We start from the raw sequence: 57,671 nt of genomic DNA on the forward strand, positions 1-57,671 counted from the left end.
GAACCGGTGAGGAGCCCGGATGCGACTGTCACCGCATGAGCAGGAGCGCCTGCTGCTCAGCTACGCCGCCGAGCTGGCCCGGCGCAGGCAGGCGCGCGGACTCAAGCTGAACCATCCCGAGGCGGTCGCGCTGATCACCGACCACGTGCTGGAAGGCGCGCGGGACGGGCGCACCGTCGCGGACCTGATGTCCTCGGGACGGACGGTCCTCACCCGCGACGACGTGATGGAAGGCGTGCCGGAGATGATCCCCGACGTCCAGGTCGAGGCGACCTTCCCGGACGGCACCAAGCTCGTCACCGTGCACCACCCGATCGGATAGGCGGACGGTATGCGGTTTGCGAGCGCCCCCGAGCCGGACCGAGGCCCGGCGTGATCCCCGGCGAATACCTTTGCGCCGAGGGCGTCATCGAACTGAACGTGGGCGCGCGGCGCCTCGAACTCGACGTGGTCAACACCGGCGACCGGCCGGTGCAGGTCGGCAGCCATGTGCATTTCCCGCAGGCGAACACGGCGCTGGAGTTCGACCGCGCGGCCGCGCACGGCCACCGCCTCGACATCCCGGCCGGGACCGCGGTGCGCTTCGAACCCGGCCTCGGGCAACGGGTAGGGCTGGTGCCGCTGGGCGGCGCCCGCGAGGTGCACGGGATCAGCTCGACCCCACCGGGCCGTCTCGATGGCTAGTGCGTGTGCGGCCCCGCAACGGGGCGGCGCGGAGTACGCGGGCTCAGGAGGTAGGACGCGATGAGTGAGCTGAGCCGGGCGCGGTACGCCGAACTGTTCGGACCGACGACGGGCGACCGGATTCGTCTGGCGGACACCGATCTGCTGATCGAGATCACCGAGGACCGCAGCGGGGGACCGGGGCGCGCGGGCGACGAAGCCGTGTTCGGCGGCGGCAAGGTCCTGCGCGAATCCATGGGCCAGTCCCGCGCGACGCGCGCCGAGGGCGCTCCCGACACCGTGATCACGGGCGTGGTGATCATCGATCATTGGGGAATCATCAAGGCGGACGTCGGTATTCGTGACGGACGGATCAGCGCGATCGGCAAGGCGGGCAACCCCGACACCATGACCGGGGTGCACCCGGACCTGGTCGTCGGGCCGTCCACCGAGGTGATCTCCGGCAACGGCCGCATCCTCACCGCGGGCGCGATCGACTGTCACGTGCATTTCATCTGCCCGCAGCTGTTGGAGGAGGCGCTCGGCGGCGGCATCACCACCCTCATCGGCGGGGGCACCGGCCCGGCCGAGGGCAGCAAGGCGACCACCGTGACGCCCGGCGCGTGGCATCTGGCGCGCATGCTGGAGGCCACCGACGGCTGGCCGGTGAACATCGTGCTGCTCGGCAAGGGCAACACCGTCAGCGCCGAGGCCATGTGGGAGCAATTACGCGCGGGCGCATCGGGTTTCAAGCTGCACGAGGACTGGGGCTCCACGCCCGCCGCGATCGATGCCTGCCTCACCGTGGCCGAGGCGGCGGGGGTGCAGGTGGCGCTGCACTCGGACACGTTGAACGAGGCGGGTTTCGTCGAGGACACCCTCGCGGCGATCGCGGGCCGCGGCATCCACGCCTACCACACCGAGGGCGCGGGCGGCGGCCACGCGCCCGACATCATCACCGTCGCCGCCCATCCCAACGTGCTGCCCAGCTCCACCAACCCGACTCGTCCGCACACGATCAACACCCTCGACGAGCACTTGGACATGCTAATGGTGTGCCACCACCTGAGCGCGTCGATCCCGGAGGATCTGGCCTTCGCCGAAAGCCGCATCCGCCCCTCCACCATCGCGGCCGAGGACCTGCTGCACGATCTCGGCGCCATCTCGATGATCGGCAGCGATTCGCAGGCCATGGGCCGCATCGGAGAGGTGGTGCTGCGCACCTGGCAGACCGCGCACGTGATGAAGCGCCGCCGCGGCGCGCTGCCGGGCGACGGCGCCGCCGACAACGCCCGGGTCCAGCGCTACGTCGCGAAATACACCATCTGCCCGGCCGTCGCGCACGGCCTGGACCACGAGATCGGGTCGGTCGAGGTGGGCAAGCTCGCCGATCTGGTGCTGTGGGAGCCGGCGTTCTTCGGTGTCCGCCCGCATGCCGTCCTCAAGGGCGGCGCGATCGCCTGGGCCGCGATGGGCGACGCCAACGCCTCCATCCCCACGCCGCAGCCGGTGCTGCCGCGCCCCATGTTCGGCGCCGCCCCGGCGGCCGCCGCCGCGACCTCACTGCATTTCGTCTCCGAGCAGGCGATCGAGGACGGCCTCGCCGACCGGTTGCGGGTCCAGCGCAGACTGGTTCCGGTCCGCGACGTCCGTGGCGTGCGGAAGACGGATCTGCCGAACAACGACGCCATGCCGCGCATCGAAGTCGAGCCGGACACTTTCACCGTCCGCATCGACGGCGAGGTCTGGCGCGAACAACCCGCCACCGAATTGCCCATGGCCCAGCGCTATTTCCTGTTCTGACCGGCGCGGGTACGGGTTCGACCGATCGGTCGGTCCTCGCCGGGCTTGCCGAACTCCTCGATCAGCACCGGATACTGCTCCCCGCCGTGTCCCGCGACGCTCTCGCCGACTACATCGACGCCGCCGAGCGAACGGCCGCCGACAACTACCCGCCCTTCGCCGCCTCCGCTTGAACACCTTGCGAGTCGCGCACGGCTGCGACGAGGTACGAGAGGACGTCTCAATGGTGTGCTACTCGTGGACGCCGGGGTTATAGTCCGCTGGACCTGGAGCAAGGGAGGGAAGCATGCCTCGACCGGGCGAGCGTAAGGCGGCGCGTCGGGCGCTGACGGGTGTGGTCGGCGCGGGGACGTTTCTGGCCGCGATGTTCGTGACCTCCGCGGCCGCGCCGCTGCCGTCCGACGGCGGTGTCACGGTCACCTTGAACGACTACTGCCAGGATTCCGGTGCGGTGGGCCGCCTCGCCGACGGCCGGACCGTCTACTGCACGCAGGTACAGAACACCGACGCGTTCGTGTGGTCCTTCAGCCGGAATCCGATCCCTCGCGACCCGAATACGCGCGGCTACACCTGCGACGGCGATGCCTGCCACTGGCCCGACGGCACCGCCGTCCCCAACTATCAGCGATGCGGTGTTCTCTGCGGCGAGCCGCCCACCAATGGCGACGTGCAGAGCGGACTCTACGACTGCCTCCGAGCCGGAGCCGAATTCGAGGAGTGCGAACGCCGGATCCGATGAGGGGCACCTAGGAACGGATCCGAGAACTAGGTGAGCCGGTGCTCGTGGATCGGTGCGCTCAACCCGGTGCCGTTGAGGTCCAGGTACAGCAGGCGCTCGGTGACGGACACGGTCACGGTGTTGCGGCGTTCGGTCGCGGCGACGGCGGAATCGATGAAGTCGCGATCGAAGCTGTAGAGCGGTATCGCTTCGGCGCGATGGATGCGCTTGCCGGGGAGTTGCGCCAGCACCTTGGCCGGGTCGCGGTGAGTGTAGACGGCGACCCGGTCGGCGAGTTTGCTGCCTCGGTGCACCCGCTCCGCGTCCGGAGCGCCGACTTCGATCCAGGCGGTGAGGCGGCCGGTGAGGTCGCGCACCAGCACCGCTGGCTCGTCGGTGGAGGAGACCCCACCGTCACTGAAGGCGATGCCCTCCTCGTATTCGAGGCAATAGGCGAGCACGCGGGTCAGCATGAACTCCGCGGATTCGGACGGGTGCCGCGCCACCCGCAACTCCAGCTCCTGGTAGACGCCCCGATCGACGTCGGCCAACTGGACGGCGAAGTTGTGCAATGTCGCGCTGAGTGCCATAGCTGCAAGAGCTTATCGCCGCCCGGTGATCAGCCCCGAGGCAGCGCGGTAGCGATGATTTCGCAAGCTGGCGGCGATGGACTGGACGATCCGGTGTCCGGTGAATGTCATTGAGGACGCTTAGGATTCGGCGGTGACACTTACTCGTGACAACTTGGCCGGATACGTCGAGCGCGACCTCGACGCCGACCTGGCCAGATGGTTCGCCGATCGGCCGCCGGTCACCGTGCCGCAGGAGACCCGGCCGGTTGCGCCCTTCCTCGAACGGCTGGCGCCCGCGTCCGCGGCGGCGCTGGCGGCTTTCGATCGCCGGGTACGGTCCGGGCGGATGCCGCGGTTCCTGGATGTCCACGACTGGTCCTACGGTTTCGACTTCGCCGGAAATGACTGCGGCATAGTGGATTCCGACTACGAGACCGAGCTCACCGACGACGACGTGTATTCGATCGGCGCGGACGGCGGCGGCAACCTGTACGTGGTGCTCAGCAACGGGCAGATCGCGATCTGGTTCCACGAGGAGGAAGTGGTCGAGGAGGGCACTCGTTTCGACGACCTCGATGTCTTCCTCTGGTCGGTGGTGCGTTTCCACGCGGTGCGGGCCGGGGTGCTGGAGCGCGAGGCGGTCGAGGCGGACTTCCTGGCGCTGGGACAGGACGGCGCGCTCGAGCCGAACCTCGGGTTGCTGCGCTTGATGAAGTAGCGCGCGCTCAGTCTTCGCCCGCTCGCCGCTGAAACGGTAGCTCGGCTCGGAAGACGTCCCGCAGCCAGGGAGCTCGGCGGTGATGCGGGCGGCTGCGGTCGGCCCAGAGCGGATTGGATTCGTCACGGCGGTAGACCGCGAGTTGCCCGGCGATGCGGAAGTGCAGTCGGGTGGCTTTGCCGACCACCTCGCCATCGGTCGCCAGCGACTCCGGCGTGGGTAACTGCACGAAGAGTTCGGGCAATTGGCGTTCGCCGTAGACCTTGCTGTGGCCGATCGCCGCCAGCAACAGCGCGAGTACGGCGCGGGTGCGCGACCAGCGCAGATCGGCGCGCAGCCAGCGGATATCGAGTAGTCCGGCGTCGAGCCGGTCACGGAAGGCGGGCACCGCGCCGTGTGGGTGGTAGGGACCGTTGCCGACGAACAGGAACCACACCCGCTGCCAGCGTCCGTCCAGGCAGATCTCGATCGGCTCGGCCCGGTGCAGGGTCACCACGAGCGCGGCGGCGAAGGCGGGCCATTTGCCCCAGCGTGACTGCCACTTCTCGCGCAGCTGCACCAGGTCCGGATAGGCGCCGAGGCTGGCGGTGTTGATCAGATGCCGGGTGCGGGAACCGGTGTCGTCCTCGCATTCGACGCAGGCGATGTCCACCGCCACCGCCTCGCCGACGCCGGTGGCATCGATTACTTCGCGCAGGTCGTAGACGCCGAGATCGCGGGCGAAGTGGTTGAGCGTGCCGGTGGGGATGACGACCAGCGGCAGCTCGTGGCGCAACGCGACCGCGGCCACCGCGGCCACCGTGCCGTCACCACCGGCGACGCCGACCGCAAGCACCGGTTCGCCGTGCTCGGCGATGGCCCGCTCGAGCTGGTCGGCGCAGTCCAGATCGGGCTGCGTGCGCAGCACGGTGGCGGCGGGCAGGGCCGCGACCACGTCGTCGGTGGGATCGTAATTCGGGTCACCGGACACCGGATTCACCATGACCACCAGGCCTTTGCCCTCCACCAGCGCGGGCACTTCGCGAACCGGACGGGCCTGCGCCTCATCGGATTCGCGTACCGGCCACCAGCGTCGCGTGGCCAGGGCGACACCGGAACCCACGGCCGCTCCGACGAGCACATCGGAACTCCAGTGCACACCGGTGTGCACCCGAGAGTAGGCGACGGTGGCGGCCAGCGGGGCGACAGCCAGTGCGGTACGGGGACTCTCCAGAGCGACAGCGGTGGCGAATGCCGCGGCGCAAGCGCTGTGTCCCGAGGGGAAGGAGGAGGAGCGCGGGGTCGGAACGAGTCGCCGGTGCACCGGCAGGAGTTCGGCGGCAGGCCTGCGCCGGGCGATCAGCGACTTGAGGCCCACGTTGACGACGAGACTGGCTCCGGCGACGGAGACGACGCCGCGCAGCGCGGCCCGCCGCGGCGCGCCTTGGCGGGAGGCGAGCAGCGTCGCGAGAACCAGCCACAGTCCGCTGAAATTCGCGCTGCCGGTGAGCCGCAGCAATCCGTGGTCGACCACCGAGGCAGGCAGTTCGGCGACCGCGCCGCCGATCGCTCGATCGATTCGTCCGATGCCGTGAAACTTCCGGCGCACCCAGCTACTCACTCGTCCGACATTACCGATCACCGCGCACACAAACGTGGACGCACAGCGGACTCCCGCGGTGTCGGCGAGGCCTAGGGCTCGGCGAGAGGTCGTGGAGCCGACACATGCCACGAGAACCGATGTTGCGAAGGAATTCTCGAGAAGCCGACTGCCAGTTGCCGGGAATTCGAAAGGGACGCCGATAAGACGACCGTCGGTGCGGGCGGTGACAATGATCGCCGTCAGCGTGGCGGCTACGGGTTGACAGGGCGATGTGTCGATCCCGGCTCCCGCATGGCAGCTCGGCGGCGCCCGCGGTCGCGACGATTTGTGGTCGCCGGATCTTCTGATCGCCGATTCGTCCGCACTCCGCGCAGCACGCGGCTATCGTAGCGATGCGAGATTGCTGAAAAGTTGCTGATGCGCCGCATCGGCGGGTGGGCGTGGCATGTCTCAGCTAGTGAAGCCATTGCCGGGCAGGGGATGCCGCAATGGCGTCGGTCGGCGCGAGGTGTGCGGCGGCGAGGTCCGCCATCGGCGACAGCGGCGCATGTGCAACCGATGGTTGCGCTATGCCCGGTGGTCGACTAACGTCAAGCGCAACCAAACGTTGCATATGGAGGTCGTGAATATGGAGTACGGCAGCATCGAACGCGAGATACACGTCGACGCCTCGCCCGAGGTGGTCTTCGAGGTCGTCAGCAGCCCGGAGCACATCTCGGAATGGTGGAGCGACGACGCCGAGTTCGATACGGCGCCCGGTGCGGTCGGCGAACTCGTCTGGGGCGACCGCGTCGATGTCGTCCCGATCAGGGTGGTGCGGGCCGAGCCGCCGCGATTGTTCTCGTTCCGCTGGTGCTATCCGGGCGGCGCGATCGACGATTCCGCCGCCTCGCTGCTGGTCACTTTCGAACTCACCCCGTCGGGCGCGGGTACCAGGATCCGGCTCACCGAGACGGGGTTCCGGGAAATGGGTTGGGAGGCGGCGAAACTCGAGGAGCAGTACCGCGACCACAGCGTGGGATGGGACACCTTCGTCCCCCGCCTCGGGGAGTACATCGTGCGGCTGGTGTCGACGCCGTGACCGCCGCGGTCGACGACGACCTGTGGTCCGCCATCGGGGACCCGATGCGCAGGCGGATGCTCGATCTGCTCCTCGCGGAGGGGAACGGCACGGCCACCAGCCTCAGTGAGCGGCTGCCCGTCACGCGGCAGGCGGTCGCCAAACATCTCGTCGTGCTCGACCGCGTCGGTTTGGTGCACGGCACGCCCGCCGGGCGGGAGCGGCGGTACCGGGTGGACGAGGCGCAACTGGCGCGCGCGGTCGCTCAGTTGTCCGCGGTCGGGGCGGCGTGGGACGCCAGGCTCCGGCGTATCAAGCGCATCGCGGAGGCGATTCAGCGCAGACAAGACCAGCAGTGAGATCACGCGGTTGCGAGAACAACGGAAAGAGGAATCGAAATGGTGGACATTCTGCACAAAGTGGGCATCGAGTCGCCGGTGGACGAGGTCTACGCCGCCTTGACCACCACCGAGGGGCTCGCCGGGTGGTGGACGGCCGATACCGAGGGGGACGGCGGCGAGCTCGGCGGCTTGCTCGAATTCCGCTTCGCGGCAGGTGGATTCGACATGCGGGTGCGCGAGCTCGACCCGGGAAAGCGAGTGCTGTGGGAGGTGGTCGGCGGGCCTGATGAGTGGATCGGGACCCAGGTGGACTGGAGCCTCGAGCAGGCGGGCGACTACACCACCGTGCTCTTCGCCCACCGGGGGTGGAAGGAGCCGGTGGACTTCATGCACCACTGCAGCACCAAGTGGGCGGTCTACCTGCTGAGCCTGAAATCGCTGATCGAAACCGAGAAGGGCGCTCCGCATCCCCACGACGTCAAGATCGACAGCTGGGATTGACGCGCCGCGCGGGAAGTTCGGGGGCACCGCGACGGCATTTCGCACCGGCGGCATCGCCACCGGTGCGGATGCTGTCGCCCGTCGGCCGGTCGGCGTACCTTGCCGTGAGCCGTTCGAGCTCGATGGCCGCACGTTTCCGATACGCGGTCAGGGGGTGAGGATGGTCTTCCCGATGGCCGTGCGGTCTTCGAACGCCCGATGGGCGGTCGCCGCTTCGGTCAGGGGCAGCACCGTGCCGATGACGGGGGTGAGTTCACCGCGCACCGTGAGGTCCTCGGCTCGGCGGGCCAGCTCCGGCCACCGTTGCGGGCGATATCCGAGGCTGAAGGGAATCAGCGAGGCGCCGACCGGTAGAAGTTGCTCCGAGCTGATCTCGACCGCGACGCCGCTGGCCGAGCCGAAGACCACCATGCGGGCGCGCGGTTTCGTGAGCAGGCTGTAAGCCTCCCGAGCCGTCTGTCCGCCGACGGTCTCGAGCACGACCGACACCGGACCGGCCTCCTCGGTCCATCCCGGTCGCGTGTAGTCCACGGTGGCATCGGCGCCGAGGTCGGCGGCCAGCTGCCGCTTCGCGGTCCCGCTCGCACCGGCGACGACCCGGGCTCCGGCTCGTTTGGCCAACTGGATCAACAGGGTTCCGATTCCTCCGCCTGCCGCCTCCACCAGAACCGTGTCCTCGGGCCCGATTTCCGCGGCTTCGATCAATCCAACGGCCGTCGCGCCCTGGCCGAGCAGCGCGAGGGCTTGATGCTCGCCGAGGCGATCGTCGAGCGGTACGGCCGCCGCCGCCGGAATGCGCACCAGCTCCGCGTAACTGCCGGAGGCGACCGTGCCGACCACTCTTTCGCCGATGCGGCGGGTCTCGACGCCGGGACCGACCGCGGCCACCGTCCCGGCTACTTCGATGCCGGGCGTGTGCGGCAGCGGCAGGCCGAGCGGATCCGGGGTCACCCCGGCGCGCACCTGCACCTCGAAGTAGTTGACTCCGGTGGCCGTGGCCCGGACGAGCAGTTCGCCCTCGCCCGGCGTGGGATCGTCGACCTCCTCGACTCGCAGCACTTCCGGGCCGCCGTACTCGTGATAGCGGACTGCGCGCATGGGATTCACCTTTCCGAATACGGACTGTCGGTCCGTTTAGCGTGCCGCTATGATACGGACTACGGGTCCGCTTATGTCAACTGGGGAGGTCAGCGATGCGCGCCGACGCCGAACGCAACCGGGCCGCGATTCTCGCCGTAGCCGGGCGTCTGATCTGCGATGAGCAGCGCGACAACGTCTGCATGGACGAGATCGCGGCAGCCGCCGGAGTCGGGAAGGGCACGCTGTTCCGCCGATTCACCGACCGCGAAGGGCTGATTCGCGCGCTGTTCGACGACCGGACCGGCCGGGCTTGGGCGGCCGTCCGCGACCTCGCCGCGGATCCCGCCGTGCCGGTGGACGAGCGGATACAGACGTTCGTCGCCACGGTGTTCGACCTCACGGTGGTCGAGTTGCAACCGTTGACGCGCGCCCTGCCCGACGGCTGTCGGTCCGAGACCTGGGCGCCGTGGCGGGCGCTGCTGGCGGAGTTGATCGCCCAGGTCGTCCCGGATGCCGACGCGGAGTTCCTGGCCATGGCGATCTTCGCGAGCATGCGTCCGGAGATCACCGACATGACCTCCCCGCAACGCCATCGGGAGGGCGTGCTCGCCTTGACGGCTCGCGTTCTCGGGGCAGGGTAGCGGCGTCGATCGCCGCCACCCTGCTCGCGAGCGCCCGGTCAGGCGCCGACGTAGGCCGCGAGATGTTCGCCGGTGAGAGTGGAGCGGGCGGCGACGAGGTCGGCGGGAGTGCCCTGGAAGACGACCCGGCCGCCGTCGTGTCCCGCCCCAGGACCGAGGTCGATGATCCAGTCCGCATGCGCCATGACCGCTTGGTGGTGCTCGATGACGATGACCGACTTGCCGGAGTCGACGAGCCGGTCGAGCAGGCCGAGCAACTGCTCGACATCGGCGAGATGCAGGCCGGTGGTCGGCTCGTCGAGGACGTAGACGCCGCCCTTCTCGGCCATGTGCGTGGCCAGCTTGAGCCGTTGCCGCTCGCCGCCGGACAGCGTGGTGAGCGGCTGACCGAGGCTGAGGTAGCCCAGCCCGACGTCGGCGAGCCTGCTCAGGATGGCGTGCGCGGCCGGGGTGCGGGCGGCCTCGGTGCCGAAGAACTCCTCGGCCTCGAGCACCGACATCGCGAGCACTTCGCTGATGTCGCGGCCGCCGAGGTGGTATTCCAGCACCGACGCCTGGTATCGCTTGCCCTCGCACTCCTCGCAAGTGGTGGCGACACCTGCCATCATCCCCAAATCGGTGTAGACGACGCCCGCGCCGTTGCAGGTGGGGCACGCTCCTTCGGAATTGGCGCTGAACAGCGCGGGCTTCACCCCGTTGGCCTTGGCGAACGCCTTGCGGATCGGCTCCAGCAATCCGGTGTAGGTCGCCGGATTACTGCGCCGCGAGCCGCGGATGGGCGCCTGATCCACCGCGACCACGCCTTCGCTCGCGGGGATCGACCCGTGCACCAGCGAGCTCTTGCCGGACCCCGCCACGCCGGTGATGGCGACGAGCACACCCAGCGGAATGTCGACGTCGACATCGCGCAGGTTGTTCGCTTTCGCGCCGCGGATCTCGAGCTTGCCGCTCGGCTCGCGCACGGTGGCCTTGAGCGCGGCCCGGTCGTCGAAATGGTGGCCGGTGACGGTGCCGCTGGCCCGTAGCCCCTCGACGCTGCCCTCGAAGCAGACGGTGCCGCCCGCCGTGCCCGCTCCCGGACCGAGGTCGACGACATGGTCGGCGATCACGATCGTCTCCGGCTTGTGCTCCACGACGAGCACCGTGTTTCCCTTGTCCCGCAGCCGCAGCAGCAGGTTGTTCATCCGCTGGATGTCATGGGGATGCAGGCCGATGGTCGGCTCGTCGAAGACGTAGGTGACGTCGGTCAGCGAGGAGCCGAGGTGGCGGATCATCTTGGTGCGCTGGGCCTCACCGCCCGATAGTGTGCCGGAGGGCCGGTCCAGCGAGAGGTAGCCCAACCCGATCTCCACGAACGAGTCGAGAGTGTGCCGCAGCGCGCCCAGCAGCGGCGCCACCGACGGCTCGCTGAGGCCGCCGACCCATTCGGCGAGGTCGCTGATCTGCATCGCGCAGGCGTCGGCGATGCTGATGCCCGCGATCTTCGACGAGCGCGCCGCCTCGGTGAGCCGGGTGCCGTCGCACTCGGGACAGGTCGTGAAGGTGACCGCGCGGTCCACGAACGCCCGGATGTGCGGCTGCATCGCCTCCCGGTCCTTGGACAGGAACGACTTCTGGATCTTGGGGATCAGCCCCTCGTAAGTGAGGTTGACCCCCTCGATCTTCACCTTGGTGGGCTCCTTGTAGAGGAAGTCCTGCATCTCCCTCTTGGTGTACTTGCGGATCGGCTTGTTCGGATCGACGAAACCCGACTCCGCGTAGACCCGCACCGTCCAGAAGCTGTCCGACTTCCAGCCCGGGATGGTGAACGCGCCTTCGGCGAGCGACTTGGAATCGTCGTAGAGCTGGGTGAGGTCGATATCGGACACCGAGCCCCGGCCCTCGCAGCGCGGGCACATCCCGCCGGTGATGCTGAAGCTGCGGCGCTCCTTCACGGTCCTTCCGGAACGTTCGGTCGTGACCGCGCCCGCCCCGCTGATCGAGGCGACGTTGAAGGAGAAAGCCTGGGGCGAGCCGATGTGCGGCTTTCCGAGCCTGCTGAAGAGAATGCGCAGCATGGCATTGGCGTCGGTGGCGGTGCCGACCGTGGAGCGCGGGTCGGAACCCATGCGTTGCTGATCGACGATGATCGCGGTGGTCAGCCCCTCGAGCACGTCGACCTCGGGCCGTGCCAGCGTCGGCATGAAGCCCTGGACGAACGCGCTGTAGGTCTCGTTGATCAGCCGCTGCGACTCCGCGGCGATCGTGCTGAACACCAGTGAGCTCTTGCCCGAGCCGGAGACGCCGGTGAACACCGTCAGCCTTCGCTTCGGAATCTCGATGCTGACATCCTTGAGGTTGTTCTCGCGCGCGCCGTGCACGCGGATCAAATCGTGGCTGTCCGCGGCGTGCGGCGCGGGCGACTGCGTGTCCGTCGTCGTGGCCGTGCTCATCGTGTCTCCATCTGTCGGGCGGGGCCGCCTGCGCGGTCGGCGTCGCCGGGCTCGGTTCGATCGGTTCGCGCCGGGCGGTCAGCGCAGCTGCTGGATGCGGATCAGGTTGCCCGCGGGATCGCGGACGGCGCAGTCGCGCACCCCGTACGGCTGCTCGGTCGGCTCCTGGACGATCTCCGCGTCGTTGGCCGCCAGCCGTTCGAAAGCGCCATCCAGATCCTTGGTTGCCAGCAGGATGCCGCCATAGGTGCCCTTCGCCATCATCTCGGTGATGGTGCGGCGCTCGTCGTCGGTGATGCCGGGATCTGCGCCCGGGGGATGCAGGACGATGGATGTTTCCGGCTGGCCGGCGGGGCCGACGGTGAGCCAGCGCATCCCTTCGTACCCGACGTCGTTGCGGACCTCGAAGCCGAGGATGTCGCGGTAGAAGGCGAGGGCCGCGTCCGCGTCGTCGTGCGGCAGGAAGCTCGCGTGAATGGTGATGTCCATGGCAGTCAGGCTAATTGCGGCTCGGTAACCGGTGCTTCTCGATTCCTGATCGGTCTGGTCACCTGTTTCGACACGCACGAGGGGATCCCCGCCGTGGCGCGCGCCGCCTCGCGCCGGTAGACGCTCGGCGGCACACCGACCAACTCGGTGAAGCGGGTGCTGAAGGTGCCCAGCGACGAGCAGCCGACCGCGAAGCACACCTCGGTGACGCTGAGGTCGCCCCGCCGCAGCAGCGACATCGCTCGTTCGATGCGCCGCGTCATCAGATAGGAGTACGGCGACTCGCCGTAGGCGAGCCGGAACTGGCGGCTGAGGTGCCCGGCCGACATGTGCGCGTCGCGCGCGAGCGCCTCCACGTCCAGCGGCTGCGCGTACTCGCGATCGATGCGGTCGCGAACGCGGCGCAGCCGCGCGAGGTCGTGCAGGTGCTGCGTGGCGGCGGGTCGGCTGGTCACTTACGCGATCGTGCCACATGGCGGTGACAATCCGAGGTGCTACCAGAAGGTCGCCGAGAGCTCGTACTCGGCGAGCGCGGACCGCACCAGCTCGGTGAGCTGCTCGGTGTCCAGCAGGGCAGGCGGGTGGAACCCCATGACGCGCATCGTGATCTTCTCCGCGGCCTCGACCAGCGCGACGTACAGATTGCCGCCGCGTTCGGTCACGACGCTCCGCGCGTCGAGGCTCTGATTGACCAGGCCGATCATCATCGCCGAGGCCGGGCTGCCGTCGATGCGCAGGATTTCGGGGTCGAGCTTGCCGAGGCTGGAGCACACCGTGGAGGCGGGGTCGGTGGCGGCTTGGCGGGCCAGCCGGGCATACCGTCCGCGCGGCAGCGCCACCGCGACCGGGATCAGCGGCGGGACGTCCTGCCCGCTGGCCGCGGCCGCGGTGAGCTTTTCCTTCATCACCGCGCGCAGCGGAGCGAGATCGGCCGGTGCGCAGTCGCGCACGTCCACTTCGAAGGCGATGGAGGTCAGAGCGTTCGCCCGAAGATCGTCGGCGGTGCGGGTGCTGACCGGCATCATCATGCGCACCCGGCCCTCTTCGTCGGTGCGGCCGACCTCCGTCGCGATGGCGGTCATCATCGCCACCGCCAGGGTGGTGCCGGTTCCGCCTCGGGCCCGTGCCGCCGCATGCCACAGCTGCGCCGGGACCGTCGCGGTGACGGTCGGAAGCCGGAAGTCCGGCGCGTCGCCGGCGGTCCCGGTCCCGCCGCCGCGCCCGGTGACGGCCAACCGCAGCGCCAAACCGGCGGCGGAGGGTAACGACCTGGCTCGCCGCGCGGCATCGCGGAGATCACCGGCGAGCAGGCGTATCCGGCCGAATTCATCTGTGCGGTAGGACAAGTCGAGTCGCTTGTCCGCGACGGCGTCCGTGACCGCCGTGCAGAACGCGTGGCCGTCCGCGAGCGTGTGGGAAACCAGCAGCGACACCACGCTTTCCCCGTTGTCGAGGTGGGTCGCCGCCAACCGCCACGCGGGCCCGCCGAAGGTACGCAACTCGGCATTTCCCTGTTCGGCGATCCAGGCCTCCAGATCGCCCGAGGGAATGGGCTCCTCGGCGACCTCGAGCGGGCTGAATTCGACTCGGGTGGTCCACCGGTCCCCGGCGGCGGGGATCATCGCGGGCGCGACCGCTCTACCCAGCCTGCCGTGCCGCAACGCCTCGTGGAAATGCTCGAGCGCCGCCAGATCCACCGCACGGTCGTAGCGCCAGACCGCCTGTATCGCGAGGGTTCCCCCTAGCGCGGAGTGCCCACGGGCACTCACGCAATCGATATCGGTCAGGCGGTAGGTCACGCGAATCTCCCCTCGAGTACCGGACACCGGGGCGGGTCCGCACCGGCGTCGTCGCCGCCACAACTCGGCGCTACGACGATGAAGATCGTCCGAATGTCCGGTTTCGAGCTGTTCGGCCAACCAAGAGCATCCGGCCTGGCAACGCCGTGGTCAACCCTACTGGCGGGTTCGGTGATCACGGCACCCGGCGATGCGCCGCGCAAGCGGGTTCGGCCGCGGACGCCTTCGCTGTCCAGCGCGAACGGCTGAGCCGCCCGCTGTCCGGCCGACCTGCGGAAGGCGCCGGAGGGGGCGAGGCGGCCGAACCCGCGACGGCTCGAGCTGGACGTCTGACCACTTCAGCAACGGGTGGGGACTGTGGCCGGCTTCCGGTGCGGTCAGGCACCCGGAGTGTCGGCGGCGAAGATCTGTCGGGCATGTCGTGCGGAGTCGGTAGCCGACCACGGCGCCAGCGCCGTCGTGAACATCAACTCACACCACGACAGCGCGGGCACGGTCCCTCCGGCGAGGGTCGCGATCAGCGAGAGTTCGACATCGTGCCCCGCCCACGCGGCAAGCAGCCACGCCGTGTCGAGCCTGCCCAGGAACTCGTCGGTGCTGTCGGGTGGTCCAGGGCGGGCGTCGACTGCCAGGTGTACGACGGCGGCGACGGCGTGGCGTAGCCGGGCGTCGAGTTCGCCGCCATCGTGGACCAACAGCCCTTCCAGCGCGGTGCGCAACGTGGCGCCCGCATCGATGTGCCGGACGGTGTCGGTGGATGCGATGTCGCCGATCATCGGCGTGTCCTCCTCGGGCTCTGGCGAACCGGGGCCGACGCCACGTAAGGGCGTACGCCGAAACCGGAGCGGCGGTCTACGAGACCGGCCAGCGAAGCGGTGCTCCACTCGAGCCATCCGTAGGTGCTGCACCAGCCACGCGCCGGATTCTCTTTGGTGACGATGAATTCGAGGGCGAGGCCGGTGAGCACGGCGGTACGTTGCAGCGCCCTGATGTCGAGCTGCCGGTCGGTGACGATCAGGCGCAGCAGCGCATGGCCGAGACCGGCCTGCGTCTTCGCCTGGCCCGCGAGCCAGATGCCGCGCGCCGCGGCGGTTGTCGGGGCGGAGGCGGGCCGGCCTGCCACCATGTCGTCCGGCGGTGGTTCGAGGGGGCCGTACCACAGCGGCCTGCCTTCGGCGGCGCACACCGCGAATGTTCTTCGTTCGTCGTCGCCGCTGGCCGCCAGTGTGATGCGCGGCGTGGGATGAGCGTGTGCGGACAAGTCGGAATGCTCCTGTTCTAGTGATGACGGAGTTCGATCCGCCGGTGATCGGCTCGAAAATGAAATCGTGGATCGTTCCCGGGAATTTCTCGACCAAGATCTAATGCAATCCGCCCGGGTATGTCCATCTTCCCGACGCACCCTTTTGCGGATACATACCGCGCAGTGTCCGCCCTGGCGAGGATTTCTTCGGCGAGTGGTGATCCGGTCGGCGAGGAACGGAAGTTGCGGCGGTGCCGGTCGCCGGGAGGAATGAAAAGTACTGTAGGCCAACCCGTTACCGCAGTGCACATACGGTGTGTGATCTGTCTAACATGCCGGTCCAGTTGGTTTCATATCGTGATCGAATGCATTTAACATCGGTGCGCAGAAGATCTTCCCGGGGGTTGCTGCGGCAATGTAGCCCTGGCTTGTTCTTTTCAACGATCCGGACGCCGGAGGGGATTGCGGTCGCCGTCCTCGCTGGCATCACCTTTTCCTTCGATGTGTCCCGTCGTTCAACACAGTTGTCAGAGGAGTGGATCAGTGACGCACCGAGTATCGGGCAGAATCGACAGTGGCCGCCCCGAGCCGCCCAGCTTCGGAAGTATGCTGCGCCGGCTACGTGACGAACGCCGGGTGTCGCGGGAGAAACGCGCGTTCGCGGCCGGAGTGAGCGCGAGCTATGTCGCGCACCTGGAAAGCGGCGAGCGCGCCCGTCCCACCATGGTCGTCGTGGAGGCGTTGGTCGGTTATCTGAAACGGGTGAAAGCGCTGACCGATGCGGAGCGCCGCCACTTGTACGAGTTGGCCGGTCTCTCGATCAGCAGGTCGCCGTCGATAGCCGAGTTGTGCGCCGAGATCACCGAGGACATGCGGCAGGCGCTCGTCGCGCAGGAGCCGGGCCTTGCGGGCTTCGTCGATACCCGATGGAATGTTCTCGCCTGTAACAGGCCGTTTGCGCGCGCGTTTCCCGGCCTGGTGGACGACATGAACATCCTGCGATGGTTTTTCGGCAACCCGCTGTCGCGCCGGGTGATCGTGGAATGGGAGCGGGAGGCCGGTCTGATGGTCCGCTGGCTGCGCGGCCTCATCGGACCGGCGGCGGAATCGGAATGGCCTGCGGATCTGCTCGCCGAACTCGCCGAGTACGCCGACTTTCGCCGGATGTGGGCAGAAGGAATAGCCGTTTACGGCAGAGAACGGCCCGCGATGCATTTCCGTGATAACGAGACCGGAACACAGCACGCGGTGCATGTTCAAGTCTTCCGTCTGGACTCGGGCAACTATCCGGGGTGGATTCAGTACTACCTGGGCACCTCGGTGCCGCAACGCGCTCCCAGCGCGCTGCTGGAGTTGCCGATCTGCGGCGCCGCGAACCCGTAGCGCGGCGCACCGCGGACCACGAACTCGTTGCGGAGCAGGCCCAGGGCCACGGTGGCACCCGCGGATGCAGGGCTTCGGGGACGGCTTCACCTCGTGCGATCGCGCGGCCCAGGAGGGTCGGCCATGGGGCCGGCGTCGGTAGATGATGTTCGTGTCGGTCCCGGCCCGTGCCTCGACCTCGTCCATGGTGAGTGCGGCGTATCCGGATTCGAGGTGCGATCAATGCAACGTTCGGGACCGTGGTCACGATGAGTTGGCCGTGCAAGGGAATGCGATTGTGCGCCAAGCGCCTTCAACGGCGGGTTTCGGCGCCTACACCGTTGTCGACGTGGAGACCTCGGGTCTGCGGGCCGAAGAGCATCGGGTGCTTTCGGTGGCGGCATTGGTCCTGGACGCAGACGGCCAGGTCGTCCATGAATTCCATACGCTGGTCGATCCGGGCTGCGACCCGGGGCCGGTGCACATCCATGGCCTGACGACCGAGATCTTGCGCGGCTCACCGCGATTCGAGCACGTGCGCGAACCTCTTTCGGCCCTGCTGGCGGGCCGGGTGATGGTCGCGCACAACGCGCACTTCGACTACCGATTCCTCGCCAGCGAATTCGGCAGGACCGGCGCCGATCTGCCGGTGGGGCGCCGATTGTGCACGCTTGCCCTCGCGCGGCGGGTCGCGCCGCCGACGCCGGATTGCAAACTCGGCACGCTCGCGGCCTATTACGGGATTTCACGCTCGAGAGCGCACGACGCGTTGGACGACACCCGCGTCCTGGCCGGTGTGCTCAGAGCGCTGATCGCCGATGCGGCGCGGCTCGGCATCACGCCGCCTCTGCTGCGCTGCCCACCGAAGGAGAACTACCAGAGCGCGTGGGGTCTGCCGACCGAGCGGACGGGCCCGAAAACACCGTGTCCTTACACGTATCCGGGCCGGTTCGAGACCGGTGGCGCCCTCGTCCAGGGAATGAAAGTCGCCTTCACCGGCGATACCGCGACCGATCGGGACGTCCTGGTCGCCCGTGCCGAAGCGGCCGGACTAGAGGTGACCAGCGCGGTGAGCGGTCGCACCAGTGTGCTCGTCACCAACGCGCCGAATTCGACCAGCGGCAAGGCTCGCAAAGCCGTCGAGGTCGGCACCCCGATCGTCAGCGAGAACAGATTCCTGTTGTTGCTGGAGCGTGTCGAGCCGGGTGAGCGCAAGGACGATCAGGTGGCGCGGACTTCCTCGACACGTCGTCGACCGTCGCGTGTGCCGGTTGCACCCGGTGGCCCCTTGGCGGGACGCCGGGTGCTGGTGCTCGGTGGAACGCATGGCGGTGCCGCCGCAGTCCGGTCACGGATCGCCGAGCTCGGCGGCTCCGCGGCGGTGAACATGTCCGGGCGGGTAACCGACGTGCTCGCGCTGACCGGAGGGCACGCCGACCGGCGCTGCGTACGGGCCGCCGAACTAGGCATCCCGGTGCACGGCGCCGAATTGCTCTCGGCGCCGCAGCCTTCCGACGCGTCGTCGGCATCGCGTCGCGCGGGCGCCGAGCCTCTTGCGCTGATTCGTGGTCAGGTGATCGATCTACCGATCGACGACTTCGGCATCGATTGGACGATCCGGGCGTCGTGGGCCTACAGCGGCAGCGGGGCGGTTGACCTGGTCGCGTTCCTCGTCGACGGTGATGAGCAGGTGGCGGGTGACGACGACTTCGTCTTCTACAACCAGCCCGAGACGCGGGGCGTGCGTCTCATCGCCGAGGGGCCCGACGAGCAGTCCGTCGCGATACGGCTGGATCAGCTGCCGCGATATTGCCGCCGGATCGTGCTGGCCGCCGCGTTGGACGACGCGGAGGCCACCTTCGGTGATGTCGGCGCGATCGAGGTCGAGGCGATGCCGGGCGCGGAGGCAGGCGTTGTCGCGCGCGCGACGATGGACGCGGCCACCGAGGAACGGACGTTGGTGCTCGCCGAGGTCTACCTGCGTGGCGACGTCTGGCGGTTGCGTGCGGTGGGCCAGGGTTATCCGACGGATCTCGCGGTGCTGGCGCGCCGGTACGGGGTGGATGTGGCGGAGTGACGTCGCGGTGGCGGCGAGCATGCCGAAAACCGCTGTCGTCCGCTGTCATCCGGCTTCGCCACTGTCGCTGGATTTCCATCGGGTGGCGCGCTGTCGAACACTTGCGCAACTGATTGACGTACCCCGATGGGCGGGTTTCTAATGATGGATGGCGCAATTCGTGCGCCGGTCGACCGACGAAGCGAGGTGAGCGGCAGATGCCGGATGACAGTATCGACGTCTACAGCTGGGCCGCTCTCGCGAAACAGGTTGCGCCGGCGCGTCGTTGATCCGCGTGCGTGATCGCCCGCCGGGCAACGGCGCCCATCGGCCGACGCGGTACGACCCTCAACCTTCGTCATCTCTCCGGCGCGTAAGAGCGGCGCGTCCGGGTTCGGCCGATACGTGGCCCCCGACCCGCGGCGCCGCCCGATCACGTCGCTGCTCGCCCCTGCGTGCGTCCTCGGTACCGGAGGAGCGCGCCAGCCCCGCACGATAGCAAGTATTGGAGCATCCACTATGGCCACATTGCCAGAGAAGGCCGAAACATCGCCTCGCACAACAGATCCGGAACGGCGACAGCAGGCCGGATCCGCGGTGCGCTCCTTCCGCGGGCAGCGGTAGTCGATGACGACCTTTCTCGGTGCCGTGACCGCCGACCACTTCGATACCGAAGTGCTCCAGCAGCATTGGATTCCGCTCGCCGCCGACGACGCCGACACCGCGGCGGTGCTGCGGGAACGGCTCGGCATCGACTTCACGTCCGCACGCGATCAGGTCCTGGAGACCGACAGCTTTCGCTACTTTCCGGTGACGGCCGGATTCCAGCGTGGCGAGAACATCGAACAGGAGACGATCGTCTTCGCCCTTGGCGGTGAATTCCTCGTGACGCTGCAGCCGTCCGAGCATTTCGTCCCCTTCGACAAGGCGGTCGCGAAGATGCGGCGCGACCCGGCGCTCGCCGGCTCCGCGCACGGCGTGATGTACGCGCTGCTGTGGGCACTGAACGAGGCGTCGGAGCGGGTGCTACATCATGCGGGTGACGCCATGGAGGCGTTGCGCGACGAGATCGAGCGGACGATCACGGGCCGGGACCGGCGCGAGATCGAGCTCGCCGACCTGCGCGGCGTGATGTCGCGGATGAACGCGACCGAACGCATCGTCTCGCGCACTCAGGAGACCCAGCGGCAGCTGGCCCGCGCCGCGCGGCATCTGATGGCCGACACGTCGTCAGGGAAGGCGGAACTCGACGAGGCGATCGGCATCCTGCTCGCCGACATCGACGGGGTGGGGCAGTATGCGGGCTCGGCGTACGACAACGTCCGCTTCTTGCAGCAATCCGTGACGATCTGCCTGAACGTGCGGCAGAGCGAGATCGTCAAGGTGTTCACCGTCACCACCGCGGTCGTCCTGCCGCCCGTTCTGGTCGTCGGCTGCTACGCCGCAGGTCTGCTCGACATCGCCGAATTGCCCTGGCAGCTGAGCCTTTTGATCACCGTGCTGCTGGCTCTGGCGGCGGCGGTGATTCCATCGGCCTATCTCGAGAAGCGGGGCCTACTGCGCTGAGCCCTCGGGCGCGCGCGCTTATCCGGCGATCATTACCTCGCGCGTAATCGACTCTGGGCGCGCGGCGCGGCAAGGTTGGAGACAGCCGATCGGAAGACCGAACGGCTGCCGAAAACCATTACCGCACAGGAGGATTCATTATGTCGCGCTACGAGGAAGCGGTCGATCGGTACTTCGCCGCGTGGAACGCCACCGACGAGGACGACCGGGCCGCGGCGGTGGCGGCCGCGTGGGCCGAGGACGGCGCGTACACCGATCCGCTCGCGGAGGTGCGCGGGCACGCCCAGCTGGCGGCGGCCATCGGGGGCGTGCAGGCGCAGTTCCCCGGGTTCGAGTTCCGTCGCCTCGGCGCGGTCGACGGCCACCACGACATCGCCCGCTTCTCCTGGGAGCTGGTCTCCGCGGCCGACGGCAGCGCCCCGGTCGCGGGTTCGGACGTGATCTCCCTCGGAGCCGACGACCGGATCACGAGGGTGCACGGTTTCCTCGACCGGGTGCCCACGGCGTAGCGGCCGGTGGCCGGACCTGCGATCCGTCTCCGGGCGACACGCCCGGCGCACCCGCGGCCGGGTTGCGCCTGCGGCGAACACCGTGCGTCGTCCGCGGCGCGAGGGCATCCTGGACGCAGTAGTGCAATTCCGGCAAACAGGGTGGTGGTCGGCGTGGACAACGCCGCGATGGATGCCTACTCCCGCACGGTGATCGCGGTGGCGGCGTCGGTGACGCCGCACGTGGCCAGCGTGCGGACCAGGCGGGGGAGCGGATCGGCGGTGGTCTTCACCGACGACGGGTTCCTGTTGACGAACGCGCACGTCGTCGGCGCGGCCCGCGAAGGTGAGGTGGTCTTCGCCGACGGGGTGGAATCCCGCTTCCACGTCGTCGGGGTGGATCCCCTGTCGGATCTCGCGGTGTTGCGCGCACGCGGCGGCGCGCCGGACGCGGTGCCGCTCGGAGATGCCGACCAGTTGGTGGTCGGCCAGCTGGTGGTGGCGGTCGGAAGTCCGCTCGGCCTGGCGGGTTCGGTCACCGCGGGCGTGGTGAGCGCGCTCGGGCGCGCGGTTCCGGTGGCATCCCGCCGCGCCGGCCGCGTGATCGAGGACGTGATCCAGACCGACGCCGCGCTCAACCCCGGAAATTCCGGTGGCGCGCTGTCGGACTCGGCAGGCCGGGTGGTCGGCGTCAACACCGCGGTCGCGGGCATCGGGCTCGGCCTCGCCATCCCGATCAACGTGACGACGCGCCGGATCATCGGCACGCTGCACACCGAGGGGCGTGTCCGGCGCGCATACCTCGGCTTGGTCGGCGTGCCCGCGCCGCTGCCCGAGCCGGTCGCCGCGCGCACCGGGCAGGCCGCCGGGGTGCGCATCGTGGAGGTGGTCCGTGGCGGCCCCGCCGAGCTGGCCGGGCTGCGCCGCGGTGATCTGGTGCTGAGCGTGGCGCGGTCGGAAGTGCGTGACGCGCAGGGGATTCAGCGGCAGCTGTTCGCCGAGTCGATCGGCGTGCAACTGCCGGTCACCGTGCTGCGCAACGGGGCCATGGTCGACGTCATCGCGGTCCCGGTGGAACTCGTGGCTGACTGAGCGCTGTCCAGCCGGTCGCCGGGACCGGCTCGGCGGTGGTCACCGGGCGTCCGCACCCGCCCACACTACCGACTCACGAAGTGTCTTTCTGGGCGTCGATTGCCTGCTCGAGTCTGACGGACATGGCCGTGGCGACGAATCCGGGAATGGTAGGGGCGAAGAGCCTGAGGTAGGTGTCGATCCATTCGTGGCGTGAGACGAGGAACGGATAGTCGGTAGGGGCCATGTGGCGTACCGCGAGGATGGGCAGGGGCGCGTCGAGCGCCGGGAACGCCGGATTGTGCAATCCGGGGTAGGTGCAACCCGGATAGAATTGCCCGATCATCAGACCTTCGTCGACGAATTTGGTTTTCTGTTGTCGTTGCACCGCGTCGATCGAGGCGTAGTCGGTGAGGTCGGGAAAGACCGCGAGAACGGCCTTGAACAGCGACTCGGGCGCCTCCTGCGGTGGCAGGGCCGGGAACAGGTCGTACAGGTCGTCGGCGATCGCGGTGATGCGCCCGATATCGATGTCGTGTCCATCGAAGTAGGCGGCCCACAGGTACCTGTGCGTGATGGCGTGGCTGGTGTAGGGGCAGACAGGACCGGGCCGGCCGAGATCCGGGTGGGAATGGCACAGGTATTCGCGGGTCCACCGACGGAGTTCGGGGAACCGGGGGTGGTCGGCGAGGCCTGTTTCCGCGTCGGGAGCGAAGAGGTTGACCGGCTGGACGCCGGAGCGTGTCCCGACTATGGGGTCGGTGTTCATCATCGGCTGGTCCTTGCTGAGATCGGAGGCTCCGGTGGGGGGACGAGGGTGCGGCGGAAATGCTCGGTCAGGGTTGATCCGATGGCGCGTAGCGCCTCGGGGTCGGTCATCCTTTCGTGCGGGACGGCAACACGGTGTTCGAAGATGCTGCCGGTGAGGTACTCCTGCCACGCTAGAGATGGAGAGGGGCCGTCGTCCGGGTGGCCGTCGACGGCGCTGAAGTAGAGCAGATCACCGTCGAAGAGTGCCGGTCGATGATCTCGGGTGAGGTCGATGAGCCGGGTGTAGTCGCCGTGCAGGGTCGCGAGATGCTCGGGTGTGAGGGCGGTGAAGAGACCGCCTTGCCGGTGCAGCAAGTCGGTCGCGGCCTCGACGGTGAGGTCGGCCGGAATTCGGGAACCGGCCACGCCGCCGAACTCGGTGAGCATGTCCCGGAGGCTGGGTAGGGGAGCTTGCGCGCTGCCCGCGTCGACAACGCGGGTGTCCATCATCGCCAAGGTGGCGACGGGTTCGCCCTCGCGACGAAGTCGCACGGCGATCGCGTGCGCGATGGTGCCGCCCAACGAGTAGCCGAGCAGGTGGTAGGGGCCGTGCGGCTGGACCGACCGGATCTCCCGCACGTAGCGGGCGGCGAGTTGGTCGAGCGTGTCGAACCGCGCGGTGGGGTCGGTCAGCGCCGGGGATTGCAGCCCGTGGACGGGTCGCTCCGAGCCGAGGTGCTGCACGAGTCCGCTGAAACCCCAAGCCAAACCGATGGCCGGGTGGACGCAGAACAGTGGCGGTTCGACGCCGGTCGCGCGCAGGGGGAGCAGCACCGCGAGCGCGTCATGAGGGTCGGGTTCCTCGAACCCGCGCAGCCGGGCCTCGATGCGGCGGGCCAGCGATTGCGGTGTCGGGTCGCTGAAGATCCACTGAATCGGCACGGGCACCCCGGTGGACTCCTCCAACCGCGCCACCAGTTGGGTCGCGGCCAGCGAGTTGCCGCCCAGGGCGAAGAAGCCGTCGTCGCAACCGGCTCGTTCGAGCTGGAGCGTTCGCGCGAACGCCTCGCAGACGGCGGTCTCCAGAGGTGTGGACGGCGCGCGGAACGGGGGGCGGTCCGGCGCGGGCAGAGCTTTGTAGTCGAATTTGCCGGTGCTGGTGAGCGGGATCCGGTCGAGGACGACGATGGCGGTGGGGATCATGTGGGTGGGCAGGCGGGTTGCGAGGTAGGTGGTCATGGCGACGGTGTCGGGTGTGGTGTGCGGCGTCGGTACGACGTAGCCGGTGAGTCGGCCGGTGCCGTCGGGGTGGGTGTGCACGGTGACCGCGGCGTAGGCGATGTCGGGGTAGCTGCTCAGCGCGGATTCGACCTCGCCGGGTTCGACGCGGTTGCCCTGGACCTTCAACTGCAGGTCGCTGCGGCCCTTGTATTGCAGTCTTCGGTCGGTGGTCCACGCCACCAGGTCGCCCGTGCGATACATTCGCGTCCCGGGCCGCCCGTACGGGGCGGGGACGAATCGGCTCGCGGTGGTCGCGGGTTGCTTGTGGTAGCCGCGGGCGAGGCCCGGTCCGGACAGATAGAGTTCGCCGACCACTCCGAACGGAACGGGGCGGAGATTGCGATCGAGTACGACGGCGGTGAATCCGCGGATCGGGCCGCCGATGGCGATCGGGCCGTCGACGGTGGTGGACAGCGGAGTGCCTGCGCAGCTCACGACCGTGGTCTCGGTGGCCCCGTAGCTGATGAGCACCGTGCGGCCCGGCGTCCATCGCGCCGCCAGCTCCGGCGGACACGGCTCACCGCCGATGACCAGGGTTTCGAGTCCGTCGGGATTCATCGCGGCGAGCATCGTCGGGGTGAGCGCGGCATGGGTGACGTGTTCCGCCCGGACCAGCTCGGACAGTCCGGCGCCGACCGGTGTGGGGGCGAGGATCAGCGTGGCTCCGCCGCAGACGGCGCTGATCCATTCGAGGATCGAGACGTCGAAGCTCGGCGAGGCGACAGCCAGTATCCGAGAGGACGGAGTGATGCCGAACCGTTCCCGCGTGTCCGCGGCCAGGTTCGCTATCCCGGTATGTGTGACCACGACGCCCTTCGGGGTTCCGGTGGAGCCGGAGGTGTAGACCAGGTAGGCCGGGTGCTGTGGCCGTAGTGGGGCTGTTCGGTCGGCATCGCCGATCGCCGCGGAGGACACTTCTGCCGACGTCGCCGCGAAGGAGGGGCTGTCGACGGTCAGCCATTTGATGTTGTCCGGCAACTGATTTCGGTAGGGCTCGCGAGTAAGCCCGACCATGGCACCGGAATCCGTGAGGATGGTCGTGCTGCGTTCGCGCGGATGGCTGGGTTCCACCTGGACGAACGCGCCGCCGGTCTTCGCGACCGCCCACACGGCGATCATGGCGTCGATGGAGCGAGGTAGCGCTATGGCTACGAACGATTCCGGTCCTATCCCGGTGTCGATCAACACCCGCGCCCACTGGTTCGAGGTTTCGTCGAGTTCGCGGTAGGACAGTCGTACGCCGTCGCAGACCACCGCTTCGGTCTCCGGTTCCATCGCGGCGGTCAGCACCTGCGGCAGCACCGACATCACCGCGCCGCGCGGGCCACGCACGGGGACCAGCGCGGCCTGCTCGGCCTGCGACAGCAGCTGTAGCCGGGTGAGCGGCAGGTCGATGTGGTCCGCGACGGTGTCGAGCACGCGCAGCACACGGTCGGCGATGGCGTCGATCTGCTGCCGGGTCAGCAGGTCGGGCAAGTATTTGAAGGTCAGGTGCAATCTGTTGTCCTGGTGCACGATCAGGCCGAGCGGGTAGTGCGCGGCATCGCGTCCGTGCACGCCCAGGACACGCATTCCTGCGATGTCGGTGTCTTCGGACAACCCGGTCGAGTCGATCGGGTAGGACTCGAAGGCCGTCACGGTGTCGAACATCGCGCCAGGACCGGCGATCTGCTGGATCTGGGCCAGGCCCAGGTGGTGATGGTCGAGCAGCGCGGCTTGTTCGGTCCGGATTCGCCGCACCAGTTGGGCGAGGGTTTCGCGGTGGTCCAGCCGGACCCGCACCGGCACCGTGTTGATGAACAGCCCGATCATCGATTCGATGCCGGCGATCTGGGGCGGGCGCCCGGAGACGGTGGTGCCGAACACCACGTCCTCGCGGCCGGTCGCGTTGGCCAGCACGATTCCCCAGGCGGCCTGAACGAGGGTGTTGAGCGTGACCTCCTGTCGGTGGGCTGTGGCGACCAGCGCCGAGGTGCGGTCTTCGCCGAGCTGAACTTGTACCTCGCGCGTGGCGGCGGTGTGCCTGCGGCCGCGGTCCGCGATCGCCAGCAGCGTCGGCTCCGACACGCCGTCGAGTGCCCGCGTCCACGCGGTTTCCGCCGCGTTCCGGTCTTGGGCGTGCAGCCACGTCAGGTAGTCACGGAAGGGACGGCCCGGAGCGGGCGCCGTGGCGTCGTCGTCGCAGGCGTAGAGGGTCAGCAGCTCCCGGATGAGCAGTGGCGTGGACCAGCCGTCGACGAGGATGTGATGCATGCTCCACACCAGCCGGTATCGCTCGGGGGCAATGCGCACCAACGTCATTCGCAGCAGCGGCGCCGCCGCCACGTCGAAGCTGGCGCGCCGGTCGGCGGCCATGAGCTGATCCAGCGCGGCGGCGGAATCGTCGTGCTCGGCCAGGTCGATGAGGGTGAACGGCACGTCGACGTGCTTGTGCACCACTTGGACCGCTTCACCCGCGCCGTCGCGCACGAACGCGGTCCGCAGGTTGGGGTGCCGTCCGACGAGCGCCTGCGCGGCGCGGCGCAGCCGCTCGGCGTCGACGTGCCCGCCGAGTTCCATGCAGAGTTGCACGATGTAGGCGTCGAGGGCGCCGTCCGCGAGCTGAGCGTGGAACAGCAACCCGGTCTGCAGCGGCGTGAGCGGCCAGATGTCGTCCAGGGCCGGGTGCAGGCGCTCCAGCCGGTCGATCGTGTCCTGGCTCAGATCGAGGAGGTCGAGGTCGGAGGGGGTGAGCCCGCCGGCGCCGGGCCGGGACGCGTAGTCGGCCAGCGCGGTCACCGCGTCGCGCCACAGTTCCGCGAGGCCGGTGACCTCGTCGGAGGTCAACAGACCGGTCGGATAGTCCCAGGCGGCGGTGAGAGCCGGCCCTTCCGGGGTGTCGGTGACGACCGCGTTGACTCCCAGCACGGATGCGGCGGCCGCGTCGGGGTTCTGGACTCCGCCGCCTCCGGCGGGCATCCACCCGGCCTCGCGCAACGCGGCGGGAATGGTGTCGTATCTGCCCATATAGTTGAAGCTCACCTGCGGTGCGGGCAGCGCACGCAGGATGCGGGCGGTATCGGCGTCGAGGTATCGCAGCTGGCCGTATCCGATCCCGTGATCGGGGACCTGCCGCAAACGTTCCTTCACTGATTTGACGACAGCCCCGGCGGCGGGTCCGGCGGCGAACGCGTCATCTATGTCGATGCCGGACAAGTCGAGTCGCACCGGATAGGTGGTGGTGAACCATCCGACGGTGCGCGAGAGGTCGGCGTGCGGGAGCACCGTGTCGTGGCGGCCGTGGCTTTCGAGGGTGAGCAGCGTTTCCGGCGCGGTGTCGCCGTGCTCGCGCCGCCATCGGGTCAGCGCCAGAGCGAGCCCCGCGATCAGCGCGTCGTCCACGTTGCCGCGGAAGGCCTCCGGCAGCGTGGTGAGCACCGCGCGGGTCGCCGCGATGGGCAGCTTCACCTCGACGGTCGCGACGGTGGCCTGCACGTCCACCGCGGGATCGATGGGGCGTGCGCCGATCGGCGGGTCCGCGACGTCGAGTGTGGTGCGCCACCACTCGAGTTCGTCCCGGCGCGCGGCGGCGGTGTTCAGGGCATGCGCCCAGCGTCGCATCGAGGTACCGACAGGCGCGAGCCGCGGCGGTTGCCCCGCGCTGATCTGCGCCCACGCGATTGCGAGGTCGGGAACCAGAATGCGCCACGAAACGCCGTCGACGACCAGGTGATGCGCGACGATCAGCAGCCGTCCCGGCTGTCGCGCCCACTCGAACCAGACCAGTTGCAGCACGACGCCTGCCGCGGGGTCGAGGCGCTCGGCCGCGGCGTTCGCCTCGGCGTCGGCGATCGCGGCGAAGTCGCTGCTGTCCGGCGCCGCGGTTACCGGCACGCGCCGGATCAGCCCCGCGGCTGGTGCGGCGGTCGGCGATACGTGCAGCGCCCAGCCGGACGCGTGCGCGGGGTCCGGGCGTAGCCGGGCTCGCAGCATGTCGTGGCGTTCGAGCACCGCTTGGACAGTGGCGCCGATTCCGGCGCTGTCGATACCGGCAGGCAGCGTGAGCATCGCCCACTGGCTGAAACGGTCGAAGCCACCGCGTTCGAACATCCAGCACATGATCGGCGTCAGCGGTATCTGTCCCACGCCTCCGCCGGGCAGTTCGGCGGGCAGGGCGGTGGCCTCGGTGCTGTCGCGCACGGCGACCCGGGCCAGTTCGGCGACCGTTCCGTGCTCGAACACGTCGCGTGCGGAGAACAGCAGATCCGCCGCCTTGGCGCGCGCGACCAGCTGAATCGCCATGATGCTGTCGCCGCCCATGGCGAAGAACGAATCGTCCGCGCCGACCTCGTCGAGTCCGAGCACCTCCGCGAACAGTCCGGCCAGCGTCGTCTCGAGCTCGGTGGCCGGTGGCCGGGATCCGGCACGGGGGGTGAAGTCGGGCTCGGGCAGAGCGGTGCGGTCCAGCTTGCCGTTGGCCGTCCTCGGCAGCGCGTCGATCACCACGACGGTCGCGGGCACCATGTGCGAGGCCAACCGCTCCGCGGCGAACTCGCGAATCGCGTCCGTGTCGAGCTCGGCCCCGGACTCGGGGACCACGTACCCGATCAACCGGTCGCCGGTGACCGCGCCTCGGCGCACGGCTGCCACCGCGTGCGCCACACCCGAGTACGCGAGCAGCGCCGATTCGACCTCGCCGAGTTCGATGCGGAAACCACGGATCTTCACCTGAGAATCCGTCCGGCCCATGTAGTCGAGCGTCAGATGTCCGGTCGGCGACCGCAGCCACCGCACCAGGTCACCGGTCCGGTACATGCGCTGCCCCGGCCTCGCGAACGGATTCGCGACGAACCGAGACGCGGTCGTGCCCACCCGGTTGCGGTAGCCGCGCGCCAAAGCGGGACCCGCCAGATACAACTCGCCGACGACTCCGACCGGTACCGGCCGCAACCAGGTGTCGAGCACGATCTCCTGCACCCCGCGGATCGGGCTGCCGGTCGTCACGGCCTCACCCGCCACCAGCGGGCGCCCGGCGTCGGTCTGGATCGTGGCCTCGGCAGGACCGTAGGTGTTGAACAATCTGCGGCCCGGCGCCCACCGCGACACCAACTCCGGTGGGGGTTCCTCGCCGCCGATCACGACCGTCCCGAGGCCTCCGAGCCCGGCCGGATCGACCGTCGCCAAGGCCGTCGGCGTCAGCGCCGCGTGCGAAACCCGCTCCCGCGCCAAGATTTGCGCCAGCTCGTCCCCGCCGTAGACAGTCGGCGGCGCGATCACCAGTTGCCCGCCCGTCGCGAACGCCCAGAGGTATTCGAGTACCGCCGCGTCGAAACTCGGAGACGCGGCGTGCAGCACCCGCGTGCCCGGCCCGACACCCAAACGCGTACATTGATCGTCCACCAGATTCGCCAGCCCCTTGTGCGACACCACCACGCCTTTCGGCTCTCCCGTCGACCCGGACGTGTAGATCACGTACGCCGCGTGGTCGGGCCGCACCGGCCGTGCTCGCTCCTCGTCGCTCACCGGCGCTGCCGGGAATCCCGCCAGCTGCGCTTCGACCGCCGGTTCGTCGAGCGCCAGCCATCGCACCGATCCGGGGAAACGATCCCGCCATCGCGACAGCGTGATCCCCACCGCCACACCCGAATCGGTGAGCATGAACGCGATGCGGCCGGCCGGATACTCGGGATCCATCGGCGCGAACGCCGCCCCGGACTTCGCCACGGCCCAGACCGCCAGCACCGACTCGAACGACCGCGGCAATCCGACCGCGACGCTCGTCTCCGGGCCCGCTCCCAGGCCGATCAGCATGCGTGCCAGGCGATTCGACTCCGCGTCCAGTTCGCCGTAAGTCCACCGGCGATCGCCGCACACCGCCGCGACCGCACCCGGATCGTTCGCCACCGCCGCGGCCAGCAGATCCGGCAAGACCTGCGCCGACACCGTCGGACGACCCGACACGGGCGCCAACTCGCGGTATTCCGCGGAGGACAGCAGATCCAGCCGGGACAGCGGTAGATCCGGGTCGGTGGCGACCGCGCCCAGCACGCGCAGAACTCGACGCAGCGTCGCGTCCATCATGTCGTGGTCGAAGAGATCGGGCAGGTACTTGATGTCGAGACGCAATCGCGTGTCGACCTGGGCGACAACGCCGATCGGATAGTGCGCCGCGTCGGTGCCGCTCACATCGAGCAGCCGCATGCCCGCGATGTCGGTGTCCGCGGTGAGCCCGCCACGATCGACCGGATAGGACTCGAACACCGTCATCGTGTCGAACACCGCTCCCGGGCCGGCCACCCGTTCGATGTCGGTCAGGCCCACGTAGTGGTGGTCGAGCAGCGCGGCTTGTTCGGCCTGGATCCGGTCGAGCAGCTGCCCCAAACTCTCGGTGCGGTCGAGCCGGACACGCACCGGCAGCGTGTTGACGAACAGCCCGATCATCGATTCGACGTCCGAAAGTTGCGGAGGCCGCCCGGAGACGGTGGTGCCGAAGGTGACATCCGTCCGGGATGTCAAGGCGCCCAACACAATCGCCCAGGCCGTCTGGACCACGGTGTTGAGGGTGACTCCGCGTGCCCGCGCCAGGTTCGTCAAGTCGGCGGTCTGTTCCTCGGTCAATTCGCCGAGGACATCTCGTGATTCGGTGTAGCGGCGGCGGGGGTCGGATGGAGCCATCAGAGTCGGCTCGTCGGCGCCGTCGAACGCACGGGCCCAGGCGTCGAGCGAAGCGGTCGGGTCCTGCCGCGCCAGCCACGCCAAGAAGTCCCGATAGGGCCGGACACGAGGGAGCATCGCGTCGTCGCAGTCGGTGGCGTAGAGCACCAGCAACTCCCTCAGGAGCAGCGGCATCGACCAGCCGTCCAGCAACAGGTGATGGTTGGTCAGCACCAGCCGGAAGCGCTCCGGCCCGATGGTGACCAGCATCCAGCGCAGCAGTGGGGCGCGCGACGGGTCGAACCGGGTCGCGCGGTCCTCGGCCATCAGCCGAGTCCACTCTCGATCCCGTTCCCCGTCGTCCAGCCCGGACAGGTCCAGCTCCGTCCATGGCGCCTGGACGTCTTCGTCGACCACCTGCACCGGCCCGGTGTCGGTGACGAACGCCGCGCGCAGATTCGCATGCCGGTTCAGCAGCGCCTGCCCGGCTCGGCGCAGCCGCTGCGCATCGACTCGCCCACCCAGTTCGAGGACCAGCTGGACCACATAGGCGTCCACCGATTCCTCGGCGAACACCGCATGGAACAGCAATCCCTCCTGCAACGGAGTCAACGGCCAAACATCGCTCAGCGCCGGATATCCGGTCTCGAGCCGCTCGATATCGGACTGGGTGAGATCGACGAGGTCCAGATCCGACGGCGTCCGTCCGCCGGTCCCGGCGCGGCGGCTGTATGCCGCCAACGCGGTCAGTACCCGGCGCCACGACTCCGCCACCTCGTGCACCTGGTCGGCGGTGAGCACCCCGTCCGGATACGACCACCTCGCCCGCAGCCGCCGCCGGTCGCCGTCGTCCAGGACGAGGGCGTTGATGTCGAGCACCGCCGACATCGGCAGGTCCGGATCGAGCGCACCGGTGAACTCTGCGCCCGAGAGGTCCCCGCCGTCGTCCACCGGTAGCCATCCGGCCGACGGCGCTCCTCCGGGCATCTTCGTGGCGACGCGGCCGAGGTAGTTGAATCCGATCTGCGGTGTCGGCATGCTCTCGAGTTCCGGTCCGGTATCGGTGTTGAGATACCGCAGCAAGCCGTAGCCGATCCCGTGGTCCGGGACCTTGCGCAACTGTTCCTTCACCGACTTGACCGCTGCCCCCAGCGCGGGCCCGCCCGCGGTCGCGTCGTCGACATCGATGCCGGACAGGTCGAGGCGCATCGGGAAACTCGTGGTGAACCAGCCGACCGTCCGCGCCAGATCCGCGCCGGGGACCGCGCGCTCCTCGCGGCCGTGCCCTTCCAAACCGATCACGACGTCCGCGAGATCGCCGGAGGCGACCGTGTCGCGCTCGCGCCGCCACCTCGTCACCGCCACCGCCAGCGCGGCCAGCAGCCCGTCGCTCACCTCGCCGTGGAATGCCGCGGGCACGGTGGTCAACAACGCCTCGGTCACCTCGGGGGGAACATCGATCTCGACCGTGCGGGCAGTGGCGGCGACATCGATCGCGGGGTCGAGGGGGCGGGATCCGATCACCGGATCGTCTCCGGCGGCCATCGCTTTCCAGAATCCGAATTCGGCGCGCCGCTCGGCGCTTCCGGCCGATTCGACCAGCCCGTGGGCCCACCTGCGCATGGACGTCCCGACCGGGGCCAGCTCAGGTGGTTCGCCGGACTCGATCCGCGCCCACGCGATCGCGAGATCCGGCACCAGCACCCGCCAGGACACTCCGTCGACGGCCGTATGGTGCGCCACCACCAGCGCCCGGCCCGGCTCCGTCGTGGCTACCGGGTCGAACCAGACCACCTGCAGCACGACCCCGGCGCCCGGATCGAGCCGGTCCGCGGCGGCGTCCAACTCCGCCGCCACAGAAGCACGGAACTCGGCGCTTCCCGGGGCTTCCGGCATCGCCACCCGACGGATGACGTCCTCGGCTCGAATCGCCCCGGCGGGCAAGGCTTCCCACGCCCAACTTCCGTCGTCGGTCGGGCGCAGCCGCGCGCGCAGCATGTCGTGCCGATCGAGTACCGCCTGCACCGTGCCCACCAGCTGCTGCCGGTCGATCCCCGGCGGCAGTCCGAGCAACACCGCCTGCGAGAAGCGGCCGAACCCCGACCCGGCCCGCTCGAGCAGCCACCGGACGATCGGCGTGACCGGCACCGGCCCCACGCCTCCGCCGGGCAGTTCGGCCGCGAGCGCGGTCGCCGCGGTGCCGCCGCGGACGGCGACCTCGGCCAGCCCGGCGACCGTCTTGCGGTCGAACACGTCGCGCGGGGTGAACACCACACCCGCCGCCCTGGCTCGATTGACCAACTGGATCGACATGATGCTGTCGCCGCCGAGGGTGAAGAAGGAGTCGTCGAGTCCGATGGTGTTGGTGTGGAGTATGTCGGTGAATGCTTGGGTGATGGTGTGTTCGAGGGGTGTTCGTGGTGGTCGGTAGGGTTTGTGGTCGGTGGGTGGTGGTGTGGGTAGTGCGGTGCGGTCGAGTTTTCCGGTGGGGGTGAGGGGGATGTGGTCGAGGGGGATGATCGCGGTGGGGATCATGTAGGTGGGTAGTTGGGTGGTGAGGTGTTGGGTGAGGGTGGTGGTGTCGATGGTGTGGTGGGGTGTGGGGACGACGTAGGAGATGAGGGTGTGGTTTCCGTTGTCGTCGTGGTGGCCGATGGTGGTGGCGTAGTCGACGGTGGGGTGGGTGGTGAGGGTGGTGTCGATTTCGCCGAGTTCGATGCGTTGGCCGTGGATTTTGACTTGGAAGTCGGTGCGGCCGAGGTGTTGGAGGGTGTGGTCGGGTTGCCAGCGGACGAGGTCGCCGGTGCGGTACATGCGGGTGCCGGGTAGCCAGGGGCAGGCGATGAAGCGTTCGGCGGTGAGGGCTGGGTTGTGGTGGTATCCGCGGGCGAGGAGTGGTCCGGCGATGTAGAGTTCGCCTGCTACGCCGGTGGGTACGGGTTGTAGGTGTTGGTCGAGGACCCATTCGTGGGTGCCGGGGATGGGGTGGCCGATGGTGACGGCCTCACCCGCCACCAACGGGCCACTCAGCGTGGCGGCGATGGTTGCCTCGGCCGGGCCGTATCCGTTGAGAATGTCCCGGTCGCCGCTCCAGCGTTCGACCAACTCTGCGCCGAGGCCTTCGCCACCGATCAGCAGACACCTCAAATCCGGTAGCGGCAGTCGGGTTCGGTCGAGGGTGGACAACACCGAAGGTGTGAGGAAAGCGTGGCTGACCCGCTGGCGAACGAGCAGTTCGCCCAGGTCGTCGCCGCCTTGGACGGAGCTGGGCGCGATGACCATGGCCGAACCCGCGCCGCTCAGCGCCGACAGCATTTCCAGTATCGCCAGATCGAAGCTCGGTGAAGCCGCGTGCAGTACCCGAGAAGCGGATTCGATACACGCGAGATCCCGGTGCTGGGCGACGCAGCTGGCGAGCCCTCGGTGGGTGACCGCGACGCCTTTGGGCAGCCCGGTCGATCCGGAGGTGTAGATGACGTAGGCGATGTCGTCGACGCGCAGCGGGCGTACGCGGTCTTTGTCGGTGATGGGTGGGGTGGTGGTGGGTGGGGTGTTGTCGATGGTGAGCCAGTTGATGGTGTGGGGGAGGTGTGGGTGTGTGGGGGTGGTGGTGAGGCCGATGGTGGTGTGGGAGTTGGTGGTGATGTGGGTGATTCGTTGGGTGGGGTGTGTGGGGTCGATGGGTAGGAAGGCGGCGCCGGTTTTGGTGATGGCCCAGATGGCGATGATGGTTTCGGGGGAGCGGGGGATGGCGATGGCGACGATGTCTTCGGGGCCGATGTGGTGGTGGAGGAGTTGGTGGGCGAGGTGGTTGGAGCGTTGGTCGAGTTCTTGGTAGGTGATGTGGTGGTTGTTGTGGATGATGGCGGTGTTGTGGGGGTGGTTGTGGGCGGTGGTGGTGAGGAGGTCGGGCAGTGTGGTCGGTGGTGTGGGTGGTGGTCCGGTGCGGGTGAGGAGGTCGGTTTTTTCGGTGGGGTCGAGGATGTCGATGGTGGCGATGGGTTGGGTGGGGTTGGTGGTGATGGCGTGCAGGATGTGGAGCCATCGGTGGGTGAGGGTGTCGATGGTGGTGGGGTTGTAGAGGTCGGTGGCGTAGGTGATGGTGGCGGTCATCTCGCCGTTGTGGTTGTCGGTGAGGATGATTTGTAGGTCGAATCGTGCTGTGGGGGTGGGTGGTTCGGTGGGGGTGATGTCGAGGTGGGGGAGGTGGAGGTGGGGTTGGTCGAGGTTTTGGAAGGCGAGCAGTGTTTGGAAGAGGGGGTGGTGGGAGCGGGTGCGGTGGGGGGTGAGGTGGTCGACGAGTTGTTCGAAGGGGATGTCGGCGTGTTGGAAGGCTTGCAGGTCGGTGTTTCTGGTGCGGGTGAGTAGGTCGGTGAAGGGTTCGTGGGGGTTGATGTGGGTGCGTAGGACGAGGGTGTTGACGAACATGCCGATGAGGTCGTCGAGGGCGGGGTCGCCGCGTCCGGCGATGGGGGTGCCGATGGGGATGTCGGTGCTGTTGCTGAGGCGGGCGAGCAGGACTGCGAGGGTGGCGTGGATGACCATGAACACCGAGCAGTCGTGCTGGCGTGCGAGGGTGTGTAGTGCGGTGATGAGTTCGGTGTCGAGGGTGTAGGTGGTGGTGGCGCCGTGGTGGGAGGCCACTGCGGGGCGGGGACGATCCACCGGCAACGACAACTCCTCGACGAGGCCGTCCAGAGCCTCGGTCCAATATCGGAGTTGCCGGGCGCTCAGCGATTCCGGATCGTCGGGTGATCCGAGAGCGGCTTGCTGCCACAGCGCGTAGTCCGCGTACTGGACGGGCAGGGGCGTCCACGACGGTGCTTCGCCGCGGATCCGCGCGGCGTACGCGGTCGTCACGTCGCGAGCCAGTGGCGTCATGGAGAAGCCGTCCGCCGCGATGTGGTGCACCACGACGGCCAGTACGTATTCCGGCTCCGCGCCGCCGGTGGCCCGGAACAATCGGGCGCGCACCGGCACCTGGGCGCTCACATCGAAGCCTTCGCTCACGAATTCGGTTACCGCGGCGGCCATCCGGCTCGGCGGAACGAATACCAGAGCCAGCTCGCGATCGACTTCGTCGACGGGTTCGATCAGCTGGATCAGCTTTCCGTCGTGATCCGGGTACCGCGTGCGCAGCGACTCGTGTCTGCGTAGCACGTCGACCAGAGCCGATCGCAAGGCGTCGACGTTCAGTTCGCCGCGCAGCCGCAGGACGATCGGCAAGTTGTACGCCCCCGAGCTGGTGTCGTACTGGTTGAGGAACCACATCCGTTGTTGGGCAGGCGCCAGCGGCACGAGCTCGGGGCGTGGCCCGGCGATCAGCGGCGGGCGCTGCCGCCCCTGGCCGACATGCCGTTCGACGCGGGCCGCGAGCTCCCCCACCGTGGGCGCCTCGAACAGCAGCTGGACCGGGATCTCGGTATCCAGCGCGGACCCGACTCGCGCCGCGATCCGCATCGCGCCCAAGCTGTCGCCGCCGAGGGTGAAGAAGGAGTCGTCGAGTCCGATGGTGTTGGTGTGGAGTATGTCGGTGAATGCTTGGGTGATGGTGTGTTCGAGGGGTGTTCGTGGTGGTCGGTAGGGTTTGTGGTCGGTGGGTGGTGGTGTGGGTAGTGCGGTGCGGTCGAGTTTTCCGGTGGGGGTGAGGGGGATGTGGTCGAGGGGGATGATCGCGGTGGGGATCATGTAGGTGGGTAGTTGGGTGGTGAGGTGTTGGGTGAGGGTGGTGGTGTCGATGGTGTGGTGGGGTGTGGGGACGACGTAGGAGATGAGGGTGTGGTTTCCGTTGTCGTCGTGGTGGCCGATGGTGGTGGCGTAGTCGACGGTGGGGTGGGTGGTGAGGGTGGTGTCGATTTCGCCGAGTTCGATGCGTTGGCCGTGGATTTTGACTTGGAAGTCGGTGCGGCCGAGGTGTTGGAGGGTGTGGTCGGGTTGCCAGCGGACGAGGTCGCCGGTGCGGTACATGCGGGTGCCGGGTAGCCAGGGGCAGGCGATGAAGCGTTCGGCGGTGAGGGCTGGGTTGTGGTGGTATCCGCGGGCGAGGAGTGGTCCGGCGATGTAGAGTTCGCCTGCTACGCCGGTGGGTACGGGTTGTAGGTGTTGGTCGAGGACCCATTCGTGGGTGCCGGGGATGGGGTGGCCGATGGTGACGGCCTCACCCGCCACCAACGGGCCACTCAGCGTGGCGGCGATGGTTGCCTCGGCCGGGCCGTATCCGTTGAGAATGTCCCGGTCGCCGCTCCAGCGTTCGACCAACTCTGCGCCGAGGCCTTCGCCACCGATCAGCAGACACCTCAAATCCGGTAGCGGCAGTCGGGTTCGGTCGAGGGTGGACAACACCGAAGGTGTGAGGAAAGCGTGGCTGACCCGCTGGCGAACGAGCAGTTCGCCCAGGTCGTCGCCGCCTTGGACGGAGCTGGGCGCGATGACCATGGCCGAACCCGCGCCGCTCAGCGCCGACAGCATTTCCAGTATCGCCAGATCGAAGCTCGGTGAAGCCGCGTGCAGTACCCGAGAAGCGGATTCGATACACGCGAGATCCCGGTGCTGGGCGACGCAGCTGGCGAGCCCTCGGTGGGTGACCGCGACGCCTTTGGGCAGCCCGGTCGATCCGGAGGTGTAGATGACGTAGGCGATGTCGTCGACGCGCAGCGGGCGTACGCGGTCTTTGTCGGTGATGGGTGGGGTGGTGGTGGGTGGGGTGTTGTCGATGGTGAGCCAGTTGATGGTGTGGGGGAGGTGTGGGTGTGTGGGGGTGGTGGTGAGGCCGATGGTGGTGTGGGAGTTGGTGGTGATGTGGGTGATTCGTTGGGTGGGGTGTGTGGGGTCGATGGGTAGGAAGGCGGCGCCGGTTTTGGTGATGGCCCAGATGGCGATGATGGTTTCGGGGGAGCGGGGGATGGCGATGGCGACGATGTCTTCGGGGCCGATGTGGTGGTGGAGGAGTTGGTGGGCGAGGTGGTTGGAGCGTTGGTCGAGTTCTTGGTAGGTGATGTGGTGGTTGTTGTGGATGATGGCGGTGTTGTGGGGGTGGTTGTGGGCGGTGGTGGTGAGGAGGTCGGGCAGTGTGGTCGGTGGTGTGGGTGGTGGTCCGGTGCGGGTGAGGAGGTCGGTTTTTTCGGTGGGGTCGAGGATGTCGATGGTGGCGATGGGTTGGGTGGGGTTGGTGGTGATGGCGTGCAGGATGTGGAGCCATCGGTGGGTGAGGGTGTCGATGGTGGTGGGGTTGTAGAGGTCGGTGGCGTAGGTGATGGTGGCGGTCATCTCGCCGTTGTGGTTGTCGGTGAGGATGATTTGTAGGTCGAATCGTGCTGTGGGGGTGGGTGGTTCGGTGGGGGTGATGTCGAGGTGGGGGAGGTGGAGGTGGGGTTGGTCGAGGTTTTGGAAGGCGAGCAGTGTTTGGAAGAGGGGGTGGTGGGAGCGGGTGCGGTGGGGGGTGAGGTGGTCGACGAGTTGTTCGAAGGGGATGTCGGCGTGTTGGAAGGCTTGCAGGTCGGTGTTTCTGGTGCGGGTGAGTAGGTCGGTGAAGGGTTCGTGGGGGTTGATGTGGGTGCGTAGGACGAGGGTGTTGACGAACATGCCGATGAGGTCGTCGAGGGCGGGGTCGCCGCGTCCGGCGATGGGGGTGCCGATGGGGATGTCGGTGCTGTTGCTGAGGCGGGCGAGCAGGACTGCGAGGGTGGCGTGGATGACCATGAACACCGAGCAGTCGTGCTGGCGTGCGAGGGTGTGTAGTGCGGTGATGAGTTCGGTGTCGAGGGTGTAGGTGGTGGTGGCGCCGTGGTGGGAGGCCACTGCGGGGCGGGGACGATCCACCGGCAACGACAACTCCTCCGGAAGGTCCGCGAGGGCGTCGCGCCAGAACGCGAGGTCGTCGCGGCGGCTTCGGATCCGGGCCGCTTCGCGCGCACTGCCGGGGTGGATCCGCGCGAGGTCGGTGGCCGGCGTGGCGGCGGCGAACTCGTCGAGGAACTCCACGAACTCGCTGTGGTGGGCGGACAGTTCGGGGCCGGTGTAGCGGTCGGGATTGGCCAGGAAGTGCAGGATCGTCCGCGGCGGTTCTCCGGTCTGATACAGGTTGACCAGGAGATCCTCGACCGGCCCGGAGCTGAGGATGTGGAAGTCCCCGGTCAACTCGCCGAAGCGGATCTTCTGGGGGAAGAACATGACGTTCACCATCGGGCCCGCGAACCGCCGCTGCCCGCGCGATCCGGTGGCGGCGCGAATATCGGCGAGGCCGCACCGCTGGTGGCGCAACGCGCCGACCAAGTCGGATTGAACCCGCCGTACCAGCGTCGCGACCGTGTCTTCCGCGCCGAGTGCGAGCGGAAGCGGCGCGAGGTTGACGAACACCCCGCCGGACCGGCGCAGGACGGCCGTGGTTCGGCCGGAGACGGGAACATCGACGAGGACCTCGTCCCGGCCGGTCATCCGGGCCAGATAGCAACCGAACGCGGCGATCACCACCGCGGCCGGGCTCGCGTCGAGCGCTTTCGCGGCGTCCGCGATCCGCCCCACCAGCGCCGTCGGCAGTTCGGCCATCGCGACCACGCTGTCCGCACGCGGCGGCGCGTAGCGGGTCGCCAGACTGGATTCGTCATCGGCGACATCGGCGAGCTTGTCCACCCAATATGCCTGGTCGTCGGCGAACCGCTTCGACTCCCGATACATGCGGTCGGCCTCGTACAGTGTGCGAAGGTCCGCCGCCCGATTCGGTTCCGGCGGCCGTTCCTCCACGGCGGCCGTATACAACTCCGCGAGCCGGTTCAACATCGTCATCGCGGCGTAGCCGTCCACCGCGACATGGTGAGCTCTGTTGTACAACAGGTAATGCCGGTCGCCGACCTGCAGAAGCGCCCCCGCCCACAACCGGTCCCGAGCCATATCCAGCGGTGCGGTGTATTCGTCGTGCATCCACTTCAATGCCGCCGCCATGGGATCCGGTTCGGCACGCGTATCGATTACCGGCCCCGTCGAAGCCAGTGACGGGTCGAACAGTTGATGCGGGGTGCCGTCCACCTCGACCAGCCGAAAATACCCTGACTGGAACTCGTGACCCGCGCGAATTATCAGCGAACGCAGAAGCTCACGATCGAGCTCGCCGTGGAACTCGACGTATTGCGCCTCGCATATCGGGACGTCCGGACTCAAGCGTTGCGCCAGCCACAGCCCCCGCTGTCCGGCTGACAGCGGTACAGGCTCTGGTGGCGACACGTCCGGTGCGGTGTTCGATCCACGGTCGGGGTCGAACTGCGGTCGCTGAACGGTCATCACCTTGCCTCCAGACCCGACCGGAAATCAGTTTAAGCCGACCGGTTCGTTCGCGTACACCTAAACCACGATGCAGAGCGGCAAATAGTTGCCGACTTTACGAAATTGATAAGGGTCGGTGCGCGGAGCTGTCGCGGCAGAGGCTTATGTGACGCGGTAGGGGGCGAACTGCACTGCGGCCCTATCCGGCGATGGCGCGGTTGTAGTGTCAATTGCGGTGCCGCACGCGAACCGTGCACTGGAGAGCGGACGGGCGCTTAGTCCCTTATTACTGATTCATCCTCGTTCTCGGCACCGCTGAATTTCCCGCATTCCCGTCGGGCTGTGCGGCGGGAATGCTGGACGTGACCCCGGTTCCGTGGAATCGGTCACGGATCGAGCGTTGCTCAGTCGGCAGCCGCGACGGGTTCGGCGATGTCTACCGAAGCGGGGACTGTCGTCTTCCATCGCGCGTCGACCACCAGACCGGCCAGTCCGACCGCGAGGCAGGCGCCGGACAGCGCGAGCATCGCCGGATGGGTGGTCCCGGTGAGCGCGTCGCCGAGGATGACGGTGCCGATCGTGCCGGGCAGCACACCCAGCACCGTGGCGAACAGATACGGCCAGAACCGGATCGAGGACAAGCCACAGCAGTAATTGATCACCGAGAACGGTACGGCCGCGATGAGCCGCAGCGAGCCGACCGCCAGCCAGCCGCGGCGGGCGAGACGTACATCGATGGCGCGCACCGCGGGATGGGTGAGCCGGGCGGCGACCTGATTGCGATCGAGCGCGCGGATGAGCACGATGGCCAGGGCCGCGCTGACGGTCGTCGCGCTCACCGCGAGCGTGATGCCAAGTAGCGGGCCGAACAGCAGTCCGGCGCTGACGGTGAATACGGTGCGCGGGATCGGCGCCACCGTCACCAGAGCGTGGACCAGGAAGAACAGCAGCGGGAAGACCGGGCCGACGGAAGTCGCCCAGTCCTGCACCTGGCGGGGCGACGGCAGCGGGACCAGCAGCGCCGCGCCGAACAGCGCGACCGCGCCGACGATCAGCGCGACGATACGCGGGTCACGGATCAGCCTCGTCACGGGCGACAGGTTACCGGTTGGTAGTGGCGGGCAGGGTCAACCGGCTGGGAATCCGCCCGCTAGCATCAGTGGAAGCGGGACGAATGCCCGTTAACCGAAGTAGTCGCTGAGCTGGGCGAATGTGAGGGTATCGGGCGCGCACTGGCGGTGCGCCCGTGGTGAGGAAGAGGAACAGCAAGCTATGCCGATTGCTTCAGATCCCGGGGCCGACCCGGTGCCCGAATACGGCGCATGGCGCAAGGGTGTTGCCGGGGTGCTGGCGAAGGCTCGCCGCGTCGATGTCAGCGAACTTCCCGAGGAGCCCGAGCGACTGCTCGACGAGACCACCTATGACGGGCTGACGGTCGCCCCGCTCTACACCCGGCGCGATGAGCTGCCGGAGCAGCCCCTGCCCGGAACGTTCCCCTTCGTTCGCGGCCGAGACGCCACTCGCGACGTGCACCGGGGTTGGTTCGTCAGCGCCCGGTTCGCCCAGCGCGACGCCGCGGCGGCGAACCGCGAGATCCTGGCCGCGCTGGAGAACGGGATCAGCGCGATCTGGCTCGGTGCCGGCGAGCGCGGCGTACCGGTGGCGGATCTGCCGACCGCCCTGACCGGCCTGCTCTTCGAACTCGCCCCGCTCACGCTGGACGCGGGCGGCGACGTCGCCGACGCGGCGGCGCAGGTGTTCGCGGCGCTCGACGGCTACACCGCGCCAGCGCGCGATGGCATCCGGGTCTCGCTCGGCGCCGCGCCTCTGACCAGCCGCTTCGCCGGCCCGGCCGACACCGGTCTCACCGAGGCCGTCGCACTGGCCGGACAGGCGGCGCGACGACCGGAAACGGTGCGTGCGATCACCGTGGACGGGACCGTCTTCCACGACGCGGGCGCCTCCGACGCCCAGGAACTGGGCGCGGCGGTCGCCGCGGGCCTGGCCTACCTGCGGTCGCTGACGGAGAGCCTGGACATCGCCGACGCGCTGGGACAGCTGGAGGTCCGGTTCGCCGCCACCGACGATCAGTTCGCCACCATCGCGAAGTTCCGTGCCGCCAGGCGGCTGTGGGCGCGGGTCGCGCAGGTCTGCGGAGCACCGGATTTCGGCGGCGCGCCCCAGCACGCGGTCACCTCGGCCGCCATGATGAGTCAGCGCGACCCCTGGGTGAACATGCTGCGCACCACGCTCGCCGCGTTCGGCGCGGGCATCGGCGGCGCCGACACCGTGACCGTGCTGCCGTTCGACTCCGCCCTGCCGCCCGGCGAACTCGGCGTGTCGCAGGCGTTCGCCGATCGGATGGCCCGCAACACTCAGCTGCTGCTGCTCGAGGAATCGCACCTCGGCCACGTGCAGGATCCGGGTGCGGGCTCCTGGTACGTCGAGGACCTCACCGCCGCGCTGGCGGCGAAGGCATGGGAGTTCCTCCAGGAGATCGAGGCGGCCGGAGGCTACCTCGCCGCGCTGGAGTCCGGGCTGCTCGCCGAGCGGGTCGCGGCGACCAAGGCCGCTCGCGACGCCGATGTCGCGCACCGCAAGACCGCCGTCACCGGCGTGAACGAATTCCCGAACCTCGCCGAGCAGCCGCTGTCCGAGGCGGCGCGGCAGGCCGGCCGGGTCGCCCGCTACGGCGCCGCGTTCGAGCAGCTGCGCAACCGCTCCGACGCCTACCTCGCAGAGCACGGCGCGCGGCCGAAAGCGATGCTGGTGCCGCTCGGCTCGGTGGCCGAGCACAACGTGCGGGTCACCTTCATCGCGAATCTGCTGGCTTCGGGCGGCATCGAGTCGATCAATCCGGGTCCGCTCGCGGTGGACGGAATCGCCGCGGCGGCCGCCGAAGCGGGGGCGCCGATCGCGGTGCTGTGTGGCTCGGATACGCGCTACGGATCGGAAGCGGGTGAAGCGGTGCGGCAACTGCGCGCCGCGGGCGTGCCCACCGTGCTGCTGGCGGGTGCGGCGAAGGCCGTCGCCGACCTGGACGACGCGCAACGCCCGGACGGATTCCTCGCCGCGCGCATCGACGCCGTCGCCGCGCTGTCCGGCCTGCTCGAGAAGGTGGGAGCCTGATGACCACTCGTGAGATCAAGCACGTGATCGGTAGTTTCGCCGACGTGCCGCTGGCCGAGGGCGCGCCGGAGCCCGCCGCGGTCGACGCGGCGCAGGTGACGGAGTACGTGCGCGCGGCCGCGGCGGCCAACCAGTACGCCCCCGAACAGCTGGTGTGGTCGACCCCGGAAGGCATCGACGTGCCACCGGTGTTCACCAAGGCCGACCGGGACGCGATCGCGGCCGCAGGATATCCGCTCGACAGCGTGCCCGGTGTCGCGCCGTTCGTGCGCGGTCCGTACCCCACGATGTACGTCAACCAGCCGTGGACCATCCGCCAGTACGCGGGTTTCTCCACCGCAGCGGACTCGAATGCCTTCTACCGGCGCAACCTGCAGGCGGGCCAGAAGGGTCTGTCGGTCGCGTTCGACCTGGCGACCCACCGTGGCTACGACTCCGATCATCCGCGGGTGCAAGGCGACGTCGGCATGGCGGGCGTCGCCATCGACTCGATCCTGGACATGCGCCAGCTGTTCGACCACATCCCGCTGGACCAGGTCAGCGTCTCGATGACGATGAACGGCGCGGTGCTGCCGATCCTGGCGCTGTACGTCGTGGCCGCCGAGGAACAGGGCGTCGCGCCGGAACAGCTGGCCGGAACCATTCAGAACGACATTCTGAAAGAGTTCATGGTCCGCAACACCTACATCTACCCGCCGAAGCCATCGATGCGGATCATCTCCGACATCTTCGCCTACACCAGCGCGAAGATGCCGAAGTTCAACTCGATCTCCATCTCCGGCTACCACATCCAGGAAGCGGGCGCGACCGCCGACCTGGAACTGGCCTACACCCTCGCCGACGGCGTCGAGTACATCCGGGCGGGCATCGACGCGGGCATGGAGGTCGACAAGTTCGCGCCGCGGCTGTCGTTCTTCTGGGCCATCGGCATGAACTTCTTCATGGAGGTCGCCAAGCTGCGCGCCGGGCGCCTGCTGTGGAGTGAGCTGGTCGCGAAGTTCAACCCGAAGAGCGCGAAATCGCTGTCGCTGCGCACCCATTCGCAGACCTCCGGCTGGTCGCTCACCGCGCAGGACGCCTACAACAACGTCGCGCGCACCTGCATCGAGGCGATGGCAGCCACCCAGGGCCACACCCAGTCGCTGCACACCAACGCGCTCGACGAGGCGCTGGCGCTGCCCACGGACTTCTCCGCCCGCATCGCCCGTAACACCCAGCTGCTGATCCAGCAGGAGTCCAACACCACCCGCCCGATCGACCCGTGGGGCGGCTCGTATTACGTCGAGTGGCTCACCCACCAGCTGGCCGACCGCGCCCGCGCGCATATCGCGGAGGTCGAAGCGCACGGCGGCATGGCGCAGGCGATCGGCGAGGGCATCCCGAAACTGCGCATCGAAGAAGCCGCCGCGCGCACCCAGGCGCGGATCGACACCGGCCAGCAGCCGGTGATCGGCGTCAACAAGTATCAGGTCGAAGAGGACCAGCAGGTCGAGGTCCTCAAGGTCGAGAACTCGCGGGTGCGCGCCGAGCAGATCGAGAAGCTGCGACGCCTGCGCGCCGAGCGCGACCCCGACGCGGTACGGCGGGCGCTGGCCGAATTGACCCGCGCCGCGGCCTCTTCCGAGGGCGGCATGGCGAACAACCTGCTCGCGCTGGCCATCGACGCCGCACGGGCCAAGGCCACCGTCGGCGAGATCTCCGATGCGCTGGAGCAGGTATACGGCCGCCACCAGGCGGAGATCCGTACCCTCTCCGGTGTGTACCGCGACGAGGCAGGGAAGGTCACCAACATCACCAAGGCGAGCGAGCTGGTCGAGGAATTCGCCGAGGCCGAGGGCCGCAGGCCGCGCATCCTCGTCGCGAAGATGGGGCAGGACGGCCACGACCGGGGACAGAAGGTGATCGCCACGGCCTTCGCCGACCTCGGCTTCGACGTCGACGTGGGCCCGCTGTTCCAGACCCCGGAAGAGGTGGCGCAGCAGGCGGCCGACAACGATGTGCACGTCGTCGGTGTGTCGTCGCTGGCTGCGGGCCACCTCACGCTGGTGCCCGCCCTGCGGCAGGCACTGGCCGATGTCGGACGCCCCGACATCATGGTCATCGTCGGCGGCGTCATCCCGCCCGGTGACTTCGAGGAGCTCTACCAGGCGGGCGCGGCGGCGATCTTCCCGCCCGGCACGGTGATCGCGGACGCGGCGATCGACTTGCTGAAGAAGCTCGGCGCCGAACTCGGTCACGAACTCGGCAGCGGCGCCGCGGATTCCGCCGCGACGGAATGAGCGAAGCGGGTTCCCCGGCGCGCGACACCCCGAAGGTGACCGCGCGCCGGGCGATCGACGTCGACGCCCTCGCCGCGGCGGTCCGCGCCAACGAGCGTGCCGCTCTGGCGCGGGCGATCACGTTGGTGGAATCCACCAGGGCCGATCACCGTGCGCTGGCGCAGCAGCTGCTGCTGAAAGTGACGCCGGAGGCGGGCGCGGGGGGCGCGCCGTCCAACCGCGTCGGCATCACCGGCGTTCCCGGCGTCGGCAAGTCGACCTTCATCGACGCGCTCGGCATGTATCTGATCGAGCGGGGGCACCGGGTCGCGGTGCTGGCGGTCGACCCGTCCTCGACCAGGACCGGCGGTTCCATCCTCGGCGACAAGACCAGGATGGCGCGGCTGTCGGTGCAGCGCGAGGCCTACATCCGGCCCTCGCCCACGGCGGGCACGCTCGGCGGCGTCGCCAAGGCGACACGCGAGACCATCGTGCTGCTCGAGGCGGCGGGATACGACGTGATCCTGGTGGAGACCGTCGGGGTGGGCCAGTCGGAGGTCACCGTCGCGAACATGGTCGACGTGTTCTGCTTCCTCACCCTGGCCAGGACCGGCGACCAGCTGCAAGGGATCAAGAAGGGCGTGCTCGAACTCGCCGACCTGGTCGCGGTGAACAAGGCCGACGGCAAACACGAGGTCGAGGCCAGAGCCGCCGCCCGGGAACTCGCGGGCGCGCTGCGGCTGATCCACCCGCACGACGCGCTGTGGCGGCCGCCGGTGCTGACCATGAGCGGTTTGGAAGGCGTCGGCCTGGACCGGTTCTGGGACACGGTGCTCGAACATCGTCGTGTGCTCACCGACGCCGGGGAATTCGCCGAGAAGCGCCGTCGCCAGCAAGTGGACTGGACCTGGACCATGGTGCACGACCAGCTGCTGCGCAGGCTCTCGGACAACCCGGACGTGAAAGCCATGCGGGCGCAAGTGGAGAAGCAGGTCCGCGACGGCACCCTCACCGCCGCGCTCGCCGCCGAGGAACTGCTGAACGCCTTCGACGGCCGCTGAGCCGCCGGGATCCGATCCAACGCCTACCGCGCGTTCAGCTGGATCCGCGCCACCAAGGCACGGTGGTCGGCGCCGGGGAGTCCCACGGTCTCCACCGCGACCGCGCTACCGTCGGCGACGAGGATGTGGTCGATACCGACCAGGGGCGGCCACCGTTTGTCGGTCGGATAGGTGACCAGATGTCCGGCGCCCGCCTGCTCGGCGGCGTCGGCGAAGCGGCCGGACAGCATCGCGCGGAACTGCCGGTGGTCGTAGGTCGCGTTGAAATCGCCGCCGGCGAGCACCGGTCGATCCGCGGGTGATCGGTCGAGAATCACCCGCAGCCGGGACAATTCGTCGGCCCAGACCCGCGTGCCGTACACCGGCGGTACCGGATGGAAGGCGTACACCGCGACCGGGCCGACGCCTGGAACGTCGGCGGTCGCCGACAGCTGGTTCAGCACGAAGCCGTCGTACTCGACGGTTTCGGTCAGCGGGTAGCTGCTCCATATTCCCGTCCCGGTCGCTGTCCTTCCCGGTGAGACGAACCGGTACGGCAAGACCTGGTCCAGTCCCGCGCGGCCGAGTTCCTCGACTGCCGTCGGCGTGAGTTCGTTCACGGTGAGGACGGCGACGTTCCTCGCGTGTATCTCGTCGACCAGCGCCCGGGGATCGGCTCCGTCGAAAAGGAGATTGGCTTGCATCACCGTCAGGGTGTGCCCGTCCGCGTCGCCGGAACGGCCGACGTACAGCGGCGCTTGCGTCCACGCCGCGATGGCGACGACGACGATCGCGACCGCCGCACCGCTCCACTGCCGCATGGCGACGAACGCCACCGCCCCCAGCACGGCAGAACCCATCAGATACGGCGCACCCGAAGCCGCCAAGACCAACATCCGAGACTGCGACCCACTGAAGTGCAGTGCGAGCCCCACGCACCCGGCCAGTGCGGCAAGCCAGGCCAGTAGCTGGACGACGACCACGATCGACTTCGAGATCACGTCCGATATTCGAACACACCGGCGACGCCGGGCATTCGACGGCAGCCGCCGCCGACCGCTGCCGAGGCAGAGCGTGTTCTTCGGCCGTTCCAGACGCCGTAGGTGACAACCGCGGCGGCCAGGTGCGGTCGGGCTGGTGCCCGCACTGCCCAGCGCTCACGGTCATGGCGACCCGAGCCGGTCGACACCGGTCATTCGAGGCCGAACAGCGCCGCCGCATTGCGGTAACAGACCTGGCGCAACCAGTCGTCACCGAGATCCAGCCGTTCGAGCGCCTCGATCGAATGACCGTAGGAATGTGGGATGTTCGGGAAGTCGCTGCCGAACAGGATGCGGTCGGCGAAGGCGCGCAGCCTACCGTGTTCGTGCACCGGAAACGGGGCGTCGGCCTCGGAGAAATCGGTCCACACCATGGTGGTGTCCAGCCGCACGTCCGCGTAGGCCTCGGCCAGGTCCAGGAATTCGGAGTACTCCGGCGTGCCCATGTGCGCGACGATCAACCGCAGGCGCGGAAAGCGCCGCAGCACACCGGCGATCGGTTCCGGCCCGGTGTGCGTTCCGGGCGCGGGGCCGGAACCGCAATGGATGACGATCGGAACGCGCGCGTCCTCCAGCAGGCCCCACACCGGGTCCAACAGCGGGTCGCCCGGATGGTAGCCGCCGACTTGGACGTGCGCTTTGAAGACGCGGGCGCCGCGTTCGACGGCCTCCCGCACATAGCTCGCGGCCGGTGGTTCAGGAAAGAAGGTGGCGGTGTGCAGGCAATCGGGCGTGCGCGCCGCGAAGTCTGCGGTCCATTCGTTCAGCCACGCGGCCATGTCCGGCTTGTGGGGGTAGACGAGAGCGGTGAACGCGCGAACGCCGAAGTCGCGCAGCGTCTTCAAACGGACCTGCTCGTCGGCGCGGTAGGTGATCGGCCAGGCGCGGCCGGTCAACGGACCTGCCGAGTCGAAGTAGGCCCACACCTTCCGCAGCACCTGGTCGGGCATGAAATGCGTATGGACGTCGACGATTCCGGGCAGGCCGAGCCGGGTGCGGAAGGCGGCCAGGTAGGTCGTGTCGTCGGCGTCGGTCACCGGACCTCCTGTGCGGCGGGCGGATGCACCGTGCGCGCGAGGTCGCCGACCCGGGCGATCAGTCGCTCGAAGAACAGCTTCTGGTCGGTGCCGATCACGATGTCGGCGTTGGGTTCCCGGCCCCACATGCCCGTCCAGTCGGCGACCGTGGTCGCGCGGGTGATGGTTCCGGCCAGTTCCACGTCCACCGTCGCCGGGCGGGTACGGGCCAGCGCCGGGTCCAGCGCCACCGCGGCCGCGAACGGGTCGTGCATGTGGGCCAAGTAGCCCAGGTCGTAGCCGTGGTGGAAATCGAAGTAGAACCGCACCGCGTCGGTGACGTGCCGGACGATCGGATTGCTCGCCGCCGAGCGGGCCTCGGGCGGATCGGCGGGCGAGACGACCTCCACCGGATAGCTCTTCGCGCGCTCGGCGAGGCGGGCCAGGTGCTCGGGCCGCATCTCGATGGTCTCGGTGATGTCGAGCGCGCACACGATCGGCCTGCGCTGTGCGGGGGCCGCGGCGAACGCGTCGAAGACCTCCTTGGCGGCCTCCGGATCGACGTGCACGTTCCACTCGTTGGTCGGCGTCGTGTTGCCCGGATGATTGAACGCGCCGCCCATGATCACCAGGCGGTGCAGCAACAGCGGCAGCTCCGGTTCGATCCGCAAGGCGAGTGCGAGATTGGTCAGCGGCCCGGTGCACAGGCCGACGATCTCCCCGGGATGCGCGCGCACCAGCTCGACCCACATCCGCGCGGCCGATCGCGGCGAGAGACGGCGAGCCGACCGGGGGAGTTCGGCGTACCCGATGCCCTGGGGTCCGTGCGTGTCCTCGGTGGTGCGCAGCGGGATCGCGAGTGGTTCGGCCGCGCCGAGCGCCACTTCGATGTCCGGCGCGTGGCAGACGTCCAGCCAGGCCAGATTGTTCGCCGCCACCTGCGCCGCCGGAACGTTGCCCGCGGTGGCGGCGATTCCGGTGATCTCGGCCTCGGGGGAGCCGAGCACGTACAGCAGCGCGAGCGAGTCGTCGATGCCGGTGTCGACGTCCAGGATGATCTTCTGCCGCACGGGACGAGACTAGCGAGCCGGGGTGCCGGGGCGTCGCCGAGGTGGCCGATAGCTCGGTGATGGCAGGCGGTAGTACATACGTCTGGTACATATGTCTTAGACGTTGTAGCCTCGAGTCATGGGAAATCGCGAGGATCTGCTGGCGGGAGCACGGAAAGTCATCATCGAGCGGGGCGTCGCCAAGGCGACCGCCCGCGACATCGCCTCGGCGGCCGGTGTGAGCCTGGCGGCGATCGGCTACCACTTCGGCTCGAAAGACCAGCTGATCACCGAGGCCCTGGCCGACTCGCTGGGCACCGCGATCGGCGACAGCATGGAACAGAAGATCCGCGAGGGTAGTGGTGTGACGCCGCTGGCAGCGTTCGCCACGATGTGGAACGGCATGCCCGCGGTGTTCACCGAGAACCACGACAGCATGCTGGCGAGCATGGAGAACCTGGTTCGCGTCGCCCGCTCGCCGGAGTCGCGGAAGTTCTTCGCGCAGAGCCTGCCCGGGGCCTACCGGGAGATGGCGGACGCGCTGCGGGCGGCGCACCCGCAGCTGAGCGAAGACCAGGCCGAGGCGATCGGCGAACTGTATTTCGTACTCGTCCAGGGCCTCGGCGTACTGCAAACCATCGCTCCGGACGCGAACCTCCCCGACGGCGACCGCCTGGCGCAGGCGGTCGCCGCACTGGCCGGGGTCGAGGATTAGTGCTCCTGGACAGCACCGACGGGGACGGGGCACAGGCGCGGTACCGCGAGCGCCACTGGTCGGCGCCGCGAAGGATCTCGCGGCGCCTCAGCGGGACGGGTCAGTGGGTCGGCAGGGGCCAAGCGGGACGGTCCGCGCCGTAGGCGGGTGCGGGCCAGGCGTAGTCCGGGTATTCGGGGAGTACGGGGGGCGCGGTGACGACTTGTCCGTGTCGGACCACCTGTGCTGCGCTCGGCTCCGCGGCTGCCGGATGACGCGGTGTGCGGTCGGGGGCGCCGAGCAGCCAGGACGCGGTGCGGGCCAGAGCCACCCGCACGTCCCGCCCGATGCCGTCGCCCGCGCGCGCGACCAAGGCGTCGATCACTCCGGCGGCGAGGAGGTAGCCCGAGGCGTGGTCGAGCGCCTGGGCGGGCAGCGCTCCTGGCACGGAGGGCGCGCCCTCCAGGATCGAGATGCCGGATGCGGCCTGCACGATGCTGTCGAAGCCGCGCCGCTCACCCCACGGCCCGGCTTCACCCCAGGCGGACACCCGCCCGTGGATCAGCCCTGGCCTGGCGGCGGCCCGCACCCCGGCGCGCTCCAGTGCGCCCGGCCGGTAGCCGGTGATCAGCACGTCGGCGGCGGCGATCAGATCATCGAGGCCACTGGTGCGCAGATCGACCAACGCCGAGCGCTTGCCCTGACCGGTGTCGGCGAATTGCCAGGGGATCTCGGGCAGTTGCGGCGGGTCGACCCGCAACACTTCGGCGCCGAGCAAAGCCAGCGCCCGCGTCGCGACCGGGCCCGCGATCACCCTGGTCAGATCGAGCACACGCAATCCCCGCAGCGGCTGCAAAGGTGCGGCGCCCGTAGGCAATCCGGCTTCCCCGCGGTCGGCGCGCCGGTCGATCGCGACCAAGGGGCCCGCCGCCGCGGCCTGTCCTTCCGGGCTGGCGGTCCACTCGTCCTCGGTACGGACGCGGACCGCGATAGCGCCCTGCGCGGAGGCCTGTTCCTCCAGATCCGAGGCGCGGACCATCGCAATTCGGGCGACGGCGAGATCGACCGGCACGGAGTCGGGCAAGCCGAGGGTGGCGAGCAGTCGCGCCCGGTGATGCGGATAGTTGGCGTGCGTGCGAACCCATCCGTCGAAGGTGGGGAAGAAGCCGGAGAGGTCGGCGAACTGCGTCGGCAGTTGGCCGCCGATGCGTAAGAGACGCTCGCTGGAGAAGGCCGCGGTGATGCGGGCCGGGTCGATGCGATGCGCCACCGGGGCCAGACCGCGGGCCGCCCGCATGCGGTTCGCCGCGGCGGTCAGCGCCGCGACCGAACCGGCGGCGAGTGCCCAGACCGGTAGTGTCGCGGCGAGATTGCTACCCGGATCGGGCGCGGAGGAGATGGGCGAGGCGGTGACACCGATACCGGCCTCGTAGTCCTGGACGAGCCGTGCGTGCGTGTTCACTCGCTTCAGCGTAGTTGGCGGTACGGCGAACTCGGGTGCGGTGGTCGTCACAGCCGCGCCGGATGCGGTCCGCGGCTTCCGCGCCGCACCGTCGTTCTGTGGTGTCACCTGCGCCGATTCGGGTCGGCGACCAGGGTGACCCGCATGCGGGCGCGCCGCGCCTCGATGCGGCGGGGTGGTCGACGAACGGATGGCGCGCCCGTCCAGGTGGAACCCATGGACAGGCCCGAACGGCGACCGCGGGATCGCACAAGGGCGAGGCCGGGATAGCGGATGAAATGCTGACGAGCTCGAGGCTCCGGCGTCTCGGATGGTGGTGGATGCGGGCCGTGGCAGCACCATGTCACACCAAAGAGACTGTCCGAGCGCACTTCTCGCCAGTGAAAATAGTGGGGGGCGCGAAGACCGGACGTATCGGCCAGCATGTCCACATGCTGCACCGCAGCAGCCGGCGCGGTGACGCAGCGCCGATCCGATGACCTGTCCGTCGCGTGCGGGCAGAGGGGCAGAGCATGGCCGGCGCACCGAACTGCCGCGCGTCGGCCATAGGTGAGGTCGATCGACGATGACGAACGTCTACGCCGGAAGCGCGGAATACACGGTGCCGACGATCAGAAAGAAGCCGAATTCACCCGCGCGAGAACGCGTGCCGGTCTTCGGCATCGACCTGCGGCCGCGTGCGGCTCTGCTCCCGGACCGGGTCCGCTCCGCGCCGATCACACTCGACTACGAGCTGATGGCCGTGCAGGACGCGCAGAACGCGGGGTACCTCCGGGAGATCCAGGACCTCGCCGCCGAGCGCGCGGCACTCGGCACCGCCGGTCACGACCAGGCGACGCGATTGCGCGTGGAGCAGCTCGAGGCCGCGCTCGCGGCGGCGACGACGGACGCGGCGGCGGCGGGAGTCGCCGCGGGCGACGTCGATCGTGCGGTGGAGTACGGCCGCGCCAGCGCCTACTGGGCCGACCGCCCCGCGCACCGCTACCTCGGCCGGATCGCTCAGTTGACCGACGAGATGAGTTCTCGTCTTACGGAATTGGCCGACTATCGGCAGCGGATCGCCGAACTCGAACAGCGAATCGCGCGGACGAGCCCCGGCGGGGCCTGAGCCGTCCGGCACGCCCCGGTGCCGTATCCGCCACCGCGGACGGGGATGCTGCATCGGTGCAGGAGATCTTTCGGACTGTCGGCGTCGAGGGGTGGGTGCATGCCCGGTGCGTCGATTGCGGCGCCGAGGCGGGCGTCCGGGCGGACGAACCGGTGGTGCTCGCCTCGGTGGTGAAGGTGCCGCTGGTCCTGGAGTTCGCCAGGCAAGTAGCGGCGGGACAGTTGGACCCCGCCGACCGAGTGCGGGCGCGGGCGGCGGATCGGCTCGGCGGCGTCGGCACCGCGGGCTGCGCCGACGACGTCGAGTTCAGCCTGCGCGACGCGGCGTACTTCGCGCTCACCGTCAGCGACAACACCGCGGCGGACCTGCTGTTCAACCGGGTGGGGCTGGACAACGTGCGCTCGCTGCTGCGCGAACTGGGCCTCGCCGCCACCCGCGTGGTGGGTCCGCCGCGCACCGTGGTGCAGTCCATGGCCGAGGACATCGGCGCGGCCGACGCGGCCGAGTTCGCCCGCCGGTTTCCCGCGCTCGACGCCGAGCAGGTGCTGCGCACCCGCGCGCTGGACCCGCGGCGCACCACCGCGAGCACCCCGCGGGAGATGGCGCGGCTGCTCAGCATGATCGCCCGGGACGAGGCGGGCGCACCGGAGGCGTGCCGGTGGGTGCGTGATCTGATGCGTCAGCAGGTGAACTGGTACCGGCTCGCCGCCGCCTTTCCGCCGGACGTGCAGGTCTGGGCCAAGACGGGGACGCTGCCCGGGGTGCGCAACGAGGTCGGCGTCGTCGAGTATCCGGATGGAAAGCGTTATGCCGTAGCGGTTTTCACCCGAGCGGCGACCTTGGCGCAGCGGCTGCCGGAGGTGGATCGCGCCATCGGCGCAGCCGCCGTCGAGGCGATCGGCCGGATCGTTCACGGCGGGCCGTAGACGACGTTCCATGGCCGTTGCGGTGGGTCCGCGACCGGACTCGGCCGTGACGCGCCGTCGCCTTGCAGCACCGCGACGACCAGTTCGGCCAGCTCGCCCACCAGCGGATGCGCCACGCCCACCGGCCAGGCCAGCGACAACCGATGACTCAGCGTGCCCTCCGGCAGTGGCCGCCAGACCACGCGGGGTTCCTTCTGCGCCACCATCCCCTGGTCGAAGGCCACACCCCGCCCCGAGAGCACCATGCCCAGGACGAATTCGGGATTGCGCGCGTGCTGCACCGAGACCGGGCGGAAGCCGTGCTCCCAGCAGCGGCGCAGCGTGGCGTCGTAGAGTCCGGGCGCGGCCGCGCGCGGGAAGATCACCAGGCCGTGCCCGGCGAGGTCGGCCAGTTCCAGCGCCGACCGCGCGGCCAGCGGCGAATCGCGGGGCAGCACCACGCCGAGCGGTGTCTCCACCACCGGGCCGAGTTCCAGGCCGACCACGTCGACCGGGTGTTGCAGCACCCCGGCGTCCAATTGGCGGTCGGCGAGCAGCCGGACCTGCTCGGCGGTGGTCAGTTCCTGCAGATCCACCCGGACGTCCCTGGCCTCGAACGCGGTGAGCAGCGCGGCGAGGACCCGCCCGGCCAGTTCGGGCGGCACTCCGATCCGCACGGCGTCCATCTCGCCCCGATGCGCCTTCCCGACCAGCGTTCTCGTCCGCTCCCAGCGCGCAAGCAGGTCTCGCGACTCGGCGAGCAGAATATGCCCGGCCTCGGTGAGTTCGACGCGGCGGCTGTCGCGCTCGAACAGACGCGCGCCGAGGTCGGCCTCCAGGCGGCGGATGCGCTGGCTCAGCGGCGGCTGGGCGATGCCGAGCCGCTCGGCGGCCCGCCCGAAATGCAATTCCTCGGCGACGGCGACGAAATACCGGAGCTGGCGCAGTTGATCCACGCTGCGACGATATCCTTTTCGATATCACCGAGCGTCGACACCGGTCTTGGACACGGCCGCAGGGCATGTGGTGTGGTGCCCGCATGACAGGTTTCGGACGGCGTGAATTTCTCGGCGCGACGGCGGGCGCGGCCGCGCTAGCAGGGCTAGTCGCTTGTGCTACAACGGATTCCGACGATAATGGTGCGTCGACTTCGGTTCCCGGGGGCGGATCGCCCGGCGGGGTGACGCTGCGGTGGTGGGGCAACAACAGCTGGGAGATCCGCCTGCCGGGGGGCAAGGTCGTGCTCATCGACCCCTGGCTGACCAGGTTCCATACCGGAACCTACACGGCCGAGGGCGCGGATCCGCAGACGCCGATCACCGTGGACACCGCGCTGATCGACCACTACGTCGACAGCGGTGAATTGCGCGCCGATCACATCCTGGTCACCCACGGCCACTACGACCACTTCACCGACGTACCGTATCTGGCGAAGAAGACCGGAGCGACGGTGCTCGGCACCGAGACGCACCTGAACCTCATGGCCGCGCTCGGCGCCCCGGAGCAACAGCTCGCCTTGGCGACGGGCGGCGAGTTCCTCCGTTTCGACGGATACACCATCCGGGTGCTGCGTTCGCTGCACTCCGCATCCGGGGCGCGCGCCACGGTGGCTTTCGCGGGTACCCGTCCAGGCTTGGGCGCGGGAGAACTGCCGCAGCCCAGGGTGATTCGTGATCTGGTCGAGGGCGGCACACTCGCCTACGAGGTGAGCGGCGGCGGCGTGAGCGTGCTGAACTTCGGCGGCTCGAACTACATCGAGTCGGAACTGACGGGCTTGCGCCCGGACGTGCTGCTGCTGCCCGCTGGAGGCGGGAAGATCCAGGACTACGTCGGGCGCCTGCTGCGCGCCACCGGCAACCCGCGCTACGTGCTGCCCACCCACTGGGACGACTTCGACCATCCACTCACCGAACCTGCTCGCGACTGGGGCGGTCTGGAGCCGCTACGAGCGGCGGTGCGTGCGGCGAGCCCGCAGAGCACTTTCGTCACCGTGGACCATCTACAGACCTTCACGCCGTGACCGGCCTGGATCTCGCCGGGGCCGATCGGGTCGGGTGCCACAGCACAAGCGTCGTCAGTGCTCGACCGGCCCGTCGATGAGTCCGCTTGCGGCGCGGTGGATCTTGGCCAGCGCGGTGAGCAGGTTGTCGCGTTCTGCCGAGGTGAGGGACGCGGTGAGACGATCTTCGAGAGATCGGCGTTCCGCTTCGATCGGGGTGCGCAGGCGTCGGCCCTCGTCGAGCAACCACAGGCGGACGAGCCTGCTGTCCTTGTCGTCCCGGCGGCGCTCGAGCAGTCCGGCCTCCGCCATGCGGGTGGCCATTTTGACGACGGTGGGCGTGCTGACGTTCAGTGTGGCCGCGAGTTCTCCCGGCGTCCTGCCGTCGCGCTCCCACAGCGCCGCCAGCAGGTGATCCTGGCCGAGATGCAGTCCGTGCCCGCGCAGGGCGGCCTCGGCGGCGGCGCGCACGGCCTTGTTGGTCTTGCCGTGCAGGTCAAGGAATTCCGGCATCAGGGGCGGCATCGGCGTCGCACCGGTCCGGCATGCGGTCGAGGCCGCCGCAGCCGCCGGGGTGCGCCGGAACGTGCAGCTGTCATCGATCAACGTCCTGGGCGATCCGATGCCCGCCATGGGCCGCTGGCATCACGAACGGGAGCGACTCGTCCGCGCCTCGAGTATCCCCGCGACGTTCCTGCGCCCCGGCGGATTCATGACCAACGCGCTGGAATGGATCCCGACCCTCCGCGAGGACGGCTACGTACTCAACCCGATCGGCCCGGGCAGGCATGCGCCGATCGATCCGGCCGACATCGCCGCCGTCGCCGCTGCCGTCCTGACCGGGGACGGGCACGCGGGCCGGGAATACACCCTCACCGGCGCCGAGGTGCTCACCGTGCCCGAGCAAGTCGAGATCCTGGCCGGGACGCTCGGGCGCACGATCACTGTGCGCGAGGTCGCGACGGCGGATGAGGCGGTTCGCGCCCGGTTTCCCGGCGGCGCCCCGGAAGTTCTGGCGGCTGCCATCGTCGAGGGATTCGCCGTGATGCGCAAGGACACCGTCGGTCTGCGCACCGACACGGTGGAACAGCTGATCGGACGCCCACCGCGCTCGTTCGCGGAGTGGTGTGCCCGTAACGCGGACGCGTTCCGCATCGGCTGAGTCGTCGGATCGCTATACCCGCCCCGCCGGGGCTGGCCCGGCTGCGGCCGATCGCGCGGTCGTACCCGACCTGGCGACCGTGTGGTCGCCTGAAGGCTTCACCCGATGCGGCGGCCGTGGCGACTACCGTGGTCTGGTCCGGCCGCGTGCCGGGACATGCGACGGAGAAGGGAGATCGAACATGGCAGGCGGTATCACCGACTCGGAGTGGTTGCGGACGCTGCGATCCGAGGCGGTCGTGCGGCATCACCTGCTGTGCTTCCCGCCGGGCGGAGGCTCGGCCACGGCATACCGAGATCTCGCACAGCGGTTCGGGCCGGGTGTCGCGGTGTCCGCGGTCCAGTATCCCGGGCGGCAGGACCGGCTGGGCGACGACCTGATCACCGACCTGGCCGCACTGGCGGACCGGATCGCGCGAGAGGTGCTCGCGCAGGGCGAGATCGCGTCGCTGTCCTTGTTCGGCCACAGCATGGGCGCGACCGTGGCGTTCGAGACCGCGCGCAGGCTGGAGCGCGCCGGGCAGCCGCTGGCCACCCTGTTCGTCTCCGGCCGTCCCGCACCGACATTCGAGGAGACGCAGCGGCTGCACCTGGCCTCCGACGACGCGCTCATCGATGAGCTGGTACGGCTGGCCTCGGATCCCGCTCCACTGGAGATGCTGCGCGCCGAGCCGGGCCTCGCCGAACTCGTGCTGCCCGCCGTGCG

General features: G+C 69.0%; 41 protein-coding genes (1 of these 41 running past the window's edge). 23 read left to right on the plus strand and 18 right to left on the minus strand.

Annotated features, from left to right (window positions below):
- Positions 1-19 precede the first annotated feature (19 nt).
- From ACIA5H_RS07485 to ACIA5H_RS07500, 4 genes are all read left to right on the plus strand, one after another.
- The gene (locus ACIA5H_RS07485) at positions 20-322 is read left to right on the plus strand and encodes an urease subunit gamma (protein ID WP_039797870.1); all 303 of its coding nucleotides are present in this window, start codon (positions 20-22) and stop codon (positions 320-322) included.
- Positions 323-372: 50 nt separating this feature from the next.
- On the plus strand, positions 373-684 hold the full coding sequence (locus ACIA5H_RS07490; RefSeq protein ID WP_379255734.1) for an urease subunit beta: 312 nt from the start codon (positions 373-375) through the stop codon (positions 682-684).
- A 60-nt stretch (positions 685-744) separates the two neighbouring features.
- Positions 745-2,466, plus strand: a complete 1,722-nt coding sequence (locus ACIA5H_RS07495; RefSeq protein WP_379255732.1) for an urease subunit alpha — start codon at positions 745-747, stop codon at positions 2,464-2,466.
- A gap of 286 nt (positions 2,467-2,752) precedes the next feature.
- Positions 2,753-3,205, plus strand: coding sequence for a hypothetical protein (locus ACIA5H_RS07500; RefSeq protein WP_397074600.1), 453 nt, complete (start codon positions 2,753-2,755; stop codon positions 3,203-3,205).
- A gap of 26 nt (positions 3,206-3,231) precedes the next feature.
- Here the strand turns inward: ACIA5H_RS07500 and ACIA5H_RS07505 are convergent, their stop codons facing one another.
- On the minus strand, positions 3,232-3,774 hold the full coding sequence (locus ACIA5H_RS07505) for a YaeQ family protein (protein WP_379255731.1): 543 nt from the start codon (positions 3,772-3,774) through the stop codon (positions 3,232-3,234).
- Between the two features lie 133 nt (positions 3,775-3,907).
- Here ACIA5H_RS07505 and ACIA5H_RS07510 point away from each other — a divergent pair, with 133 nt between their 5' ends.
- Positions 3,908-4,474, plus strand: coding sequence for a hypothetical protein (locus ACIA5H_RS07510; protein ID WP_397074603.1), 567 nt, complete (start codon positions 3,908-3,910; stop codon positions 4,472-4,474).
- 7 nt (positions 4,475-4,481) lie between these two features.
- Here the strand turns inward: ACIA5H_RS07510 and ACIA5H_RS07515 are convergent, their stop codons facing one another.
- Positions 4,482-6,074, minus strand: a complete 1,593-nt coding sequence (locus ACIA5H_RS07515; protein ID WP_379255727.1) for a bifunctional phosphatase PAP2/diacylglycerol kinase family protein — start codon at positions 6,072-6,074, stop codon at positions 4,482-4,484.
- Positions 6,075-6,669: 595 nt separating this feature from the next.
- Here ACIA5H_RS07515 and ACIA5H_RS07520 point away from each other — a divergent pair.
- Genes ACIA5H_RS07520 through ACIA5H_RS07530 form a run of 3 tightly spaced genes read left to right on the plus strand, consistent with a single transcriptional unit; the run spans position 6,670 to position 7,958 of the window.
- Positions 6,670-7,137 carry an SRPBCC family protein gene (locus ACIA5H_RS07520; RefSeq protein ID WP_397074605.1) on the plus strand — a complete coding sequence of 156 codons (468 nt, stop codon included), beginning with the start codon at positions 6,670-6,672 and terminating at the stop codon, positions 7,135-7,137.
- Positions 7,134-7,475: a metalloregulator ArsR/SmtB family transcription factor gene (locus ACIA5H_RS07525; RefSeq protein WP_356968549.1), complete on the plus strand. Its 342-nt coding sequence runs from the start codon at positions 7,134-7,136 to the stop codon at positions 7,473-7,475. The genes ACIA5H_RS07520 and ACIA5H_RS07525 overlap by 4 nt, the downstream gene beginning before the upstream one ends.
- A gap of 39 nt (positions 7,476-7,514) precedes the next feature.
- On the plus strand, positions 7,515-7,958 hold the full coding sequence (locus ACIA5H_RS07530) for an SRPBCC domain-containing protein (RefSeq protein ID WP_379255722.1): 444 nt from the start codon (positions 7,515-7,517) through the stop codon (positions 7,956-7,958).
- Between the two features lie 147 nt (positions 7,959-8,105).
- Here ACIA5H_RS07530 and ACIA5H_RS07535 read toward each other — a convergent pair whose 3' ends face one another.
- Positions 8,106-9,056 carry a zinc-binding alcohol dehydrogenase family protein gene (locus ACIA5H_RS07535; RefSeq protein WP_397074608.1) on the minus strand — a complete coding sequence of 317 codons (951 nt, stop codon included), beginning with the start codon at positions 9,054-9,056 and terminating at the stop codon, positions 8,106-8,108.
- Positions 9,057-9,151: 95 nt separating this feature from the next.
- Between ACIA5H_RS07535 and ACIA5H_RS07540 the strand changes: the two genes are divergently transcribed.
- The gene (locus ACIA5H_RS07540) at positions 9,152-9,679 is read left to right on the plus strand and encodes a TetR/AcrR family transcriptional regulator (protein WP_397074610.1); all 528 of its coding nucleotides are present in this window, start codon (positions 9,152-9,154) and stop codon (positions 9,677-9,679) included.
- A gap of 38 nt (positions 9,680-9,717) precedes the next feature.
- Here the strand turns inward: ACIA5H_RS07540 and ACIA5H_RS07545 are convergent, their stop codons facing one another.
- The 6 genes from ACIA5H_RS07545 to ACIA5H_RS07570 all read right to left on the minus strand — a co-directional run bounded on the left by ACIA5H_RS07545 (position 9,718) and on the right by ACIA5H_RS07570 (position 15,660).
- Complete coding sequence (locus tag ACIA5H_RS07545) at positions 9,718-12,111, minus strand: ATP-binding cassette domain-containing protein (RefSeq protein ID WP_397074613.1); 2,394 nt, start codon at positions 12,109-12,111, stop codon at positions 9,718-9,720.
- Between the two features lie 78 nt (positions 12,112-12,189).
- Positions 12,190-12,600 carry a VOC family protein gene (locus tag ACIA5H_RS07550; RefSeq protein ID WP_355078459.1) on the minus strand — a complete coding sequence of 137 codons (411 nt, stop codon included), beginning with the start codon at positions 12,598-12,600 and terminating at the stop codon, positions 12,190-12,192.
- 5 nt (positions 12,601-12,605) lie between these two features.
- The gene (locus ACIA5H_RS07555; protein WP_355078458.1) at positions 12,606-13,055 is read right to left on the minus strand and encodes a helix-turn-helix transcriptional regulator; all 450 of its coding nucleotides are present in this window, start codon (positions 13,053-13,055) and stop codon (positions 12,606-12,608) included.
- Between the two features lie 39 nt (positions 13,056-13,094).
- The gene (locus ACIA5H_RS07560; protein ID WP_397074616.1) at positions 13,095-14,399 is read right to left on the minus strand and encodes a hypothetical protein; all 1,305 of its coding nucleotides are present in this window, start codon (positions 14,397-14,399) and stop codon (positions 13,095-13,097) included.
- Positions 14,400-14,776: 377 nt separating this feature from the next.
- Positions 14,777-15,175 (minus strand): hypothetical protein, encoded by a 399-nt coding sequence (locus tag ACIA5H_RS07565; RefSeq protein WP_379255714.1) that lies wholly within the window; start codon positions 15,173-15,175, stop codon positions 14,777-14,779.
- Positions 15,172-15,660, minus strand: a complete 489-nt coding sequence (locus tag ACIA5H_RS07570; RefSeq protein WP_364436561.1) for a hypothetical protein — start codon at positions 15,658-15,660, stop codon at positions 15,172-15,174. Before ACIA5H_RS07570 ends, ACIA5H_RS07565 begins: the two co-directional genes overlap by 4 nt.
- 588 nt (positions 15,661-16,248) lie before the next feature.
- Between ACIA5H_RS07570 and ACIA5H_RS07575 the strand changes: the two genes are divergently transcribed.
- The 5 genes from ACIA5H_RS07575 (at position 16,249) to ACIA5H_RS07595 (ending at position 22,206) form a co-directional block, all read left to right on the plus strand.
- Positions 16,249-17,025 (plus strand): helix-turn-helix transcriptional regulator, encoded by a 777-nt coding sequence (locus ACIA5H_RS07575; RefSeq protein WP_397074619.1) that lies wholly within the window; start codon positions 16,249-16,251, stop codon positions 17,023-17,025.
- A 259-nt stretch (positions 17,026-17,284) separates the two neighbouring features.
- Positions 17,285-19,081: a TerD family protein gene (locus ACIA5H_RS07580; protein WP_397074621.1), complete on the plus strand. Its 1,797-nt coding sequence runs from the start codon at positions 17,285-17,287 to the stop codon at positions 19,079-19,081.
- A gap of 606 nt (positions 19,082-19,687) precedes the next feature.
- The gene (locus ACIA5H_RS07585) at positions 19,688-20,626 is read left to right on the plus strand and encodes a CorA family divalent cation transporter (protein WP_397074623.1); all 939 of its coding nucleotides are present in this window, start codon (positions 19,688-19,690) and stop codon (positions 20,624-20,626) included.
- 140 nt (positions 20,627-20,766) lie between these two features.
- Positions 20,767-21,135 carry a nuclear transport factor 2 family protein gene (locus ACIA5H_RS07590; RefSeq protein ID WP_397074625.1) on the plus strand — a complete coding sequence of 123 codons (369 nt, stop codon included), beginning with the start codon at positions 20,767-20,769 and terminating at the stop codon, positions 21,133-21,135.
- A gap of 168 nt (positions 21,136-21,303) precedes the next feature.
- Positions 21,304-22,206: a S1C family serine protease gene (locus ACIA5H_RS07595; RefSeq protein ID WP_397075041.1), complete on the plus strand. Its 903-nt coding sequence runs from the start codon at positions 21,304-21,306 to the stop codon at positions 22,204-22,206.
- Positions 22,207-22,279: 73 nt separating this feature from the next.
- On the opposite strand, the gene ACIA5H_RS07600 is transcribed toward ACIA5H_RS07595, so the two are convergent.
- From ACIA5H_RS07600 to ACIA5H_RS07610, 3 genes are all read right to left on the minus strand, one after another.
- Complete coding sequence (locus ACIA5H_RS07600) at positions 22,280-22,957, minus strand: DUF6875 domain-containing protein (RefSeq protein WP_397074627.1); 678 nt, start codon at positions 22,955-22,957, stop codon at positions 22,280-22,282.
- A complete protein-coding gene (locus ACIA5H_RS07605) occupies positions 22,954-40,122 on the minus strand; it encodes an amino acid adenylation domain-containing protein (RefSeq protein WP_397074629.1) in 17,169 nt (5,722 codons plus the stop codon). The genes ACIA5H_RS07600 and ACIA5H_RS07605 overlap by 4 nt, the downstream gene beginning before the upstream one ends.
- A 386-nt stretch (positions 40,123-40,508) precedes the next feature.
- Entirely contained in the window at positions 40,509-41,195 is a 687-nt protein-coding gene (locus ACIA5H_RS07610) for a TVP38/TMEM64 family protein (RefSeq protein WP_379255427.1), read from the minus strand.
- 181 nt (positions 41,196-41,376) lie between these two features.
- Between ACIA5H_RS07610 and ACIA5H_RS07615 the strand changes: the two genes are divergently transcribed.
- From ACIA5H_RS07615 to meaB, 3 genes are read left to right on the plus strand one after another with little or no spacing between them, the layout of a single operon-like run.
- Positions 41,377-43,233: a methylmalonyl-CoA mutase family protein gene (locus tag ACIA5H_RS07615; protein ID WP_397074632.1), complete on the plus strand. Its 1,857-nt coding sequence runs from the start codon at positions 41,377-41,379 to the stop codon at positions 43,231-43,233.
- On the plus strand, positions 43,233-45,512 hold the full coding sequence (gene scpA / locus ACIA5H_RS07620; protein WP_379255429.1) for a methylmalonyl-CoA mutase: 2,280 nt from the start codon (positions 43,233-43,235) through the stop codon (positions 45,510-45,512). Before ACIA5H_RS07615 ends, scpA begins: the two co-directional genes overlap by 1 nt.
- Positions 45,509-46,552, plus strand: coding sequence for a methylmalonyl Co-A mutase-associated GTPase MeaB (meaB, locus tag ACIA5H_RS07625; protein ID WP_397074634.1), 1,044 nt, complete (start codon positions 45,509-45,511; stop codon positions 46,550-46,552). The genes scpA and meaB overlap by 4 nt, the downstream gene beginning before the upstream one ends.
- Before the next feature lie 23 nt (positions 46,553-46,575).
- Here meaB and ACIA5H_RS07630 read toward each other — a convergent pair whose 3' ends face one another.
- The 3 genes from ACIA5H_RS07630 to ACIA5H_RS07640 all read right to left on the minus strand — a co-directional run bounded on the left by ACIA5H_RS07630 (position 46,576) and on the right by ACIA5H_RS07640 (position 49,657).
- Complete coding sequence (locus tag ACIA5H_RS07630; protein WP_397074636.1) at positions 46,576-47,532, minus strand: endonuclease/exonuclease/phosphatase family protein; 957 nt, start codon at positions 47,530-47,532, stop codon at positions 46,576-46,578.
- Positions 47,533-47,723: 191 nt separating this feature from the next.
- Positions 47,724-48,608, minus strand: coding sequence for an amidohydrolase family protein (locus ACIA5H_RS07635; protein WP_397074639.1), 885 nt, complete (start codon positions 48,606-48,608; stop codon positions 47,724-47,726).
- On the minus strand, positions 48,605-49,657 hold the full coding sequence (locus ACIA5H_RS07640; RefSeq protein WP_397074641.1) for a nucleoside hydrolase: 1,053 nt from the start codon (positions 49,655-49,657) through the stop codon (positions 48,605-48,607). The genes ACIA5H_RS07635 and ACIA5H_RS07640 overlap by 4 nt, the downstream gene beginning before the upstream one ends.
- Before the next feature lie 118 nt (positions 49,658-49,775).
- Between ACIA5H_RS07640 and ACIA5H_RS07645 the strand changes: the two genes are divergently transcribed.
- Complete coding sequence (locus ACIA5H_RS07645) at positions 49,776-50,351, plus strand: TetR/AcrR family transcriptional regulator (protein ID WP_379255435.1); 576 nt, start codon at positions 49,776-49,778, stop codon at positions 50,349-50,351.
- Positions 50,352-50,451: 100 nt separating this feature from the next.
- Here ACIA5H_RS07645 and ACIA5H_RS07650 read toward each other — a convergent pair whose 3' ends face one another.
- Positions 50,452-51,792 carry a CoA transferase gene (locus ACIA5H_RS07650; RefSeq protein WP_379255437.1) on the minus strand — a complete coding sequence of 447 codons (1,341 nt, stop codon included), beginning with the start codon at positions 51,790-51,792 and terminating at the stop codon, positions 50,452-50,454.
- Between the two features lie 565 nt (positions 51,793-52,357).
- On the opposite strand from ACIA5H_RS07650, the gene ACIA5H_RS07655 reads away from it, so the two are divergent.
- Both ACIA5H_RS07655 and ACIA5H_RS07660 read left to right on the plus strand, forming a co-directional pair.
- A complete protein-coding gene (locus ACIA5H_RS07655) occupies positions 52,358-52,900 on the plus strand; it encodes a hypothetical protein (protein ID WP_397074644.1) in 543 nt (180 codons plus the stop codon).
- 56 nt (positions 52,901-52,956) lie between these two features.
- A complete protein-coding gene (locus ACIA5H_RS07660) occupies positions 52,957-53,826 on the plus strand; it encodes a serine hydrolase (protein ID WP_397074646.1) in 870 nt (289 codons plus the stop codon).
- Here the strand turns inward: ACIA5H_RS07660 and ACIA5H_RS07665 are convergent.
- Positions 53,811-54,761, minus strand: a complete 951-nt coding sequence (locus ACIA5H_RS07665; protein WP_379255443.1) for a LysR substrate-binding domain-containing protein — start codon at positions 54,759-54,761, stop codon at positions 53,811-53,813. The genes ACIA5H_RS07660 and ACIA5H_RS07665 overlap by 16 nt on opposite strands.
- A gap of 224 nt (positions 54,762-54,985) precedes the next feature.
- Here ACIA5H_RS07665 and ACIA5H_RS07670 point away from each other — a divergent pair, with 224 nt between their 5' ends.
- Positions 54,986-55,825 carry an MBL fold metallo-hydrolase gene (locus ACIA5H_RS07670; protein ID WP_397074649.1) on the plus strand — a complete coding sequence of 280 codons (840 nt, stop codon included), beginning with the start codon at positions 54,986-54,988 and terminating at the stop codon, positions 55,823-55,825.
- Positions 55,826-55,879: 54 nt separating this feature from the next.
- On the opposite strand, the gene ACIA5H_RS07675 is transcribed toward ACIA5H_RS07670, so the two are convergent.
- A complete protein-coding gene (locus ACIA5H_RS07675) occupies positions 55,880-56,317 on the minus strand; it encodes a MarR family winged helix-turn-helix transcriptional regulator (protein WP_397074651.1) in 438 nt (145 codons plus the stop codon).
- On the opposite strand from ACIA5H_RS07675, the gene ACIA5H_RS07680 reads away from it, so the two are divergent.
- Positions 56,289-56,966 (plus strand): NAD(P)H-binding protein, encoded by a 678-nt coding sequence (locus ACIA5H_RS07680; RefSeq protein WP_397074653.1) that lies wholly within the window; start codon positions 56,289-56,291, stop codon positions 56,964-56,966. The two genes, ACIA5H_RS07675 and ACIA5H_RS07680, sit on opposite strands and share 29 nt — an antisense overlap.
- Before the next feature lie 181 nt (positions 56,967-57,147).
- Positions 57,148-57,671, plus strand: partial view of a thioesterase II family protein gene (locus tag ACIA5H_RS07685; RefSeq protein WP_397074655.1) — the 5' portion only. 235 nt of this gene lie beyond the right edge of the window; 524 of the gene's 759 nt are visible here — the first part of the coding sequence; its start codon is at positions 57,148-57,150; the stop codon falls past the right edge of the window.

The organism is Nocardia sp. NPDC051900, assembly GCF_044452545.1.
Lineage (GTDB): Bacteria > Actinomycetota > Actinomycetes > Mycobacteriales > Mycobacteriaceae > Nocardia > Nocardia sichangensis.

Bases quoted from the DNA above. Each gene is read 5' to 3' on its own strand.
- ACIA5H_RS07675 (WP_397074651.1), bottom strand. From the start codon at position 56,317: ATGCCGGAATTCCTTGACCTGCACGGCAAGACCAACAAGGCCGTGCGC.
- ACIA5H_RS07595 (WP_397075041.1), top strand. From the start codon at position 21,304: ATGGATGCCTACTCCCGCACGGTGATCGCGGTGGCGGCGTCGGTGACG.
- ACIA5H_RS07505 (WP_379255731.1), bottom strand. From the start codon at position 3,774: ATGGCACTCAGCGCGACATTGCACAACTTCGCCGTCCAGTTGGCCGAC.
- ACIA5H_RS07535 (WP_397074608.1), bottom strand. From the start codon at position 9,056: ATGCGCGCAGTCCGCTATCACGAGTACGGCGGCCCGGAAGTGCTGCGA.
- ACIA5H_RS07485 (WP_039797870.1), top strand. From the start codon at position 20: ATGCGACTGTCACCGCATGAGCAGGAGCGCCTGCTGCTCAGCTACGCC.
- ACIA5H_RS07645 (WP_379255435.1), top strand. From the start codon at position 49,776: ATGGGAAATCGCGAGGATCTGCTGGCGGGAGCACGGAAAGTCATCATC.
- ACIA5H_RS07605 (WP_397074629.1), bottom strand. From the start codon at position 40,122: ATGACCGTTCAGCGACCGCAGTTCGACCCCGACCGTGGATCGAACACC.
- ACIA5H_RS07495 (WP_379255732.1), top strand. From the start codon at position 745: ATGAGTGAGCTGAGCCGGGCGCGGTACGCCGAACTGTTCGGACCGACG.
- ACIA5H_RS07520 (WP_397074605.1), top strand. From the start codon at position 6,670: ATGGAGGTCGTGAATATGGAGTACGGCAGCATCGAACGCGAGATACAC.
- ACIA5H_RS07500 (WP_397074600.1), top strand. From the start codon at position 2,753: ATGCCTCGACCGGGCGAGCGTAAGGCGGCGCGTCGGGCGCTGACGGGT.
- ACIA5H_RS07530 (WP_379255722.1), top strand. From the start codon at position 7,515: ATGGTGGACATTCTGCACAAAGTGGGCATCGAGTCGCCGGTGGACGAG.
- ACIA5H_RS07550 (WP_355078459.1), bottom strand. From the start codon at position 12,600: ATGGACATCACCATTCACGCGAGCTTCCTGCCGCACGACGACGCGGAC.
- ACIA5H_RS07615 (WP_397074632.1), top strand. From the start codon at position 41,377: ATGCCGATTGCTTCAGATCCCGGGGCCGACCCGGTGCCCGAATACGGC.
- ACIA5H_RS07655 (WP_397074644.1), top strand. From the start codon at position 52,358: ATGACGAACGTCTACGCCGGAAGCGCGGAATACACGGTGCCGACGATC.
- ACIA5H_RS07575 (WP_397074619.1), top strand. From the start codon at position 16,249: ATGCTGCGCCGGCTACGTGACGAACGCCGGGTGTCGCGGGAGAAACGC.
- ACIA5H_RS07600 (WP_397074627.1), bottom strand. From the start codon at position 22,957: ATGATGAACACCGACCCCATAGTCGGGACACGCTCCGGCGTCCAGCCG.
- meaB (WP_397074634.1), top strand. From the start codon at position 45,509: ATGAGCGAAGCGGGTTCCCCGGCGCGCGACACCCCGAAGGTGACCGCG.
- ACIA5H_RS07590 (WP_397074625.1), top strand. From the start codon at position 20,767: ATGTCGCGCTACGAGGAAGCGGTCGATCGGTACTTCGCCGCGTGGAAC.
- ACIA5H_RS07540 (WP_397074610.1), top strand. From the start codon at position 9,152: ATGCGCGCCGACGCCGAACGCAACCGGGCCGCGATTCTCGCCGTAGCC.
- ACIA5H_RS07585 (WP_397074623.1), top strand. From the start codon at position 19,688: ATGACGACCTTTCTCGGTGCCGTGACCGCCGACCACTTCGATACCGAA.
- ACIA5H_RS07545 (WP_397074613.1), bottom strand. From the start codon at position 12,111: ATGAGCACGGCCACGACGACGGACACGCAGTCGCCCGCGCCGCACGCC.
- ACIA5H_RS07565 (WP_379255714.1), bottom strand. From the start codon at position 15,175: ATGATCGGCGACATCGCATCCACCGACACCGTCCGGCACATCGATGCG.
- scpA (WP_379255429.1), top strand. From the start codon at position 43,233: ATGACCACTCGTGAGATCAAGCACGTGATCGGTAGTTTCGCCGACGTG.